This window comes from Cupriavidus sp. 8B (assembly GCF_054589115.1).
Map to the genome: position 1 here is coordinate 166100 of NZ_BAAILO010000381.1, position 57671 is coordinate 223770.

Annotated in this window: 51 protein-coding genes and 1 tRNA gene; 9 read left to right on the forward strand and 43 right to left on the reverse strand. The window is 66.0% G+C overall.

All coding sequences use genetic code 11. The features are described 5' to 3' along the window. From pstS to ACYP5B_RS36310, 5 genes are all read right to left on the reverse strand, one after another. Positions 1-1005 (reverse strand): phosphate ABC transporter substrate-binding protein PstS (gene pstS / locus ACYP5B_RS36290; protein WP_459572843.1); only part of this gene is annotated, 1005 nt, incomplete at its 3' end. Between the two features lie 265 nt (positions 1006-1270). After that, the gene (glmM, locus tag ACYP5B_RS36295; protein ID WP_267603695.1) at positions 1271-2617 is read right to left on the reverse strand and encodes a phosphoglucosamine mutase; all 1347 of its coding nucleotides are present in this window, start codon (positions 2615-2617) and stop codon (positions 1271-1273) included. Between the two features lie 88 nt (positions 2618-2705). Continuing rightward, positions 2706-3503 (reverse strand): dihydropteroate synthase, encoded by a 798-nt coding sequence (folP, locus tag ACYP5B_RS36300; protein WP_459572904.1) that lies wholly within the window; start codon positions 3501-3503, stop codon positions 2706-2708. A gap of 266 nt (positions 3504-3769) precedes the next feature. Continuing rightward, positions 3770-5653, reverse strand: coding sequence for an ATP-dependent zinc metalloprotease FtsH (gene ftsH / locus ACYP5B_RS36305; RefSeq protein WP_267603696.1), 1884 nt, complete (start codon positions 5651-5653; stop codon positions 3770-3772). Between the two features lie 104 nt (positions 5654-5757). Continuing rightward, complete coding sequence (locus tag ACYP5B_RS36310) at positions 5758-6423, reverse strand: RlmE family RNA methyltransferase (protein WP_267603697.1); 666 nt, start codon at positions 6421-6423, stop codon at positions 5758-5760. 195 nt (positions 6424-6618) lie between these two features. On the opposite strand from ACYP5B_RS36310, the gene ACYP5B_RS36315 reads away from it, so the two are divergent. After that, positions 6619-7116, forward strand: coding sequence for a YhbY family RNA-binding protein (locus tag ACYP5B_RS36315; protein WP_043347609.1), 498 nt, complete (start codon positions 6619-6621; stop codon positions 7114-7116). Positions 7117-7205: 89 nt separating this feature from the next. Here ACYP5B_RS36315 and ACYP5B_RS36320 read toward each other — a convergent pair whose 3' ends face one another. The 15 genes from ACYP5B_RS36320 to gloB all read right to left on the reverse strand — a co-directional run bounded on the left by ACYP5B_RS36320 (position 7206) and on the right by gloB (position 26933). Beyond that, a complete protein-coding gene (locus ACYP5B_RS36320) occupies positions 7206-7709 on the reverse strand; it encodes a DUF4149 domain-containing protein (RefSeq protein WP_043419067.1) in 504 nt (167 codons plus the stop codon). Positions 7710-7720: 11 nt separating this feature from the next. After that, positions 7721-8197, reverse strand: a complete 477-nt coding sequence (gene greA, locus ACYP5B_RS36325; RefSeq protein ID WP_267603700.1) for a transcription elongation factor GreA — start codon at positions 8195-8197, stop codon at positions 7721-7723. Between the two features lie 221 nt (positions 8198-8418). Continuing rightward, a complete protein-coding gene (gene carB / locus ACYP5B_RS36330; protein WP_400096467.1) occupies positions 8419-11667 on the reverse strand; it encodes a carbamoyl-phosphate synthase large subunit in 3249 nt (1082 codons plus the stop codon). A 65-nt stretch (positions 11668-11732) separates the two neighbouring features. Further along, on the reverse strand, positions 11733-12410 hold the full coding sequence (leuE, locus tag ACYP5B_RS36335; protein ID WP_459572844.1) for a leucine efflux protein LeuE: 678 nt from the start codon (positions 12408-12410) through the stop codon (positions 11733-11735). Positions 12411-12484: 74 nt separating this feature from the next. Then, positions 12485-13621: a glutamine-hydrolyzing carbamoyl-phosphate synthase small subunit gene (gene carA, locus ACYP5B_RS36340; RefSeq protein ID WP_267603702.1), complete on the reverse strand. Its 1137-nt coding sequence runs from the start codon at positions 13619-13621 to the stop codon at positions 12485-12487. A gap of 356 nt (positions 13622-13977) precedes the next feature. Next, complete coding sequence (locus ACYP5B_RS36345; protein WP_400096464.1) at positions 13978-14388, reverse strand: RidA family protein; 411 nt, start codon at positions 14386-14388, stop codon at positions 13978-13980. 57 nt (positions 14389-14445) lie between these two features. Next, positions 14446-14904: an acyl-CoA thioesterase gene (locus tag ACYP5B_RS36350; RefSeq protein ID WP_459572845.1), complete on the reverse strand. Its 459-nt coding sequence runs from the start codon at positions 14902-14904 to the stop codon at positions 14446-14448. Continuing rightward, a complete protein-coding gene (locus ACYP5B_RS36355) occupies positions 14901-16574 on the reverse strand; it encodes an AMP-binding protein (protein WP_459572846.1) in 1674 nt (557 codons plus the stop codon). The genes ACYP5B_RS36350 and ACYP5B_RS36355 overlap by 4 nt, the downstream gene beginning before the upstream one ends. 63 nt (positions 16575-16637) lie before the next feature. Next, entirely contained in the window at positions 16638-17801 is a 1164-nt protein-coding gene (locus tag ACYP5B_RS36360; protein WP_318231136.1) for an acyl-CoA dehydrogenase family protein, read from the reverse strand. Positions 17802-17834: 33 nt separating this feature from the next. Beyond that, on the reverse strand, positions 17835-18686 hold the full coding sequence (locus tag ACYP5B_RS36365; RefSeq protein WP_400096460.1) for an enoyl-CoA hydratase family protein: 852 nt from the start codon (positions 18684-18686) through the stop codon (positions 17835-17837). 52 nt (positions 18687-18738) lie between these two features. Continuing rightward, positions 18739-19539 carry an SDR family NAD(P)-dependent oxidoreductase gene (locus tag ACYP5B_RS36370; RefSeq protein ID WP_400096459.1) on the reverse strand — a complete coding sequence of 267 codons (801 nt, stop codon included), beginning with the start codon at positions 19537-19539 and terminating at the stop codon, positions 18739-18741. A 2-nt stretch (positions 19540-19541) separates the two neighbouring features. After that, positions 19542-21932 (reverse strand): bifunctional salicylyl-CoA 5-hydroxylase/oxidoreductase, encoded by a 2391-nt coding sequence (locus tag ACYP5B_RS36375; RefSeq protein ID WP_459572847.1) that lies wholly within the window; start codon positions 21930-21932, stop codon positions 19542-19544. Between the two features lie 198 nt (positions 21933-22130). Further along, positions 22131-24074, reverse strand: coding sequence for a propionate--CoA ligase (locus ACYP5B_RS36380; protein WP_400096485.1), 1944 nt, complete (start codon positions 24072-24074; stop codon positions 22131-22133). A gap of 186 nt (positions 24075-24260) precedes the next feature. Then, entirely contained in the window at positions 24261-25937 is a 1677-nt protein-coding gene (locus ACYP5B_RS36385) for a transglycosylase SLT domain-containing protein (protein ID WP_459572849.1), read from the reverse strand. A gap of 192 nt (positions 25938-26129) precedes the next feature. Continuing rightward, positions 26130-26933, reverse strand: a complete 804-nt coding sequence (gloB, locus tag ACYP5B_RS36390; protein WP_400103428.1) for a hydroxyacylglutathione hydrolase — start codon at positions 26931-26933, stop codon at positions 26130-26132. A gap of 10 nt (positions 26934-26943) precedes the next feature. Here gloB and ACYP5B_RS36395 point away from each other — a divergent pair, with 10 nt between their 5' ends. From ACYP5B_RS36395 to ACYP5B_RS36415, 5 genes are all read left to right on the forward strand, one after another. Next, entirely contained in the window at positions 26944-27735 is a 792-nt protein-coding gene (locus ACYP5B_RS36395; protein ID WP_318237964.1) for a methyltransferase domain-containing protein, read from the forward strand. A gap of 98 nt (positions 27736-27833) precedes the next feature. Next, positions 27834-28271, forward strand: a complete 438-nt coding sequence (rnhA, locus tag ACYP5B_RS36400) for a ribonuclease HI (protein WP_267606443.1) — start codon at positions 27834-27836, stop codon at positions 28269-28271. 62 nt (positions 28272-28333) lie between these two features. Beyond that, entirely contained in the window at positions 28334-29056 is a 723-nt protein-coding gene (gene dnaQ / locus ACYP5B_RS36405) for a DNA polymerase III subunit epsilon (RefSeq protein ID WP_267603713.1), read from the forward strand. Between the two features lie 139 nt (positions 29057-29195). Further along, a tRNA-Val gene (locus tag ACYP5B_RS36410) sits at positions 29196-29270 on the forward strand. Between the two features lie 373 nt (positions 29271-29643). Further along, positions 29644-29916 carry a hypothetical protein gene (locus ACYP5B_RS36415; RefSeq protein WP_459572905.1) on the forward strand — a complete coding sequence of 91 codons (273 nt, stop codon included), beginning with the start codon at positions 29644-29646 and terminating at the stop codon, positions 29914-29916. An 81-nt stretch (positions 29917-29997) separates the two neighbouring features. Here the strand turns inward: ACYP5B_RS36415 and ACYP5B_RS36420 are convergent, their stop codons facing one another. The 8 genes from ACYP5B_RS36420 to ACYP5B_RS36455 form a co-directional block, all read right to left on the reverse strand. Continuing rightward, positions 29998-30591 (reverse strand): ParB-like protein, encoded by a 594-nt coding sequence (locus ACYP5B_RS36420; protein ID WP_318237966.1) that lies wholly within the window; start codon positions 30589-30591, stop codon positions 29998-30000. Between the two features lie 315 nt (positions 30592-30906). Then, entirely contained in the window at positions 30907-31299 is a 393-nt protein-coding gene (locus ACYP5B_RS36425) for a hypothetical protein (RefSeq protein WP_459572850.1), read from the reverse strand. A 159-nt stretch (positions 31300-31458) separates the two neighbouring features. Beyond that, complete coding sequence (locus ACYP5B_RS36430; RefSeq protein WP_400094046.1) at positions 31459-32280, reverse strand: IclR family transcriptional regulator; 822 nt, start codon at positions 32278-32280, stop codon at positions 31459-31461. Positions 32281-32464: 184 nt separating this feature from the next. Next, the gene (locus tag ACYP5B_RS36435) at positions 32465-33259 is read right to left on the reverse strand and encodes a CoxG family protein (RefSeq protein WP_459572851.1); all 795 of its coding nucleotides are present in this window, start codon (positions 33257-33259) and stop codon (positions 32465-32467) included. Continuing rightward, a complete protein-coding gene (locus tag ACYP5B_RS36440) occupies positions 33249-33725 on the reverse strand; it encodes a (2Fe-2S)-binding protein (protein WP_400094043.1) in 477 nt (158 codons plus the stop codon). Before ACYP5B_RS36440 ends, ACYP5B_RS36435 begins: the two co-directional genes overlap by 11 nt. A gap of 9 nt (positions 33726-33734) precedes the next feature. After that, complete coding sequence (locus tag ACYP5B_RS36445; RefSeq protein ID WP_459572852.1) at positions 33735-34601, reverse strand: FAD binding domain-containing protein; 867 nt, start codon at positions 34599-34601, stop codon at positions 33735-33737. Next, complete coding sequence (locus tag ACYP5B_RS36450) at positions 34594-36888, reverse strand: xanthine dehydrogenase family protein molybdopterin-binding subunit (RefSeq protein ID WP_459572853.1); 2295 nt, start codon at positions 36886-36888, stop codon at positions 34594-34596. Before ACYP5B_RS36450 ends, ACYP5B_RS36445 begins: the two co-directional genes overlap by 8 nt. 72 nt (positions 36889-36960) lie before the next feature. After that, a complete protein-coding gene (locus ACYP5B_RS36455; RefSeq protein WP_459572854.1) occupies positions 36961-37941 on the reverse strand; it encodes a Bug family tripartite tricarboxylate transporter substrate binding protein in 981 nt (326 codons plus the stop codon). Positions 37942-38270: 329 nt separating this feature from the next. Here ACYP5B_RS36455 and ACYP5B_RS36460 point away from each other — a divergent pair, with 329 nt between their 5' ends. Continuing rightward, positions 38271-38828 carry a MarR family winged helix-turn-helix transcriptional regulator gene (locus ACYP5B_RS36460; RefSeq protein ID WP_459572906.1) on the forward strand — a complete coding sequence of 186 codons (558 nt, stop codon included), beginning with the start codon at positions 38271-38273 and terminating at the stop codon, positions 38826-38828. Between the two features lie 257 nt (positions 38829-39085). Here ACYP5B_RS36460 and ACYP5B_RS36465 read toward each other — a convergent pair whose 3' ends face one another. The 13 genes from ACYP5B_RS36465 to ACYP5B_RS36525 form a co-directional block, all read right to left on the reverse strand. Continuing rightward, positions 39086-40381: an MFS transporter gene (locus tag ACYP5B_RS36465; RefSeq protein ID WP_459572907.1), complete on the reverse strand. Its 1296-nt coding sequence runs from the start codon at positions 40379-40381 to the stop codon at positions 39086-39088. A 288-nt stretch (positions 40382-40669) separates the two neighbouring features. Then, complete coding sequence (locus ACYP5B_RS36470; RefSeq protein WP_318231339.1) at positions 40670-41626, reverse strand: PDR/VanB family oxidoreductase; 957 nt, start codon at positions 41624-41626, stop codon at positions 40670-40672. A gap of 104 nt (positions 41627-41730) precedes the next feature. Further along, the gene (locus ACYP5B_RS36475) at positions 41731-42720 is read right to left on the reverse strand and encodes a VOC family protein (RefSeq protein ID WP_459572856.1); all 990 of its coding nucleotides are present in this window, start codon (positions 42718-42720) and stop codon (positions 41731-41733) included. A gap of 51 nt (positions 42721-42771) precedes the next feature. Continuing rightward, positions 42772-44244, reverse strand: coding sequence for an aldehyde dehydrogenase (locus ACYP5B_RS36480; protein ID WP_459572858.1), 1473 nt, complete (start codon positions 44242-44244; stop codon positions 42772-42774). Positions 44245-44275: 31 nt separating this feature from the next. Then, positions 44276-45082 (reverse strand): aspartate dehydrogenase, encoded by an 807-nt coding sequence (locus ACYP5B_RS36485; RefSeq protein WP_318231341.1) that lies wholly within the window; start codon positions 45080-45082, stop codon positions 44276-44278. A 12-nt stretch (positions 45083-45094) separates the two neighbouring features. After that, positions 45095-46816, reverse strand: a complete 1722-nt coding sequence (locus ACYP5B_RS36490) for a thiamine pyrophosphate-binding protein (RefSeq protein ID WP_459572859.1) — start codon at positions 46814-46816, stop codon at positions 45095-45097. Then, a complete protein-coding gene (locus ACYP5B_RS36495) occupies positions 46809-47612 on the reverse strand; it encodes an SDR family oxidoreductase (protein ID WP_459572860.1) in 804 nt (267 codons plus the stop codon). Before ACYP5B_RS36495 ends, ACYP5B_RS36490 begins: the two co-directional genes overlap by 8 nt. A gap of 5 nt (positions 47613-47617) precedes the next feature. Further along, entirely contained in the window at positions 47618-48448 is an 831-nt protein-coding gene (locus tag ACYP5B_RS36500) for an IclR family transcriptional regulator (RefSeq protein WP_400094032.1), read from the reverse strand. A 59-nt stretch (positions 48449-48507) separates the two neighbouring features. Beyond that, positions 48508-49044, reverse strand: coding sequence for a cupin domain-containing protein (locus ACYP5B_RS36505; protein WP_267603728.1), 537 nt, complete (start codon positions 49042-49044; stop codon positions 48508-48510). A 16-nt stretch (positions 49045-49060) separates the two neighbouring features. Beyond that, positions 49061-49831, reverse strand: coding sequence for an SDR family oxidoreductase (locus ACYP5B_RS36510; protein ID WP_459572861.1), 771 nt, complete (start codon positions 49829-49831; stop codon positions 49061-49063). Further along, on the reverse strand, positions 49824-50885 hold the full coding sequence (locus ACYP5B_RS36515; protein ID WP_459572862.1) for a Rieske 2Fe-2S domain-containing protein: 1062 nt from the start codon (positions 50883-50885) through the stop codon (positions 49824-49826). The genes ACYP5B_RS36510 and ACYP5B_RS36515 overlap by 8 nt, the downstream gene beginning before the upstream one ends. Positions 50886-50992: 107 nt before the next feature. Beyond that, a complete protein-coding gene (locus ACYP5B_RS36520) occupies positions 50993-51298 on the reverse strand; it encodes a recombinase-like helix-turn-helix domain-containing protein (protein ID WP_267603731.1) in 306 nt (101 codons plus the stop codon). Between the two features lie 220 nt (positions 51299-51518). Then, positions 51519-52406 (reverse strand): alpha/beta fold hydrolase, encoded by an 888-nt coding sequence (locus ACYP5B_RS36525; RefSeq protein ID WP_459572863.1) that lies wholly within the window; start codon positions 52404-52406, stop codon positions 51519-51521. A 511-nt stretch (positions 52407-52917) separates the two neighbouring features. On the opposite strand from ACYP5B_RS36525, the gene ACYP5B_RS36530 reads away from it, so the two are divergent. Together ACYP5B_RS36530 and ACYP5B_RS36535 are read left to right on the forward strand one after the other, a co-directional pair. Continuing rightward, complete coding sequence (locus ACYP5B_RS36530) at positions 52918-54015, forward strand: porin (protein ID WP_267603734.1); 1098 nt, start codon at positions 52918-52920, stop codon at positions 54013-54015. An 89-nt stretch (positions 54016-54104) separates the two neighbouring features. Next, entirely contained in the window at positions 54105-55085 is a 981-nt protein-coding gene (locus ACYP5B_RS36535) for a Bug family tripartite tricarboxylate transporter substrate binding protein (RefSeq protein WP_400094023.1), read from the forward strand. An 84-nt stretch (positions 55086-55169) separates the two neighbouring features. On the opposite strand, the gene ACYP5B_RS36540 is transcribed toward ACYP5B_RS36535, so the two are convergent. After that, on the reverse strand, positions 55170-56291 hold the full coding sequence (locus ACYP5B_RS36540) for an NADH:flavin oxidoreductase/NADH oxidase (protein ID WP_267603735.1): 1122 nt from the start codon (positions 56289-56291) through the stop codon (positions 55170-55172). A gap of 93 nt (positions 56292-56384) precedes the next feature. Further along, on the reverse strand, positions 56385-57620 hold the full coding sequence (locus tag ACYP5B_RS36545) for a YbfB/YjiJ family MFS transporter (RefSeq protein ID WP_459572864.1): 1236 nt from the start codon (positions 57618-57620) through the stop codon (positions 56385-56387). Between the last annotated feature and the right edge of the window lie 51 nt (positions 57621-57671).

Below are 57671 nucleotides of genomic sequence, written 5' to 3' on the forward strand. Positions count from 1 at the left end.
CTTGACCGAGTTCTTCCAGGTCGCGCGGATCTGGTTCACCACGGCGTCCGGCAGCGGTACGTAGTCAAGTTCGCTGGCCATGTTGCCGCCGCTCTTGTACGCCCAGTCGAAGAACTTCAGCACTTCGGCGCCCTGCGCTGCCTTTTCCTGGTTCTTGTGCACCAGGATGAAGGTCGCGCCGGCGATCGGCCATGCCGTCTTGCCCGGTTCGTTGGTCAGGATCTGGTAGTAGGTCTTGCTCCAGTCGGCGCCTGCTGCTGCTGCCTTGAAGCCGTCGTCACCAGGCTGAACCACTGCGCCCGCGGCGTTCTTCATGTTCAGGTGGGTCATCTTGTTCTGCTTGGCGTAGGCGTACTCGACGTAGCCGATGGCGCCGTTCAGGCGTTGCACGAAAGCGGCCACGCCTTCGTTACCCTTGCCGCCAGTGCCACCGCCCGGCCAGTTGACCGTGGTGCCCTCGCCAACCGAGCTCTTCCAGTCCGGGCTGACCTTGGACAGGTAGTTGGTGAAGATGAAGGTGGTGCCCGAACCGTCGGCGCGGCGCACCGGCAGGATGTCCTGGCTCGGCAGCTTGGCGTGCGGGTTCAGTGCCTTGATGGCGGGATCGTCCCACTTCTTGATCTTGCCCAGGTAGATGTTCGCCAGCAATTCGCCGGTGATGGTCAGTTCGCCCGGCTTGATGCCTTGCAGGTTGATCACCGGCACCACGCCGCCGATCACCGTGGGGAACTGCACCAGGCCTTGCTTGGCCAGCTCTTCGTCCTTCAGGGGCGCGTCGGAGGCGCCGAAGTCGACGGTCTTGGCGCCAATCTGCTTGATGCCGCCGGACGAGCCGATGGATTGATAGTTGACCTTGTTACCCGTTGCTTTCTGGTATGCATCGGCCCACTTGGAATACACGGGCGCCGGGAAAGATGCGCCAGCACCGGTAATTTCCGCCGCGAACGCAGTGCCCGCTACCACCAACGACACGATGCCTGCAACGGCAGTCTTGACCAGCTTCATATGTCCTCCAGAGACATGGTTGGGGAATGACAATTTTTTGACAAGTCGAACTTTATGCTCCGACTATGACAATTCCATGACATCACGAGATCTTCTTCTAAGTCTGCGGATGCTGCCTCCTGAATCACATCGCCAATGCCCTTCCCGACCCGCATATGGCTCCTCGCAAGCCAAAAAACGGCTGCGGTTAATTGCTTTTCAATAAAAAATAACGCCGGGCGAAAACCCGGCGTTCTGGCAACAGCTAGCGGCGATGACCCGGTGTTCAGGCCCGCAAGGCGTCCGCCAGGGTCTGCGCTGCCTGCTCCGCGGTCTCGACCTTCTCGGCTTCGACCATCACGCGCACCACCGGCTCGGTCCCCGAGGCGCGGATCAATACCCGGCCCCGGCCCTCGAGCTGCGGTTCGATCACGGCGCGCGCCGCGCTCAGGCCCGCATGCGACTGCCAGTCGAAGCCCTTCTCCACGCGCACGTTGATCAGCGTCTGCGGGAACAGCGAAACGCCTTCCAGCAGTTGCGACAGGCTCTTGCCGCTGCGGCGCAGTGCGGCCAGCACCTGCAACGCGGAGACGATGCCGTCGCCGGTGGTGTGGCGATCCAGGCAGAGCAGATGGCCCGAGCCCTCGCCGCCCAGCGTCCACTTGCGCTTGTTCAGCTCTTCCAGCACATAGCGGTCGCCCACCTTGGCGCGCACGAACTCCACGCCCTGGCGCTTGAGCGCGAGTTCTACCGCCATATTGGTCATCAGCGTGCCCACCGCGCCTTCCACGGCCTGGCCCGCCTGCAGGCGGTCCTGGACAATCAGGTACAGCAGCTCATCGCCGTTGAACAGGCGTCCGTCGCGGTCCACCACCTGCAGGCGGTCCGCGTCGCCGTCGAAGGCCAGGCCAAGATCGGCGCCATTGGCCTTGACCGCTTCGATCAGTTTTTCCGGGGCCGTCGCGCCGTAGCCGGCATTGATGTTGCGACCGTCCGGCTGGTTGCCGATCGAGATCACGTCGGCACCGAGCTCATGGAAGACGTGCGGCGCGATGTGGTACGCGGCGCCGTGCGCGCAGTCCACCACCAGCTTGAGCTTATGCAGGTCCTGCTCGTAGGGGAACGTGCTCTTGCAGAATTCGATGTAGCGGCCAGCGGCATCCTCGATGCGGCGCGCGCGGCCGAGATCGTCCGAGCGCACGCAGACCATCGGCTCTTCCAGCGCTTCTTCGATCGCCATTTCCACGGCGTCAGGCAACTTGTCGCCATCGGCAGAGAAGAACTTGATGCCGTTGTCGTAGTACGGGTTGTGGCTGGCGGAGATCACCACGCCTGCCGACAAGCGCAGCGCGCGCGTGAGGTAGGCCACGCCCGGCGTCGGCAGCGGCCCGGTCAGCAGCACGTTGACGCCTGCCGAGGTAAAGCCGGCCTCCAGCGCGGCCTCCAGCATATAGCCGGAAATGCGCGTGTCCTTGCCGATCAGCACGGTCGGACGTGCCTGGTCCTGCTGCTTCGCCCCATGGGCGAGCACCATGCCCGCCGCGTAGCCCAGGCGCATCACGAAGTCGGGCGTGATCGGCGCCTCGCCAACCCTGCCGCGAATCCCATCCGTGCCGAAATACTTGCGTGTCATATGATCATTCTCCCGTTGTTCGGTGTTGCGGATGCCGAATGCTAAAGGCTAAGCGCGCAATGCTGGATGCCAGCAATCAAAACAAATGTTAACCGGCAATTGTTTCATGACGGATGGCCCACCAGGTCTTGAGCGCATCCACAGTTTGTTCCACATCATGCACACGCACGATGTACGCGCCCCGCTCCGCGGCGCAAACCGCCGCTGCCAGGCTGGCGGCGACCCGCTGCTGCGGCGGCCGGCCGCCCAGGATGGCGCCGAGCGTCGACTTGCGCGACAAGCCCACCAGCAAGGGCAGGCCATCCACCGCCAGTTGCGGCAACCGGCCCAGCAGGTGCAGATTATGATCCGGCGTCTTGCCAAAGCCAAAGCCCGGATCGAGGGTGATGCGGCTGTCGCTCACGCCGGCGGCGCGCAGTGCGTCCACCCGCTCGCGCAGGAAGCCAGCCACCTCGCGCACCACATCCTCATACTGGGGCTGCTCCTGCATGGTCTGCGGATCGCGCTGCATATGCATCACGCACAGTCCGGCCTGCCCCGCCTGCGCCTCGCTCACCGCCTCGATGGCGCCGGGCATGCGAAAGCCCCAGATATCATTGATCAGGTCCGCTCCGGCAGCCAGCGCCGCGCGCATGACTTCCGGCTTGTAGGTATCGATGGACAGCGGCCGGCCGCAGTCGCGCAGCGCCTCGACCATCGGCAGCACGCGCGCCAGTTCCTCGTCCAGCGGCAATGCCGCCGAACCCGGCCGGCTCGACTCGCCGCCGATATCGATGATGTCCACGCCTTCGGCAATCATGCGCTCGGCATGGCGCAAGGCGGCATCGCGCCCAGCGTGCTGGCCGCCATCGGAAAATGAATCGGGGGTGACGTTCAGGATGCCCATCACCAGCGGACGGCGGTCGCGCGCGAAGCGGTAGCGGCCGCACTGGAAACTCGAATCAGTTGAGATCGACGACAAGATACGAAAAGACCAAAAGACGAAAACGAGGAATCAAAAAGAGGCTGCGCGAAATGCGCGCCGGCAAAGAAAAAGCCGGCGCACAAGGCGCCGGCTTCAGGCTTGGTGAACGACCGCTGCAACCACGACAAGCACGTCTACCGTATCCGGGTTACCGGAGCGCCGACGACGCTATCGTGCCGGCCATCCGCTCAGGCCGTGGCCGGAGCGTTGGTCGGGGCCACCGGCGAGCCGCCCGACGGGGTGTTGCCACCACCGTTCTGGCTGGACGCGCCACGCGGCGGCCGCGGCGGCTTGCCCGCCATGATGTCGTTGACCTGGTCCGCATCGATGGTTTCCCATTCCATGAGGGCCGCGGTCATGGCTTCGACCTTGTCGCGATTTTCTTCGAGCAGGCGCTTGGCCAGGCCATATTGCTCGTCGACGATGCGGCGGATTTCCGCGTCGACCTTGACCTGGGTGGCTTCCGACACCGTCTTGGACGACATCTTGCCGAACATGCCATCCTGCTCGGTATCCACGTACACCATGGTGCCCAGCGTGTCGCTCATGCCGAAACGGGTAACCATGTCGCGAGCCGTCTTGGTGGCGCGCTCGAAGTCATTGGAAGCACCGGTGCTCATGGCGTTGAGGAAGACCTCTTCCGCCGCGCGGCCGCCAAACAGGATGGCGATCTCGTCGAGCATGTTGTCCTTGTACTTCGAGTACTTGTCGTGCTCCGGCAACTGCCAGGTCACGCCCAGTGCCCAGCCACGCGGCATGATGGTGACCTTGTGCACCGGATCCGCCTTGGGCAGCAGCTTGGCCACCACCGCATGGCCGGACTCATGGTACGCGGTTGCACGGCGTTCTTCCTCGCGCATGACCGTGGACTTGCGTTCCGGGCCCATGTAGATCTTGTCCTTGGCGTCCTCGAAGTCCTGCATGTCGACCACGCGCTTGCTGCGGCGGGCGGCAAACAGTGCGGCTTCGTTGACCAGGTTGGCCAGGTCGGCGCCGGAGAAGCCCGGGGTACCGCGTGCGATCACCGAGGCGTCGACGTCGTTGCCGATCGGCACCTTGCGCATATGGACCTTGAGGATCTGCTCGCGGCCGCGGATATCGGGCAGGCCGACATACACCTGGCGGTCGAAACGGCCCGGGCGCAGCAGCGCCTTGTCCAGTACGTCCGAACGGTTGGTGGCAGCGATCACGATCACGCCCGAGTTGGCCTCGAAGCCGTCCATCTCGACCAGCATCTGGTTCAGGGTCTGCTCGCGCTCGTCGTTGCCGCCGCCCATGCCGGCGCCGCGGTGACGGCCGACCGCATCGATTTCGTCGATGAAGACGATGCAGGGTGCCTGCTTCTTGGCATTCTCGAACATGTCGCGGACACGGGCCGCGCCCACGCCGACGAACATTTCAACGAAGTCCGAGCCGGAAATGCTGAAGAACGGCACCTTGGCTTCGCCGGCGATGGCGCGTGCCAGCAGCGTCTTGCCGGTACCCGGAGGGCCGACCAGCAGCACGCCGCGCGGGATACGGCCGCCCAGCTTCTGGAATTTCTGCGGATCCTTGAGGAAGTCCACCAGTTCGATCACTTCTTCCTTGGATTCATCGCAACCGGCGACGTCCTGGAAAGTGACCGCGTTCTGGTTTTCATCGATCAGGCGCGCGCGCGACTTGCCGAAGGAAAAGGCACCGCCTTTCCCGCCGCCCTGCATCTGCCGCATCATGTAGAACCAGAACACGATGATCAGCAGGGTGGGCCCGAGGTAATACAGGGCCTGCACCAGCATGTTGGGCTCGTCGTCTGCCTTGCCGGTAACCTGGACGCCGAACTTCATCAGGTCGCCAACCATCCAGATGTCGCCCGGCGAGATGATGGTGTACTTCTGCCCTTCCTTGGGCGTCACCACCAGATTGCGGCCTTGCACGTCAACCCGGCCCACCTTGCCGGCCTTGGCATCATCCATGAACTGCGAATAGGTGACGCCTTCCTGCGCGCGGGGCTTGTCGAACTGCTTGAAGACGGTAAACAACACCAGCGCGATCACGAGCCAGATTGCCGCCTTTTGAAACAGGTTGTTATTCAAGGCCAAACTCCTTTACGAACGCCTTGCCAACGGGATAGCTGCATTGTAATGCAGTGCCCGGCGTCGGGGTAAAAAGCAAATTCATCGAAGCGATAGGCACCGCTTCACCCCGCCGACTTGAGGAAACGCCCAAGAATGAAGGTCTCGGAAGACTTGTCGCGTGACGCCTTGGGCTTGCGTTTGGCGACTACCTTGAACTGGCGTTTGAACTTCTCCACGATCTGGCTGTAACCACTGCCATGGAAACACTTTACCAGCAATGAGCCCTCCGGCTTCAGATGCGCCTGGGCAAATTCCAGCGCCAGGTCACATAAGTAATCGATACGGGCCGCATCGGCAAAGGCTACACCGGACAAGTTGGGGGCCATGTCCGACAAAACAAGATCGATCTTTGCGCCGCCGGACGCTTGCAGCACGATTTCCTCCAACTGGCGGAATACATCCTCCTCGCGGAAGTCACCCTGGATAAATGTGACGTCGGCGACGGCCTCCATCGGCAGCAGGTCGATGGCGATCACCGCGCCGTCGATGCCGCCGTCCTTGGCGCGCGGGGAAGCCGCCAGCTTGTTGCGGGCGTACTGGCTCCAGCTGCCTGGGGCCGCGCCAAGGTCGACAATGACCTGGCCGGGGCGGATCAGCTTGTCCTGCTCGTCGATCTCCTTCAGCTTATACGCTGCGCGGGCGCGGTAGCCCTCGCGCTGCGCCATTTTGACGTAGGGATCGTTGATATGGTCGTGCAACCACGCCTGATTGAATTTGTTCTTGGCCATTCCGGAGACATCTGTATGGAGAAAAACGCCGCCGGCCCGCGGCCGTCCGTGCGTTTTTCACTCGTTTTGCTGTTTTTGCAGCCTGACCGCGCCAGTTTGACGGATAATACGCGCCGATTCGCTTTTTCGGCACTTCGGTGCCTTGGTTTGCGCACCACTTGCGCGCCCATTTGCGCCCTCGCCTGCGCTTTACTTATGCCTGCTCTTCAACTTATTCCCGCCCAGCGATCAGAACTCCGCTCCCGTGCCCACGGCCTCAATCCGGTCGTGATGATCGGTGGCGAAGGCCTGACGCGCCCCGTCCTGGCTGAAATCGACCGTAGCCTGGCGTCGCATGACCTGATCAAGATCCGCGTCTTCGGCGACGACCGCGAAAGCCGCATCGCCATGTACGAAACCATTTGCGAAGATCTGGATGCCGCTCCGATCCAGCATATCGGCAAGCTGCTGGTGGTATGGCGTCCCGGCCCGGCCGTCCTGAAGGAAAACCGTCCGCAGGAACTGGGCCGCCTGGCCCCGCGCGGCGGCGCCGCGCCGCGCACCGTGACCGTCAAGAAGCCGAGCGCCGCGCCCAATCGCCGCCCCAAGCGCTCGCAAGTGACGGTACTGGGCAATGAACGCGTCACCGCTGGCGGCAACGTCAAGCGCGCGCGCGTCCGCCCGACCAGCCAGAAGAAGAAAGCGCTCGACTAATGTCGAAGCCATGCCAGCGCGCCCGTCGGGGCCGCTGGTATCGCAACGGACGGCCGCCCTGGCCCGTCCCTTCAGCCTACTCGCCAGCCTTACTCGCCAGCCGAGCGCGGCGCCGCTGCGCGCCAGACCGTGACCAGCGCCAGCAGGCTGTGCACCAGGTAGAACACGCTGGACACCCCATGCAGCATGCCGAACTGCCCCTTATAGGGCGATTCGGACACGCCCACGCCAAGCGCCGTCGCCTTCTCCTTCAGGTTTTCCATGAAGGGCTGGATGCCGAAGTACCCAGCCAGCACGCACAGCAGCATGCCCAGCACGAGCCAGCGCAGGCCGCGATAGCGCCCCGCGCCCCGGCGGATCATCAGGTTGCACAGCGCAAGCTGCAGCACGCCGACCACCACGCCAAGGATCGCCTCGGTCCGGAACAGCTGCCCGGCGATCAAGCCTGCCGTCTCGCGGCTGGGCAGCACGGAAAACAGCGTCGGGGCCACCATGTAGCCCACTGTCCACAGGCTGCCGGCCCAGACCACGGTCAGCAGGAGGAAGATCCGATGCGGCAGCGGCGGCAGGCTCGAATAAGAGGAGGAGAACACGCAGCCTCGTTTTAGACGTAGCGAACCGTGATGACTTCGTACTCGCGCTCGCCGCCAGGGGCCAGCACGATCGCCACATCGCCCTCGAACTTGCCGATCAGCGCACGCGCGATCGGCGAGCTGACGGAAATCTTGCCGCTGTCCAGGTCGGCCTCGTCGTCGCCGACGATCTGGTAGCTCACGGGCTTGCCCGATTCCAGGTCTTCAAGGTCGACGGTGGCGCCAAACACGATGCGGCCGTCGGTATCGAGCTGGGTCGGGTCGATGACCTGCGCCGCCGACAGCTTGGACTCCACTTCGATGATCCGGCCTTCGATAAAGGCCTGCTTTTCCTTTGCGGCGTCGTACTCGGCGTTCTCGGAGAGGTCGCCTTGCGCACGTGCTTCGGAAATGGCGTTGATCACCGCGGGACGTTCGACGGCCTTCAGGCGCTGCAGTTCCTCTTTGAGCAGCTCTGCGCCGCGCCTGGTAATCGGAATCGTGCTCATGTCTTCGTTCTGCAAAAAAATGAGCCGCAGCGGAGCTGGAACCATGCACCGGCATCGCTGCCCGGGGCACTTCCGCTCAACCGCGGCCTTTCAGGTTGTCAGGTTGGATCGATCACATGGCCGCACGCTTGCCCGGCCACTGGGTCGACGAAATGCTGTTAGTTTAGGCCAAGACGGCCGCCCGCAGCAACTGCGGACGGCCCTGGGGCCCAGGGCGACCTTCAGCCCAGCGAGGCGTGCAGGCTCTGCAGGTCGTAGACCTCCAGGCTCTGCATGTGCTTGAGGCCTTCCACCGCGGCGCGCGCGCCGGCGATGGTGGTGTAGTACGGCACCCGGTTGGCCAGGGCCGAGATCCGGATCGAGCGCGAATCGGCGATGGCGGTGCGGGTTTCGTCCACGGTGGTGAACACCAGCGCCAGCTCGCCGTTCTTGATCATGTCGACGATATGCGGGCGGCCGTCCTTCACCTTGTTGACCACGCGCACCGGGATGCCGGCGGCTTCGATGGCCGAGGCGGTGCCGCGGGTGGCGACAATCGGGTAGCCCATGTCGTGCAGCATGCGCGCCACGCCAACCGCGTGCGGCTTGTCGCTGTCCTTGACGGTCAGCAGCACGGTGCCCTTCTCCGGCAGGCGCGAGCCCGCGGCCAGCTGGCTCTTGAAGAGCGCTTCGCCGAAGGTCTTGCCCACGCCCATCACCTCGCCGGTGGAGCGCATCTCAGGTCCGAGCACCGGGTCGACGCCGGGGAACTTGTTGAAGGGGAACACCGCTTCCTTGACGCTGAAGTACGGGGGCACCACTTCATCGAACACGCCTTGCGAGTCGAGCGTCTGGCCCGCCATGCAACGCGCGGCGATCTTGGCCAGCGACAGGCCGGTGGCCTTGGACACGTACGGCACGGTACGCGAAGCGCGCGGGTTCACTTCCAGCACGTAGACGACATCTTCGCCATTCACTTGCTGGATGGCGAACTGCACGTTCATCAGGCCGATCACGTTCAGGGCGCGAGCCATGGCGGCGGTCTGGCGCTTGAGCTCGTCCACGGTGGCTTGCGCCAGCGAGTACGGCGGCAGCGAGCAGGCGGAGTCGCCCGAGTGCACGCCGGCTTGCTCGATGTGCTCCATCACGCCGCCGATAAACACGCGCTGGCCGTCGCACAGGGCGTCGACGTCGCACTCGATGGCGTCGTTCAGGAAGCGATCCAGCAGCACCGGGGAATCGTGCGAGACCTTGACGGCCTCGCGCATATAGCGCTCGAGGTCGCGCGGCTCATGCACGATTTCCATCGCGCGGCCACCCAGCACGTACGACGGGCGCACCACCAGCGGGTAACCGATCTCGGTGGCCAGGCGCAGTGCTTCGTCCTCGGCACGCGCGGTGCGGTTGGGCGGCTGGCGCAGGCCCAGCTCATGCAGCAGCTTCTGGAAACGCTCGCGGTCTTCCGCGGCGTCGATCATGTCCGGGCTGGTGCCGATGATGGGCACGCCGTTGGCTTCCAGGTCCAGCGCCAGCTTCAGCGGGGTCTGGCCGCCGTACTGCACGATCACGCCGACGGGCTTCTCTTTGTCGACGATTTCCAGCACGTCTTCCAGCGTCAGCGGCTCGAAGTAGAGACGGTCCGAGGTGTCGTAGTCGGTCGACACGGTTTCCGGGTTGCAGTTGACCATGATGGTCTCGTACCCGTCTTCGCGCAGCGCCAGCGCGGCATGCACGCAGCAGTAGTCGAACTCGATGCCCTGGCCGATCCGGTTCGGGCCGCCGCCCAGCACCATGATCTTGCGATTGGTGGTGGGGTCGGCTTCGCACTCGCCATGCTCGGCTTCATACGTGCCGTACATGTAGGCGGTGTTGGTGGCGAACTCGGCAGCGCAGGTGTCCACGCGCTTGTACACCGGGCGCACGCCGGCGGCATGGCGCGCGGCGCGCACGGCTGCGGGCTCGGCGCCCATCAGCTTGGCCAGGCGGCGGTCCGAGAAGCCCTTTTGCTTCAGGTGGCGCAGCTCGGCGGCCGACAGGCTGTCCAGCTTGCGTGCCTTGACCAGGGTCTCGGTCTTGACGATGTCTTCGATCTGGGCCAGGAACCACGGGTCGATCGCGGTCTCGGCGTGCACTTCTTCCAGCGACATGCCGATACGGAAGGCGTCGCCCACGTACCAGATGCGGTCCGGGCCGGCTTCACCGATTTCCTCGACGATCTCGTCGCGGTCGGTGGACTTGTCGTCCAGTCCGTCCACGCCGACTTCCAGGCCGCGCAGGGCCTTCTGGAACGATTCCTGGAAGGTGCGGCCCATGGCCATCACTTCACCCACGGACTTCATCTGGGTGGTCAGGTGGCTGTCGGCCTGGGGGAATTTCTCGAAGGCGAAACGCGGCACCTTGGTGACCACGTAGTCGATCGACGGCTCGAACGAGGCCGGGGTCGCACCGCCGGTAATCTCGTTCTTCAGCTCATCCAGCGTGTAGCCCACCGCCAGCTTGGCGGCGACCTTGGCGATCGGGAAGCCAGTGGCCTTGGAGGCCAGCGCCGACGAACGCGACACGCGCGGGTTCATCTCGATCACGATCATGCGGCCGTCGGCCGGGTTGATCGAGAACTGCACGTTGGAGCCGCCGGTATCGACGCCGATCTCGCGCAGCACCGCCAGCGAGGCGTTACGCAGGATCTGGTATTCCTTGTCGGTCAGGGTCTGGGCTGGCGCCACCGTGATGGAGTCACCGGTGTGGATGCCCATCGGGTCCAGGTTCTCGATCGAGCAGATGATGATGCAGTTGTCCTTCTTGTCGCGGACCACTTCCATCTCATACTCTTTCCAGCCCAGCAGCGATTCTTCGATCAGCAGCTCGCGGGTCGGCGAGAGATCCAGGCCGCGCTTGCAGATTTCCTCGAATTCTTCGCGGTTGTAGGCAATGCCGCCGCCGGAGCCGCCCAGCGTGAAGGACGGGCGGATCACGATCGGGTAGCCGCCGGTCGCGGTTTCCTTGGCGATCTGCGTCTGCACGGCCAGCGCTTCTTCCATCGAGTGGGCGATGCCGGACTTGGCCGAGCCCAGGCCGATCTTGGTCATCGCTTCCTTGAACTTCTGGCGATCCTCGGCCTTGTCGATGGCTTCCGGCGACGCGCCAATCAGCTCGACGTTGTACTTTGCCAGCACGCCATGGCGATGCAGGTCCAGCGCGCAGTTCAGCGCGGTCTGGCCGCCCATGGTCGGCAGGATGGCGTCGGGACGCTCTTTTTCAATGATGCGCTCGACCACTTCCCAGGTAATCGGCTCGATGTAGGTCACATCGGCCGTGTTGGGATCGGTCATGATCGTGGCCGGGTTGGAATTCACCAGCACGACCTTGAAACCTTCCTCGCGCAGCGCCTTGCAGGCCTGGGCGCCGGAATAGTCGAACTCGCACGCCTGCCCGATGATGATGGGGCCGGCGCCGATGATCAGGATGCTCTTTATGTCTGTGCGCTTTGGCATTGCACGCTCTCATTATTGGCCGGCCCGCACGATCGCGCGGGCCGCACCGGATATCAGGATTCGATTCAGTTCAGGGTGGCCGTCGCCAGCTTGGCGCCGAAGCCGATGAACATGGCGCCTACCCCGCTCGCCATGCCCGCCGACAGGCGTCGGCGGCGGCGAAACGCTTCGGCCAGCCTGGCGCCCACGAAGATGATCGCGGTCAGGTAGGCGAAACTGCACAACTGGCACACCAGCCCCAGCGCGACAAACGACAGCGCCGGATAGCCGAACTGCGGATCGACGAACTGGATGAAGAAGGAGATGAAGAACAGGATGGCCTTGGGGTTGAGCAGGCTCACCACCAGCGCCTTACGGAATGGGCTGACGTCGCGGTCCACGGGCGCCTGCGCCTGCGCCGCCCCGCCATCGCTGCCCCGGCTCGTCCAGGCGCGCACGGCACCGCGCAGCATCTGGAAACCGATCCAGCCCAGATAAGCGGCACCGATGTACTTCACCACGTAGAACAAGGCCGGGCTGGCCTTGAGCAGCGAGGCCACCCCCGCCGCCGACAGCACCATCAGGATGGCGTCCCCCAGGAACACCCCGCAGGCCCCCTTGTAGCCCTCGCGCACGCCGCGCTGCGCGGCCACCGATAGCACATACATCGAGTTCGGCCCCGGCAGCAGCACGATGAAAATCGTGCCGAGCACAAAGGTCCAGAAATCGGTAATGCCCAGCGCGGTATGCATGAAGGCGTTCATCGGGTCGTCCTGCGGTCTGCTTTATCTGCTTGGTTTGCTTGTCTACGTCACTTCTCGTCTTGGCTTCGCTGCGATTACTGGCGTGCGTCCGCCATCATCTTGGTGAAGCGGTCGAACAGGTAAGCCACGTCGTTCGGGCCCGGCGAGGCTTCCGGGTGGCCCTGGAAGCAGAAGGCGGGCTTGTCGGTCAGCGCGAAACCCTGCAGCGAGCCGTCGAACAGCGACACGTGGGTGGTGCGCACGTTGGCAGGCAGGGTATCGGCGTCCACCGCGAAACCGTGGTTCTGCGAAGTGATCACCACGCGGCCGTCGTCGAGGTCCTTCACCGGATGGTTCGCGCCATGGTGGCCGAACTTCATCTTCAGCGTCTTGGCGCCAACTGCCAGCGCCATGATCTGGTGACCCAGGCAAATGCCGAAGGTGGGGATGCCACGCTCGATGAACTCGCGGGTGGCGCGGATCGCGTAATCGCAAGGCTCGGGGTCGCCGGGGCCGTTCGACAGGAAGATGCCGTCCGGGTTGAGCGCGAGCGCGTCGGCAGCGCTGGCTTGCGCCGGCAGCACCGTCACCTTGCAGCCACGTTCAGCCAGCATGCGCAGGATGTTGAACTTGACGCCGTAGTCAAAGGCCACCACGTGGAAACGCGGCGACTCCAGCTTGCCGTAGCCGCTGCCCAGCGCCCATTCGGTCTGGTTCCACGCGTACGGTTCCTTGACCGACACCACCTTGGCCAGGTCCATGCCGGCCAGGCCGGGGAAGGAGCGCGCCAGGTCGATGGCCTTCTGCACATTGTCCTCGCCAGCCAGGATGCAGCCGTTCTGCGCACCCTTCTCGCGCAGGATACGGGTCAGCTTGCGGGTATCGATGCCGGCGATCGCCACCACCTTTTCCTGCTTCAGGTAGTGGCCGAGGGAATGTTCCTTGCGGAAATTGGAGGCCAGGAGCGGCAGATCCTTGATGATCAGGCCGGCGGCATGGACTTTCGTGGCTTCGACATCCTCTGCATTGACCCCGACATTACCGATATGCGGATACGTCAAGGTGACGATCTGCCGGGAATAGCTGGGGTCGGTGAGGATTTCCTGGTAACCGGTCAGAGCGGTGTTGAACACCACTTCGCCGATGGTATGGCCGGAAGCGCCAATGGAATAGCCACGAAAGACCGTGCCGTCTGCAAGCGCGAGAATGGCGGACGGAAAAGACGGTAACACGGGTAGGCTCCTGCTGGATTCACCCCGTGACCGACCTGCTCAACGCCTCTTGCCCCGTTCTGCGGCGGGGCGACCGGCAGCGCGTGGATTGTCGATTTCGTCGACTGGACGCGATGCTTGTCGCCGGGGCCGTTCGCTCGGTGCTCGATACGCCACACAAAACAATGCGGCGGAGCCAGGGCGAAATGGGGGCGGCGGAAGGTGGAATTCGGTAGGCGCTAGGGTGAGGGGTTCTGAAAGCGAAACTTTTGGATTATACCCCGCGCCACCCATTTTCTCAAGTTATCAAGGACTTGCGGACGCCTCGACCCTCCCCGATGCGCCTGGCAGCCCGCAGGCATGCCAGGCGGATGGCGTCATTCGGCAGCCGGCACGACCGCCGTCACCTCGATCTCCACCTTGGCGCGCGCCTCCACCAGATCGGCCACTTCCACCGCCGTCATGGCCGGAAAATGACGCCCGATGGTGGCGCGGTAGTGCTCGCCAATGGCGCGGTAGGCCGCCACATACTCCACCTTGTCCTTCACATACCAGGTCATGCGCACGATGTGATCCGGACGCGCGCCGCCCTCGGCCAGCACCGCCACGATATTGCGCAGCGCCTGGCCGACCTGCTCGGCAAAGTCATCGGTCTCGAACTCGCACTGGCCGTTCCAGCCGATCTGGCCGCCGACGAAGAGCAGGCGGCTGCCCACCTGCATCTCGGTCATGGTGCCGTTAGAGTAGCCGCGCGGCGCGGCCCAGTCTGGTGGCTGGAGAATCTTCATGGTCGGTTTTCCGTAAGAAGTGATTGGGATCTTGTTTTCTGTCTGGTCGACTTCGCCCTAAGCCCCGGACGGGCGCATCGGTGCGGGCATCGGGGCATCGGGCGCCAGGAACCGCTCCATGGCCGAGCGCACTGCCTGCGGCAGCGCGCTCGGCATCATCTGCGCGGTATCCACGCATACCAGCCGCTGCGCGATCTCCACGCGCAGGTCCCCGGCTGGCCCGATAAAGCGCACCAGCAAGGAAAAGCTGCTGCGCCCCAATTGCGTCACACGCAACTCGCGCATCAACAATTCGCCCAGGCGGCTGGGCGCGACAAAGCGGGTGGACAATTCAGCCGTCGGCACACCGGCCTGCCCCGCGCCATGCATCTCGGCGAAGGACCAGCCGAGCGCCTCGCGGAACCAGTCCTCGACGAGGTCGTTGAGCATCTCGAAGTAGCGCGGGAAGAACACGATGCCGGCGGCATCGCAATCCTTGAAGCGCACCCGCACGCTGTTGCTGAAGACCTCGCTCACGGCTGCCTCGCGCCCTCGGGTGCCCCGCCCTGCTCCGCCATCTGCCGCAGGCGGAAACGCTGCAGCTTGCCGGTCTCGGTGCGCGGCAGCGCGTCGACGAAGATCACCCGGCGCGGATACTTGTACGGCGCGATCTCGGCCTTGACGTAGGCCTGCAGCGCAGCGCAGGTCTCGTCGCTGGCCGCCACGCCGGGACGCAGCACCACGTAGGCGGCAACAATCTGGCCGCGCTCGGGGTCGGGCATGGCAACCACGCCGCACTCGGCGACCGCCTCATGGCGCATCAGTGCGCTCTCCACTTCCGGTCCGGCGATGTTGTAGCCGGCCGAGACGATCATGTCGTCGGAACGCGCCTGGTAGTAGTAGTAGCCATCGGCATCGGCCTTGAACGTGTCGCCCGGCAGGTTCCAGCCGTCCTTCACGTAGCTGGCCTGGCGCGGGTCGTCCAGGTAGCGGCAGCCGGTGGGGCCGCGCACCGCCAGCCTGCCGACGGTGCCGTACGGCACCGGCTGCATCTGCTCGTCCACGATCTGCGCGACATAGCCGGGCACCACCTTGCCGATGGCGCCGGGCCGCACCTCGGCGCCCGCGCTGGAGATGAAGATGTGCATCATCTCGGTGCCGCCAATGCCGTCGGTCATCTCGATCCCGGTGGCCGCCTTCCAGCTCTGGCGCGTCGCGTCGGGCAGCGCCTCGCCGGCCGATACGCTCTTGAGCAGGCTGGAAATGTCGTACCCCTGCGCCAGCGTGGCCATCTGCCGGTAGAAGGTCGGCGCGGTGAACACGATGGTGGCGCGAAAGGACTGGATCAGCGCCAGCAGGCTTTCGGGAGTCAGCCGCTCGGCCAGCACGGTGGAAGCCCCCACGCGCAGCGGGAAGCACAGGATGCCGCCAAGCCCGAAGGTAAAGGCCAGCGGCGGCGTGCCGCAGAAAATATCGTCCGGGCCGGGCTTGAGCACATGGCGCGGGAACAGGTCGCACATGGCGATCACGTCGCGATGGAAATGCACCGTGCCCTTGGGCTGTCCGGTAGTGCCGCTGGTGAAGGCAATCAGGCAGATGTCGTCAGCCGCGGTATCGCAGGCCTCGAAGCTCTCGGGCTTGCCCGCCATGGCAGCTTCCACCGAGCCGGCGCCGCTGCCGTTGAAGTACAGCGCCTGCGTCAGGCTCGGGCAATGGTGCTCGCCACCTGGATCGAGGTTGGCCTCCAGTTCCTCGCGCAGGCGTTCGTCGCACAGCGCGGCGCTGACTGCCGCGCGGTCGATCACCTGCTTGAGTTCCTTGGCGCGCAGCAGTGGCATGGTCGGCACCGCGATCAGGCCAGCCTTGACCACGGCCAGCCAGCACGCCGCCATCATCAGGTTGTTGGGGCCGCGCAGCAGCACCCGATTGCCCGGGACCAGCTTCATGTCGCCGGTCAGCACATGAGCGATGCGGTTGGACAGCGCAGCCAGTTCGGCATAGCTGACGGTGCGGTGCGCGCCGTCCTGCTCATGGCGGATGGCCACGCGATCGCCGCGCCCCTCGCGCACATGGCGCTCGACCAGCTCCAGCGCGCAGTTCATGCGCTCCGGGTACCGGGTATCGGCGTTGAACAGGAACGCCGGCCACTGCTGCGGGGGCGGCAGGCGGTCCAGTGCAAAGGTATCGAGGTGGGCTGTGCTCGCCATGGTTGTCTCCACTTCCTTCATTCTGGTGATACTGGTCGGGGTTGTCCGCTCGCGCCGGGCACGTCAGGCGCGATGCTGCGCCAGCGTTTCGCGCGCGATGATCAGCTTCTGCACTTCGGTGGCGCCCTCGTAGATCCGCAGCGAACGGATCTCGCGATACAGGCTTTCGACGCGCGTGCCGACCTTGACGCCAAGGCCGCCGAACATCTGCACGGCGCGGTCGATCACCTGCTGCGCGTTCTCGGTGGCGACCATCTTGGCCATCGCCGCTTCACGCGTGGTCCGCACGCCGGCCACGTCGCGCAGCCACGCGGCGCGGTAGGTCAGCAGCGCTGCCGAGTCGATGGCGGTGGCCATGTCGCCGATGGCGGCCTGCGTCAGTTGCAGGTCCGCCAGCACGCCGCCGAACATCGGCCGCGCGGTGGCGCGCGCCAGCGCTTCGTCGAGCGCGGCGCGGCCGAAGCCCAGCGACGCGGCGGCCACCGAGGCGCGGAAGATGTCCAGCGTCATCATGGCCACCTTGAAGCCCTGCCCTGCCTCGCCCAGCCTTGCGGCTTTGGGCACGCGGCAGTTCTCGAAGCGCAGCGTGGCAAGCGGGTGCGGTGCCATCACGTCGATCCGCTCGGCGATGGTCAGGCCCGGCGTGTCCGCATCCACGACGAACGCGGAGATGCCACGCGCGCCCGGCGCTTCGCCGGTGCGGGCAAAGACGCAATAGAAGTCGGCGATGCCGCCGTTGGAGATCCAGGTCTTGACGCCGTCCAGCACGTAGTGCTCGCCATCCTGCACCGCGCGGCATTGCATCGCGGCGACATCGGAACCCGCATCGGGCTCCGACAACGCGAACGCGGCAATGGCTTCGCCACGCGCCACACGCGGCAGGTAGCGTTCGCGCATGGCATCGCTGCCGGCCAGCGTAATCGCGCCGCTGCCTAGCCCTTGCATAGCGAAGGCGAAGTCGGCCAGGCCATCATGGCGGGCCAGCGTCTCGCGCAGCAGGCACAGTGAGCGCGAGTCGAGCGTATCGAGCGCGCCGCCGTAGGCCGCTGGCACGCAGTAGCGCAGCCAGCCGGCCGCGCCGAGCTGGCGCACCAGCGCACGGCAAGCCGCATCGGTATCGCTGTGGTCGACCTTGAGCGAGGCCGTGGCCCACGCATCGAGCCGTTGCTCCAGTTCGCGGTGCGCGTCGTCGAAGAACGGCAGGGCGAGATAACTTTTGTCGGACATGGCGTGCGTTTCCTCTGCTAATCAGCTGATCGTTCAGTCGCCTTCGAACACGGGACGCGCCTTGGCCACGAACGCGTCATAGGCGCGGCGGAAGTCCCGGGTCTGCATGCAGATGGCCTGCGCCTCGGCCTCGGCCTCGATAGCTTCGTCCAGCCCCATATTCCACTCCTGGTGGAGCAGCTTCTTGGTCACGCCGTGGGCGAAGGTCGGTCCGGCGGCGATTTGCGCCGCCAGCGCCTGCGCCTCGGCCAGCACGACGTCGGGCGCATGCAGCGCGTTGAAGAAGCCCCACTGCAGCCCTTGCTCCGCATTCATCGCGCGGCCGGTATAAAGCAGTTCGCTCGCACGGCCCTGCCCGATCACGCGCGGCAGCAGCGAGCAAGCTCCCATGTCGGCGCCGGCCAGGCCCACCCGCACGAACAGGAAGGCCGTCTTGGCCTGCGCCGTGCCCAGGCGCATATCGGAGGCCAGCGCCATCATCGCGCCGGCACCGGCGCAGATGCCGTCGACGGCGCTGACGATTGGCTGCGGGCAGGCCCGCATGGCCTTGATCAGGTCGCCGGTCATGCGCGTGAACTCCAGCAGCTCGGGCATGGTCATGCGCGTGAGCGGCCCGATGATTTCGTGCACGTCGCCGCCCGAGCAGAAGTTGCCGCCGGCGCCGGTGATGACCACCGTCTTGATGTCGGTGGCGTAGCACAGGCCGCGGAACAGGTCGCGCAGCTCGGCGTAGGAGTCGAACGTGAGCGGGTTCTTGCGCTCGGGGCGGTTCAGCGTCACGGTGCCGACCTTGCCGTCGGCCGAGACCGACCACAGGAAGTGCTGCGGCTGATACCCGGCGAAGCTGCGCTTGTGGTGGCGCATGTCCAGTGCTATTTCGCTCATCTCGTTTCTCGCTTGTTCGTTCTGATTCTGGTTGACTTGCATGCGTCGGGGATCAACCCGCCATGACCTCGCCGCCGGCCACGGCGATCGACTGGCCCGTGATGGCGCTGGCCGATGGCTGGCACAGCCACGCCACCGCATCCGCCACCTCGTCGGGCTGCACCAGCCGCCCCTGCGGATTGCCCTTGGCCAGCTCGGCGCGGGCCTGCGCCTCGGTGCGGCCGGTCTTGCGCACGATATTGGCGACGGCGTCGCGCACGATGTCGGTTTCCGTATAGCCCGGGCAGACCGCATTGACGGTGACGCCGCTGCTCGCCGTTTCCAGCGCCAGCGCGCGGGTCAGGCCGATCACGCCGTGCTTGGCCGCGCAATAGGCGCTCACATAACCATAGCCAACCAGCCCGGCCGTGCTGGCCACGTTGACGATGCGGCCCCAGCCATTGGCCAGCATGTGCGGCAGCGCGGCCTGCGTGCAGACAAAGGTCCCGGTGAGGTTGACCGCGAGCATGGATTGCCACAGCGCGAGATCGGTCTTGCCGAACGGCGCACTGCGCGCCTGGCCGGCATTGTTGATCAGCAGGTCGATGGGCCCAGCGCGGCCGGCGGCTTCGGCAAAGGCCGCCGCCACGCTGTCAGCCTGGGAGATGTCCGCCGTCACCGTGCACAACACGGCAGGCGACACCACGGCCTCGGCCAGCGTATCGGCGGTGGCCGCCAGCGTGGCCGCGTCGCGGCCCAGCAAGGTCACGCTAGCGCCGTGCGAGAGCAGGCGGCGCGCAATGGCAGCGCCGATGCCGCGCCCGCCGCCCGTGACCAGCGCGTGCCGGCCTTGCAGGGAAAGATGCGCGTTCATGCTCAGTGATCCTCCGGCTGGCGGGCTTGCTGCGCTTGTTGTGCCGCTCGCTCCAGATTGGTTTCGAGCTGACGCTTGCCGGCCTGGTATTGCTTGGGCCATGCCAGGTCGCGATGTCCCAGCCGCGCCGCCTCATGAATGGTCCAGGCGGGATCCGCCAGGTGCGGACGCGCAATCGCGCACAGGTCCGCACGGCCGGCGGCGATGATGCTGTCGACGTGGTCCGCCTCGAAGATCGCGCCGACGGCAATCGTGGCGATGCCGGCTTCGTTGCGGATACGGTCGGCAAACGGCGTCTGGTACATGCGCCCATAGACCGGCGCCTGGTCCGGGCTCACCTGCCCGGAGGAGCAGTCGATCATGTCGGCGCCGGCTGCCTTGAAGGCGCGCGCGATCTCGATCGCGTCGTCGGGCGTGATGCCGCCTTCGACCCAGTCATGGGCCGAGATCCGCACGGACATCGGGCGCTCCTGCGGCCATACGGCGCGCACGGCAGCGAAGACTTCGAGCGGGTAGCGCAGCCGCGCCGCCAGCGAGCCGCCGTATTCGTCCGTGCGCTGGTTGGTCAGCGGCGAGATAAAGCTGGAGAGCAGGTAGCCATGGGCACAGTGCAGTTCCAGCCAGTCGAACCCGGCTTCGGCAGCACGCCGCGCGCTGTCCACGAAATCATCGCGCACGGCATCCATGTCGGCGCGGCTCATCTCGCGCGGTACTTGCGACACGCCCGGCATGTACGGCAACGGCGAGGCCGACATCACCGGCCAGTTGCCGCTGGCGAGCGGATAGTCCATCTGTTCCCAGCCAAGCTGGGTCGAGCCCTTGCGTCCGGCATGGCCGATCTGCATGGCGATGCGCGCGTCGCTGTTGGCGTGCACGAAGTCGACAATGCGGCGCCAGGCGTCGCGCTGCGCGTCGTTCCACAAACCCGGGCAGCCCGGGGTGATGCGCGCATCCGGCGAGGTGCAGGTCATCTCCGCCACCACCATGCCCGCGCCGCCGAGCGCACGCGCGCCCAGGTGCGTCAGGTGGAAGTCGCCCGGCACGCCGTCCTCGCAGGAGTACATGGCCATCGGCGACACCACCACGCGGTTCTTCAAGGTGACGTTGCGCACGCGGAACGGCGTGAACATCGGCGGCACTGCGCGGGCCTGTGCCGCCTGCGCGGCGCTGGTGACATTGGCGACGTTGGCAGCCGCCTGCCCCGCCAGCCAGCGCTCGAAGCCCTCGACGTAGCCGGGATCCCGCACGCGCAGGTTCTCGTGCGAGATGCGCTGCGAGCGCGTCAGCAGCGAATAGGCGAACTGCTCCGGGGCCATGCCGGCGTAGCGCTCGACATTCTCGAACCACTCGGTGGAGTTGCGCGCGGCATTCTGGATCTTGAGTACCTCGACGCTGCGGGTGGCCTGGTAGCGCTCCAGCGCCTGCGGCAGTATATCGGCGCCGCCGGCGCCGGCATCGCGGATATTGTTGGCCAGGTCGATGGCGTCTTCCAGCGCCAGCTTGGTGCCGGAGCCGATGGAGAAATGCGCGGTATGCGCGGCGTCGCCCATCAGCACCACCGGCACGCGGCGGCCATTGGCCAGCGTATTCCAGCGCACCCAGGTGCCGCAGATCACACGGGGGAAGCGGATCCAGTTGGCGGAACCGCGCAGGTGCGTGGCGTTACTGATCAGTGCGTTGCCGTCCAGGTAGCGTGCGAACAGCCGTTCGCAATAGGCCACGCCCTCTTCCTGGCTCATCTGCTCGATGCCGGCGGCACGCCACACATCTTCGGGCGCCTCGATGATAAACGTCGACGTGTTGTCGTCGAAGCGGTAGGCATGGGCCTGGAACCAGCCGTGCTCGGTTTTTTCAAAGGCAAAGGTGAAGGCGTCGAACAGCTTGCGCGTGCCGAGCCAGACAAAGCGGCACTGGCGGGTATCGATATCGGGCTGGAAGGTCTCGGCATAGCGCCCGCGCACGCGGCTGTTGATGCCATCGGAGGCGATCACGAGGTCGGCCCGGTATTGCTGCGCCAGCGCCTGGTCGTCCGTCACGTCGGTCTCGAACACCAGGTGCACGCCGAGTGCCTCGCAGCGTGCCTGCAGGATATTGAGCAGGCGCTTGCGGCCGATGCCGATAAAGCCATGCCCGCCGGAGCGCAGGGTGCGCCCGCCGATATGGATGTCGATATCGTCCCAGTGGTTGAACGCCGCGTTGATCTGCTCCGCGCTGACCGGGTCGGCCTGCCTGAGGTTGTCCATGGTAGCGTCGGAGAACACCACGCCCCAGCCGAAGGTGTCATAGGGGCGGTTGCGTTCCACCACGTAGACCTCGTTGGATGGGTCCCGCAGCTTCATCAGCAAGCCGAAGTACAGGCCCGAGGGGCCGCCGCCAATACACAGCACTCGCATTTTTTCGTCTCCTGCGTGCCGGTCCGCCCCTTGGGATTCTGAGTTCCAGGAGAGCCGTGCGGCACATGCGATGCGCGGGAGCGCATCTAGATCATGCTTAAATATTTGATGCTTAAAATATTAGTCCGCATGCACACCCCTGGCAAGCACAATCTTTTGCGCAGTGCAGCGCCCGCCGGAGGGCGGGCGCCTCTGCCTTCAGCCTTGCATCGCCGCCTGCAGTTGCGCGAGTGCGGTGGGATCCTCAATCGTGGTCAGATCGCCCGGGTCGCGCCCTTCCGCCACCGCCTGCATGGCGCGGCGCAGCAGCTTGCCGGAGCGCGTCTTGGGCAGCACATTGACAAAGAACACGCGCGCCGGGCGCGCCACCGCGCCCAGTTGCTGGTCCACCGTTTTCATCACATCGCCCTCCAGCGCCAGCCGATCGGCCTGGGTAGCGGTACGGGCCGCGTCGCGCACGATGACAAAGGCCATTGCCACCTGGCCCTTGAGCGCATCGTGCACGCCCACCACAGCTACCTCGGCCACCGCCGGGTGCGATGAAATGCTCTCCTCGATCTCGCGCGTGCCCAGGCGGTGGCCCGCCACATTGATCACATCGTCGGTACGGCCGAGGATAAAGATATAGCCATCCTCGTCCTGCACGCCCCAGTCGAACGTGGAATAGCAGCGCCGTCCCGGCACGCTGGACCAATACGTCTTGACGAAGCGTTCGTCGTCGCCCCACACCGTGGTCATGCAGCCCGGCGGCAGCGGCCCGTCGATGGCGACCACGCCCTTCTGCCCCGGCGGGCATTCGGCGCCGGTAGCCTCGTCGACGATCTTCAGGTCGTAGCCGTAGACCGGCACGCCAGGTGAGCCCAGCTTGGCCGGCAGCGGGTCGATGCCGCGCTGGATGGCAATGATCGGCCAGCCCGTCTCGGTCTGCCAATAGTTGTCCACCACCGGCTTGCCGATGCCCTGCTGGATCCAGCTCGCCGTGGGCTCGTCGAGCGGCTCGCCGGCCAGGAACAGCAGGCGCAGGCTGGACAGGTCGTAGCGCGTGAGCCAGGCGGGATCCTGCTTCTTCAGCACGCGGATGGCGGTGGGCGCGCTGAACATGATGTTGACGCGGTACTGCTCGACCAGTTGCCACAGGATGCCGCCGTCCGGGCGGATCGGCGTGCCCTCGTACATGACCGTAGACATGCCCGCCAGCAGCGGCCCGTAGACGATATAGCTGTGCCCGACCACCCAGCCGATATCGGAACTGGAGAACATGGTGTCGCCAGCCTTGCCGCAGAAGATGTAGGCCATCGAGGCCGCCAGCGCGACCGCGTAGCCGCCGGTATCGCGCTGCACGCCCTTGGGCTTGCCCGTGGTACCGGACGTGTAGAGCACATAGGACGGCTCGCTCGATTCAAGCCACACGCACGGCACGCGCGCCGCGCCCACGCGCTCGCGCCAGGCGCCATAGTCTTCATCGCGGCCGGGCATGAACGTCATCGGGGAAAGCTGGCGATCCACCAGCAACACGCGCTCCGGCTTGTGCGCGGCCAGGTTCACCGCCTCGTCCAGCAACGGCTTGTAGGGCACCACCTTGCCGGCGCGCGAGCCGGCATCCGCGCTGACGATCACGCGCGGCCGCGCATCGTCGATGCGCGCGGCCAGGCTCACCGAGGCAAAGCCGCCGAACACCACGGAATGAATGGCGCCGATGCGCGCGCAGGCCAGCATGGCAAACGCGGCCTCGGGAATCATCGGCATGTAGATCAGCACGCGGTCGCCCTTGACCACGTCCATCTGCTGCAGGATCGCGGCCATGCGGTTGACCTCGTCGTGCAGCTCGGCGTAGCTGTAGGTGCGGTGCTGGCCCGTTTCGGTCGACACGTAGATCAGGGCGGCCTGGTCCGCGCGCTCGGCCAGGTGGCGATCGACAGCGTTGTGGCAAAGGTTGGTGCGGCCGCCGACGAACCACCGGGTGAATGGCGGCCGGCTATCGTCCAGCACGGTGTCGAACGGGGTTTCCCAGTCGATGCGGCAAGCCTGTTCGGCCCAGAAGCCTTCAGGGTCGCTCAACGAGCGGGCGTGCAGGGCACGGGTAGCCGTCATGGCTTGTCTCCTCCGCTTAGATGCGGGTTGTTGGTTTGTTGCTTTGGGGATTTATTGCCGCTAGTTTGCCACCACTGCGGGTGCATGGCAGCCCACGCATGGGCTTGCCGAGGCCGGCGACCGGTTCCTGCAAGTCTGGGTACGCCGCCTTACGCAAGGCTTACCCACGATGCGCCGCACCAAGAAAAAGGGCGTGCCATTGGCACGCCCTTGATCTGGCTCAAACCCATCCCCGCTTCAGCGAGCGTGCGCCTTGGTCTTCGCCGGCCCCGCCGCCGATTTGCCAGCCGGCTTGGCGCTGGCCTTGGCTGCCGAAACGGTTGGCGCGGCCTTGGCCGACGACCTTGCCGCAACCGCGGCGCCCTTGCGCGGCGCCACCTCGACCACCACGCGCTGGCGTGGCGCGGCACGGCCCTTGGCAGACCCCCGCACCGCCTCGGCCCGCACCGGGACCGGCGCGGAAGCGCTGGGCGCCGGGTCGGGCGCGCTGGCGAAGCGGGCCGCCGAGCGCGCCGGCACCATCAGCACCAGGCTCTGCCCCGCCACCAGCTTGGTGCCGGAGAGCTTGTTCCAGGACTGCACCTGGCCAGCCGACACGCCATAGCGATGCGCAAGCGTTACCACCGTATCGCGCCGCCCAGCCCGCACCACCACGCGACGTGCGTCCGGCACATCCGGCTCCATGGCCATCGTGGCGCTTTCAGCCAGCGTGGCGCTGATGTCCTGGTTGCGATCTTCGGAGCGCGGCACTACGACGGTCGAGCCGGCCTTCAGCCGCATGCCCTTGGGAATGCGGTTGATCTCGCGAATCGTGTCCGCGTCGATATTCAGCCGCGCTGCCAGCGCCTCGATGCGCTCGCGGTTATCCACCGTCACCGCCGTCCAGCTCGACAGGCCGCCCCGGTAGGTGTTCAGGTTGTACTGGAAGCGCTCGGCGTTATCGAAAGGCAGCAGGATCTGCGGATTTGCCGCGCCCAGGATCACCGGCCGGTTGAAGGACGGGTTGAGCGCCTTGAACTCGTCGAGCGGCAGGTTGGCGAGCTTGGCCGCCAGCTTGACGTCGATGTCGCGCGAGGTGGTCACCGTGACAAAGTACGGGTGGTCGGGAATATCCGGCAGCTTCACCCCGTACACCTGGGGATTGGCGATGATGTTCTTGACCGCCTGCAGCTTGGGCACGTAGTAGCGCGTCTCGTTGGGCATGTTCAAGCTGGCGTAGTCGGTCGGCAGCCCGCGCGCCTGGTTGCGCGCGATGGCGCGCGAGACCGCGCCCTCGCCCCAGTTGTACGCCGCCAGCGCCAGTTGCCAGTCGCCGAACATGTCGTACAGCCGCGCCAGGTAATCCAGCGCCGCATCCGTCGAGGCCAGCACATCGCGCCGCTCGTCGCGGAACATGTTCTGCTTCAGGTTGTAGCTCTTGCCGGTGCTGGGAATGAACTGCCACATGCCGGCCGCCTTGGCGGTGGACTCGGCCTGCGGGTTGAATGCGCTCTCCACGAAGGGCAGCAGCGCCAGCTCCGTAGGCATCTTGCGGCGCTCCAGCTCCTCCACGATGTGATAGAGGTAGCGGCTTGAGCGCCCCACCATCCGTTCCATGTATTCCGGGCGCTGCGCGTACCACTGCGTGCGATCGTCAACCAGCGTGCCTTCCAGGTCCGGCATGCCAAAGCCGCGGCGGATGCGGTCCCAGATGTCGCTCGACGGCCCGCGCAGCCAGTCCAGGCTGTCGCGGTCCATGTTGATGACGGCTGCGCTGTTGATCGAATTGAGCGGGTCGGGCTTGGAAATCGCAGGTTTGGAAGCGGAGGCGGTCGCAGCGGCGCCATCGGCGCCATCAGGCGGGGTGGGCGTGCTGGCACACGCTGCAAGCAGCGCGGCACACGCAACTACCGCCAGTAATCGACCAATTTTCATTAAGTTCTCAAATCGTGACGCTAAAAATTTGCCTGATGCTAAGAAAAAGCGGCTTTCGCGTCAATGAAATTCTCCCTGCCGCGGCGCTGGGCCGAGGCCGGCAGGGACGTATCGGGCACGGGAAAACAGCCGTCCCGGCAAGGCGCGCCCAAGGCTGGCGGGCGCACCGAGGGCAGTCGGGCCAATCAGGATTCAGCGGAAATTATCTTTCCAGCCGCGCAGCGCGCCAAAGGCCGCCGCGTCATTGCCGGCCACCCCGCCGGCGTGGGCCGCCACCGCCTGGCGCACCGCGGGCACGCGCGAGCGCAGGAAGGGATTGACCTCGCGCTCCTGCCCGATGGTGGTCGGCACGGTCGGCGTGCCGACCGCGCGCAATGCATCCACGCGCGCCTCCCAGGCTGCCAGTTCGGCATTATCCGGCTCCACCGCGCGGGCGAACCGCACGTTGCTGCGGGTGTACTCGTGGGCGCAATACACCCGGGTGGCGCCGGGCAGCGCCGCCAGCTTGTCGAGCGAGGCCAGCATCTGCGCCGGCGAGCCCTCGAACAGGCGGCCGCAGCCGCTGGCAAACAGCGTATCGCCGCAGAACACCGCCGGGCCTGCGCCCGCCAGGTCCGCCACATACGCGACGTGGCCGGCGGTATGGCCCGGCACGTCGAGCACCTTCAGTTGCAGCGCAGGGTGCGCCACGTCCACGGTGTCACCTTCCCGCACCGCCAAAGTGCGAGCGCCGATGCGTTCACCGGCCGGTCCGATGACGGGCAACGGGGCGCCATCCGGCGCGGTGGGATGCGCCGCCAGCAACCCGGCCACCCCGCCCTGGTGATCGCCGTGGTGGTGGGTGATTACAATAGCGCCCAGCGTCAGCCCCTCGCGTGCCAGGAAGGCTTCGACCGGCGCGGCTTCGCCCGGGTCGACCACGGCGGCCCAGTGACCGTCGTGGATTGCCCAGATATAGTTATCCTGGAATGCGGGAATCGGCTCCACCTTCAACATGCGTGCTCCTATGTCCAAGCGTCCGATTATAAATTGGGAAGACTGGCTTGCCTCGCCTCCCGGGCAATACATGCTCCAGTGGGAGCAGGCACAGTACGACCGGACCGTGGTGGATATCTTCGGCTACCACGCGGTGCAGCTCGGCCTGCCGCACATCGACACCCTGCGCGAGAACCGCATGCCGTTCTCCGCACTGGCCCTTGCCCCCGGCAACGGGCCCCATGGCCCACGAGCCCAGGCCGATTCGCGCCAGTTGCTGTGCCGCTTCGACGAACTGCCGTTCGAGACGCAAAGCATCGACCTGATCACCCTGCCCCATATCCTGGAATTTTCGGAAGACCCGCACGAGGTGCTGCGCGAAGTGTCCCGCGTGCTGATGCCGGAAGGCCGGGTGGTGGTGACCTGCTTCAACCCCATGAGCCTGTGGGGCGCCCGCCAGGGCCTCAAGCGGCTCGGCGCCGACCCCTTCCTGCCCAACGACAGCCAGTCCATCGGCTTCGTGCGCATCAAGGACTGGCTCAAACTCCTGGGTTTCGATATTATCCGCGGCCGGTTCGGCTGCTATTGCCCGCCGTACCACACGGAACGCTGGCTGCAGCGCGCCGCCTTCATGGAGAAGGCCGGCGACCGCTGGTGGCCGATCTTCGGTTCAGTCTATATGATCTCGGCGGTCAAGCGCGTGCGCAATATCCGCCTGGTCGGCCCCGCCTGGAAGAGCGCCAAGGCCGCGCTGTCGCCAGTCGCCGCGCCGGTGGCGACGCCCACGGGCACCCACGGCAAATCCCCCGGCGACGAGCATTAAGCGCCATCAAGCGCTGCCGCACCCCAATCACCCCGGGTGGCCCCGCCGCATCGCGGTGCCACCCTTAGCTTAGCCAATACCCAATGGAACCCAGCGAAATCGAAGACGTCATCATCTACTCGGACGGCGCCTGCAAAGGCAACCCCGGGCGCGGCGGTTGGGGCGCCGTACTGGTCTGCGGCACCAACGAGAAAGAACTGTTCGGCGGCGAAGCCCTCACCACCAACAACCGCATGGAAATGACCGCCGTGATCGAGGCCCTGCGCGCGCTCAAGCGCCGCTGCCGGATCAAGGTCTACACCGACTCGCAATACGTGCAAAAGGGCATCGGCGAATGGCTGCCGGGTTGGAAGGCACGCGGATGGAAGACCGCCGAGAAGAAACCGGTGAAGAACGCCGACCTCTGGCAGGAAATGGACAAGCTGGCCCAGCAGCACGACATTACCTGGCACTGGGTGCGTGGCCACAACGGCCACCCCGGCAACGAACGCGCCGACGCCCTCGCCAACCGCGGCGTCGACTCGCTCAAGGGATAAAGCCGGCCCATACCGACCCACACCGGCCCGACTCCCCCGCCCCACCGGTTAGAATGCCCGCCATGCGACAGATCGTTCTCGACACAGAAACCACCGGCCTGAGCGCCGCCACCGGCGACCGCCTGATTGAAATCGGCTGCGTGGAGCTGCTCAATCGCCGCCTCACGGGCAGGCATCTGCACTTCTACGTCAACCCGGAACGCGATATCGACGAAGGCGCGATCGCGGTGCACGGCATCACCGTGGACTTCCTGGCCGACAAGCCCAAGTTTGCGCAGGTGGTCAACGAGATCCGGGACTTCGTCCAGGACGCCGAACTGATCATCCACAACGCGCCCTTCGACCTTGGCTTCCTGGACATGGAGTTCAAGCTGGTCGGGTTGCCGCCGTTCCGCGAGCACGCCGGCAATGTGATCGACACCCTGCGCGAAGCCCGCCAGATGTTCCCCGGCAAGCGCAACTCGCTCGACGCCCTGTGCGACCGCCTCGGCGTCAGCAACGCCCACCGTACCCTGCACGGCGCATTGCTCGATGCGGAGCTGCTGGCCGAGGTCTACCTCGCCATGACGCGCGGCCAGAACTCGCTGGTGATCGACATGCTCGACGGCGGCGGCGCCGAGAGCGACGCAGTGGCCGCCACCGACCTCTCCCGCCTCGACCTGCCCGTGCTGATGGCCAGCGAGGAAGAAGCCACCGCCCACCTGGCGGTGCTCAAGCAGCTGGAAAAGGCGAGCGGCGGCAAGGTCGTATGGAAGGAAGCACCGCCGGCGAGCGAAGCGGCATAAACGGCATAGGCGGCATAAGCCGACCGAAAGTAGCCCGATGGGATTTTTTGCAGAAATTTCCAGGAAGGGCTTTACAAGATACAACGGCGCTGACATAATCTTGTTTCTCTGCAGCACGGCAGCAACAGCGCAGCAGCAGGGGTGGTTAGCTCAGCGGTAGAGCACTGCCTTCACACGGCAGGGGTCACAGGTTCAATCCCTGTACCACCCACCAAATTAGTGGCTAGCAACTGCCTACGTTGCCAAGAAACCCAGACAGCGAAAGCTCTCTGGGTTTTTTGTTGTCTGGCGTTGGCCAACGCACGCCATCGATACCCAACATCCCTGCCCTGGCACAGAGCGAGATCCGGTGGCCCAGGCTGGGGGGCCGGCTCAGCCAATCATTTGCCCAGCCATTGCGGGAAATACTGCGTTACATCTCCACTCGGGCAAGGCGTCATCCCGCCCCGTTTCCCTGGCGTTAGTTGGACATGTTCGGCACTAGCCGCCGGACATCATCAACCAAGGGGAGCGTCGCAATGTTTGCTAAGAAGATTCTGGGTAGCGTGGCAGTCGCGGTTTTTGCAGCCAGCCTCGCTGGAGGCGCAATGGCCAACGAGAAGGATTCGCGCTGGGAAAGAAACCATCCCCGCCGCGAGCAGGTCAATAACCGCCTCGCCAACCAAAACAAGCGCATCCACCAGGAGGTCAAGGAAGGCGAGCTGACCCACCGCCAGGCCGCCGCGCTGCACCATCGAGATGGTCAGATCCGCCAGGAAGAACGCATCATGGCAAGCCAGAATGGCGGGCATATCACGCAGCAGGAACAGCGAACGCTCAACCACCAGGAAAATGCAGTCAGCAGGAAAATCGGTCAATGACTGGTGCCTTGCTGGAATAGGCAGAAGGGGCTTCGGCCCCTTTTGCTTCCTTTTGCTTCCTTTTGCCTCATTTGGCGCTGACTACGCCTTGTATCCTGGCAGGCCGACAGCCAGTTTGCCTTTTGCTAGCGTGAGGGCTCGCTGGACCGCCGCGTGGAAGTCAGCGCTCAGGTCTTCGACGGCGATGGAGCGGCGAAAGAAGTCCGCCCACACGAACTCCGCAAAGGCGGTGGGCGTCTTGGTATAGCCACCAGCGTCTCGCACATACCCGGCCAGCGACCGATACGGATCGTCGACCAGTTTCTCCAGGTGATTGGGAACCGCAGCGTAGTAGTGCCTCACGCCGTGTTCGTCCAGGGGATGAACCCATAGGTTCTTGTCCATCTCTGCCCAGAAATCGTCCTGCGCGCAAGCCGACAGATCCGCCTCCACGGTGAAAAAGCCGGTGGTGACGCCAGCTTCCAGGGCAGCCCGCCCAAGATGATGGTGATCGGTGATGTAAAGCTTGCCGCCTGGCCCGCTCACCGCCGGGATAGGGTGGGCCTGCAGGAATTCGCGCTGCTCGGCAGGCTTTAGCGAGGCCAGGTGTTTCTTCTTGTCCTGTACTTCGATCATGCCGACCGTTAGCTGCGTCGGGTGGAGTTGATGAATCAAGGATTCGCGCACAGTTGGCATGTTGCCCTCCTCGTCATTTTTCTGCACAAGACAAGATTAGCAGGCATATCGCCCACAATCGGAAAGAATAAGGGATGGGTGCCCGCAAGGCAGTCAAGCCGCAGTCAAGCGGCAGTCAAGCCGGATGGGGGTTTCGCCTGGGCGTCAGGTGCGCCGGTAGGGCCGGCGGCAACGCCGGACAGGCGCCCCCCGTGCCCTAGGTTCACGAGGAAAGATTGTCCGGATTGCGAACGTGTACACCCCGACGATCAGCAGGGCAACGATAAGCAGGGTGAGGAACGGCATGACGGGCTCCGATGGGGCCTGCTCCAACGCTTATCGACCATGGCCGCCACCATGACCACCACCTTCATGACCGCCGCCATGCCCCTCGCCGTGCCCCTCGCCGTGCCCCTCGCCATGCCCGCCACCGTGGCCGCCATGATCACCATGGCCTTCATGGCCTCCATGGCCTTCGCCGCCACGACCGTGGTGACCTTCACCGCCGTGACCACCGCCATGGAAGAACACGGCACCGCCCCCATAAAATCCAGGCCACCAGTCGTAGTCGTAGTAGGGGCCATAGGGGTAAGCGGGATAGTAAGCGCCGTAAGGATAAGTGTCTTCGGCCGGATAGCCGTAGCCATAGCCGTCATAAGCAGGCACTGCCGCGCACCCGGCCAGCGCTATGGCCGCACCGATTGTGAGGCTTCTGATACATGTGCTCATCGCCAATTCCTGACGCGTTCGTGTAGTTAGACACGAATTTCCAGTGCACATTCCAGGTCCCTGCCCGGTTCAATGCCGGATTGGCTCGGCACGCGCAAGGCGCGGCGCTTGCCCGTTACTCCCAGGCGTCCAGCCGATGGCACTGGTCAGGCCAGCGCCCTACAAATTAACCACCACTCCACCTTCCGACGGCCGATAGTCGAGCAAGCGGGAGAGCTCTCCCGCAGCACTCCTCACCTGCTCCACCATGCCATCGAGCCGCTCCGGATCGATCCGCGAAGCCGGGATCGTGGCGCCGAGCGCCGCCACTACCTTGCCGCTGCGGTCACGCACCGGCGCGGCGATGGTCGAGATGCTGGTTTCGAAGAAGCCTTCCTGCAGCACGTAGCCACGCTGGCGGTCGCGCTGGACCATGTCGAACAACGCTTCAACGGTCTTGGGTGTGCTCTCCGAGAAGACTTCCAGCTGCGGCTCGGGATAGAGTTCGCGCAGTTCGGCCAGCGTCAGGTCTTCAAGCAGCACGCGGCCTAGCACGGTGGCGTGCGCCGGCAGGCGGGTGCCGACGTTGACCGAGCTGGCGAACGGCGTCGGCGCCACGGACTTGGCCACGTAGACGATGGAGCGGCCGTCCCGCACCACCAGGTTGCACGGGTAGTTGATTGCGTCGCGCAGCCGGTCCAGCAGCGGCCGGCCGAGTTCGGTCAGCTCCAGCGAGGCGAGGTAGTCGAAGCCAAGGCGCAGTACCGCCATGCCAAGCCGGAATTCGCGGCCGCCATCGGTGCGCTCGACAAAGCCCATCATCTCCAGCGTGGTCAGCAGGCGAAACACGGTTGAGCGCGGGACCTGCAGCCGGCGTGCCAGTTCGGCGGCCGACAGGGTCCGCTCGTTGCGGCTGAACTCGCCCAGCAGGCGCAGGCCGCGTTCAAGCCCCGGCACGATGTACTTGTCCTGGAGATCGGTAGGCTCGAGGGCATCTGTCATGGTGATATCTCTGCGAATGAGTGCTTTGGCTTGCTATATGGTAACGGCTTTGGCTTCGGCCCTACCCTGCGGCCCGTCCGGTGCGCATGGCGCACCTTGCATCCCGAAGCGCCGCCCGCGACTGTCCGATATAACACGCCCTGCGACTATCCTCCAGCACTTCCATCACCGAAGCCGTGCATGCTCACTTCAGATAGTCGCGCAGCCAGGCCGCGCACTCGCCCGCGTGCTGTGCCGGCCAGCGCACGGTAATGGTGGCATTGGGCTGGCGCACTTCGATGCAGATATCCGTGAGCGGGCCCCTGTCCAGGGCGGCCGCGGGCGCGAACAAGCGCGACCACCAGCCTGCGCTGCGATTCGGGCTGGCTTGCACGGCGTGAGCCGGGATGACGGCCGGGCGAGCGGGAGTCGCCTCGATGGCGGGAGCGGGCGCAGCGGCCGCCGCCTCTGCCGCCGCCTCTGCCGCCGCCTCTGCCGCCGCCTCTGCCACCGTTTCCGCCACGGCGGGCGCTGCGGCCTGCGCCGCCTCGGCAGGCGCCACCAGCCGCGCCGACAGATTCGTACCGAACTCCTCCCACATCCGGTCCGCCTTGGTCTTCATCACGCTCAGGCCGAACGTGCCAAGGCGGCCCAGCACATCCACGTTGATCTTCATGCGCAGCTCGGTCTGGCCGTCCGGCAGCCCGGTCAGGAAAATCTCGCTGGACTGCTTGAGCGAACTGGCCACGGAGGCATCCCCGCCCGTGCCTTCGCTGCGCAGGTAGTTGGGCGCGCGCATCTCCACGATATGGGTCTTGATCTTGAAGCGCGCGCTGACAAAGGCGATCTTGACCTGGATGTGCGAGATGTACTCCACATCGCTGACCACTTCGATCGACTGCATGCCCGGCACGCAGCCGCCCATCACGTTGGGATCGAGCAGCAGTGCCCACACTTGCGCCGGCGCTGCGCCGACGACCAGGGTTTTTTCAATTTCCACGCATCTTCTCCGCGGCGCACAGAATGGATTCGACAATGCCGACGTAACCGGTGCAGCGGCACAGGTTGCCGTTCAGGCCGGCACGGACTTCCTCTTCCGTAGGGTTGGGGTTGTGCGCCAGCATGGCGCAGGAGGTCATCAGGAAGCCTGGGGTGCAGTAGCCGCACTGCAGGCCGCCGCACTCCATGAAACTCTGCTGCAGCGGGTGCAGCTCGCCACCGGCGCCGAGGCCTTCGACGGTGGTGACGTCGCGCCCGCGCACCTGCACGGCCAGCATCAGGCAGGACTTCACGACTTCGCCGTCCACCAGCACGGAGCAGGCGCCGCAGATGCCGGTCTCGCAGCCGCGCTTGGTGCCGGTCAGGTTCAGGTCGTCGCGCAGCAGGTCCGACAGCAGGCGCCGCGCGGGCGCTTCCACGCTGTGCGCTTCGCCGTTGACGGTGAGTTCGATGTTGATCTTTTGCATGGGAATTCCTTAGTCCGCTGCCAGCCCGAACAGCGTGGCAATGCTTCGCCGCGCCACGGCCCTGACCATCTCGCGGCGATAGTCCGCGTTGCCGCGCATGTCGGAAACGGGGTCGATGTCGGCGGCGACGATGTCCGCGGCTTCAGCCGCCACATCCGGCGTGACGGCCTTGCCCGCGAGGAACGCTTCGGCACGCCGCAGGCGCGCCGGAATCGGCGTGGATGCGCCGACCGCAAGACGCGCCTCGATACATGTGACGCCAGCCCTGCGCGCCAGCAGCGCCACGCTGGCCAGCGGACGGTGCTCGGCGGCCGTGCGCAGGAAACGCGCGTAGTGGCCAACCGCATCCGGCGCCGGCGCGGGAATGCGGATCTCGGTCACGATCTCATCGGGGTCGAGCGCCGTGGTGTAGTAGTCGACCAGGAACGCTTCCATCTCCAGCACGCGCTCGCCGTTCCTGCCGGCGAGCACCACCTGCGCCTGCAGCGCCATCAGGCAGCCCGGCGGATCGGTGGCCGGATCGGCATAGCAAAGATTGCCGCCGATCGTGCCCTGGTTGCGCACCTGCGGATTGGCCACGCGCCCTGCCATGCTGGCCAGCATCGGGTAATGCGCCTGCACCAGCGGCGAACGCGCCACCTGTGCATGCAAGGCCAGCGCGCCGATGCGCAAGCCGGTGCGCGGATCGAACTCGATCTTGCGCAGCGCATCGAGTTGGCCGAGCGATACCAGATGGGTGGGCGTGAGCATGCGCTGACGCATGCCGAGCATCAGCGCGGTGCCGCCGGCGATCACCCGGCACTCGTCGCCCAGGTCGGCCAGCATGCGGCTGGCTTCCTGCACCGAGCCCGGCTCCAGAAATTCGAAATTACGCATGGTGCGCCTCCTGTTCCTTGCGCTCGCGCAGCGCGGCCAGCACCTTCTCGGGCGTGATGGGCAACGAGGTGATGCGCACGCCGATGGCGTCGTAGACCGCATTGGCGATGGCAGCCGCGCCGGGCAGGATCGCGGTTTCGCTGGCACCCTTGGCGCCGTAGGGCCCGTTAGGCTCAACGGACTCGACCACATCCGTGCGCAGCGCGGGCACGGCATCGGCGGTCGGCATGGTGTAGTCGGCAAAGTTGCCGTTCAGGATGCGGCCGTCTTCGACCTGCACATGCTCGTACAGGGTCCAGCCGATCGCCTGCACGGTGGCGCCATGCGTCTGGCCGTGCACCGCCAGCGGGTTGATGGCCTTGCCGCAGTCGTCCGACACGAAGCTGTCGATCAGCGTGACCTGCCCGGTGACCGTATCCACCTCCACTTCGACGGCCTGCGCCGCGAAGGAATAGGCCGGGGCGATGTTGCCATAGTAGTTGGCATCGTGCATCACGGTGGGCGCGTCATAGGTGGCGCGCACCATCAGCCCCTCGCCGCCGTGGCGGAAGATATGCAGCCGCGCGATCTCGGCGAGCGAGGCACGCTTGGTGTCGTCGTTGCGGGCGCGGATCACGCCATCGCGCAGGTCCAGCTCGTCCTGCGGCACGCCGAGCTTTTTCGCGGCAACGTCCAGCAGCTTCTGCCGGGCCTCGCGCGCGGCGCGCATCACGGCGTTGCCAGAGATGATCGTCACGCGCGACGCCAGCGAGCCGAGGCAGAACGGCGCCACATCGGTATCCGGCGCACTCACGGTGACATGCGACAGGGGAATGCCCAGCTCCTGCGCGCAGATCTGGCTGAGCATGGTGTTGGCGCCCTGCCCCATGTCGCACTCGCTGGTGAGCAGCATGACGCGCCCATCCTCGTTGACCTTGAGCACGATGGTGGAGCCGTCCCAGTTGCCAAGCGTGCGGTTGCCGCTGACGTGCATCGCGGCGGCAATGCCGAGCCCGCGCCGGCGCGTGCCGGTTCGCCGCGAGGCATCGGCGCGGCGCGCATCCCACCGGATCGCTGCGCGCGTTTGCTCCAGGCATTCCACCAGGCCGCTGCTGCCGATTTTCCAGCCATGCACACTGGTGTCGCCGGAGCGGATGGCGTTGCGCTTGTGGACTTCGATGGGATCCATGCCGAGCATCTCGGCCAACATGGTGAGATGGCTGTTCAGCGGAAACTGCATCTGCTGGCCACCAAAGCCGCGGAACGCGCCGCGCGGCGGATTGTTGGTGTAGGCCAGCACCGCGTGGGAACGCACGTTTTCCACGCGGTGCATGTTGTCGCTGCGCATGGCGGTCACGTGCATCACGTCGCCGGCAAGGCCGGCATAGGCGCCGCACTCCGCCACGATATTGACGTCCTTGGCAACGATCATCCCCTGCGCGTCCAGGCCCATCTTGAGCCAGACCCGCGCTGGGACGCTGGAACGCGCGCCAAGGAAGTCCTCGAGCCGGTTGTTGACCAGCCGCACCGGACGGTCCAGCCGCGTGGCCAGCAGGGCGGCGATCAGGCTGTTGCTCTCCTCCACGATCTTGGCGCCAAAGCCGCCGCCGGTGACCGCCTGGATCACGCGGATGGTGGACACCGGCCGGTCCAGCGCTTCGGCCAGCCGCGCGCGCGCCAGGAACACGGATTGCGTCGAGGCCCAGACCGTCAGCCGGCCATTGCCATCCTGCGCGGCCACCGTCGCCATCGGCTCCAGGTAGCCGGGATACTGCGAATGCATGTCGTAGGTGGCCTCGTAGACCACGGCCGCGCGGGCGAAGCCGGCTTCAACGTCGCCCCGCACGATATGCATCTCGTGCGCGATGTTGCGCGTGCCCGGGTGCAGCTGCGCCGCGCCATCGGCCAGCGCCGCATCGGTGCTGAAAATGGCGGGCAGCTCTTCGTACTCCACGCGGATCAGGTCGAGCGCATCGCGCGCGGTTTCCTCGTCCACGGCGACCACCGCGACGACCTCTTCCCCCACGTGGCGGACCACGCCGGCGGCGAGAATGCGCTGCTCCTTGCGATGCGTGCCCCACAGCCGCGACGGCGAGTCCTCGCCGGTCAGCACCAGCTTGACGCCTGGCAACCCGCGCGCCGCCGCTGTGTCGATGCGAACGATGCGGGCATGCGGATACGGGCTGCGCAGCACCTTGGCATGCAGCATGCCGGCCTGCTTGATATCGCCGGCATACACGGCCCTGCCCATCACCTTCTCCCGCGCCGTCACTTGCGGCGTGGAGCTTCCCACTGTCGACGTGCTCATGCCGACCTCCTGCTAGTCTGAAAACCACTGAACACCATGAAGAAGCCGGCAGGCGTTGCCGCCGGCTTCGCGTCACTCGGCGGTGATGCCGAAATCCTTGATGACCTTGCCCAGCCGTTCGTAGTCGGAGGCATTGATCTTTTCCAGCACGCCGGGCGCGCCGCCCACCGGCACCGCGCCGAAGGTGGCCATCTTTTCGGCGATGTCGGGCATCTTGACGATGTCGTTGAGCTGTTCGTTGAGCAGCTTCACCACATCGGCCGGCGTGCCCTTGGGCGCCATGACGCCATGCCATGCGCCCACGATGACGTCCTTGTAGCCAAGCTCGGACAGCGTCGGCACGTTGGGCAGCAGCGACGAGCGCTGCGGATCGGTCACGGCCAGCGCGAGCAGCTTGCCCGTGTTGATGTACTGGGCCACCGGCCCCAGCGTCACGTAGGCAAAGTTGACGTGGCCCGCGACGACGTCGTTGACTGCGGGCGCAACGCCCCGGTAAGGCACGTGCTGGATCTTCACGCCCGCCGCCCGGTTCAGCCATTCGCCGGCGATGTGCATGGGTGAACCCGCGCCGGGGCTGGCATAGGTCAGCGGCTTGCCGGCCTTGGCCGCGGCCACCATCTCCTGCACGGTCTTGATGCCGGCGCCCGGATACGCCACCAGCAGCACGGTCTGCGTGCCGGTCTGGATGACCGGGGTGAAGCCATGCAGTGCGTCGTAGCTGGAACTGGCAGGGAGCTTCAGCACCATCGGCGCCGTCGTGAACGGGTTCGGCGTGAACAACAACGTGTAGCCGTCGGCCGGCGCGCGGCCGACCATCGCGTTGCCAACCACGCCACCCGCGCCCGGCTTGTTCTCGACGATAACGGGCTGCTTGAGGCGCACCGACAACTTCTCGGCGTACATGCGCGCCATGGAGTCCGTATCGCCGCCCGGCGGATACGCCACGACGATCGTGACCGGCTTGACGGGATAGCCGAGCGCAAAGGCGCTGCTGCCTCCCAGGGCAATCGCGGCGAGCGCTGTGGCAAGGATGTGTCGGCGGGCAAGGTTCATCTACGGCTCCTGTGGGGGCGCTCCACATCAGCGGGGAATGGCGTGGTGGGTGCGGGGTTAGGCACGGCTAAGGGACGGCAACGCATTCAATGTGCGTTTTATTAGCGAAACACTAGTTCAGAAGAGGAACACATCAATCATCCTAGATTGCGATTGTTGACTACTCAACTTACGTTAATCCCTAATTGACATCTTCATTATTTACATGAGCCACAAATGGGGGATCATGATGGGAAGGAGGCGGCACCCCGGAGTCCCTATGAGACAATCGGCTCCGCCCCCCCTGATCAGCCGCCGTCCGGCGGCATTTCTTGAAAGACATGGATCTGATGAAGCGCGCAGCCGGCACGGCAGATGACACCGGCGACACGGCAATGCCCCCGGAAACCGACTGCCCCTGGGCGGAACTGGACGAGCAAGGAAACGGGCTCGACGTCGACGACTTCCTGACGACGATGCTGAGCCAGCTGGTCAACGCCCTGCGGCGCACCGTCACGCTGCCCTACGCCGAGCAGTTCGCGCTAACGGTGCCCGAATGGCGCCTGCTGGCACTGCTGGCGCACGCGCGGCAGCTGCCCTTTGCGGAGCTGGTGCTGCAATCCACCTCGGACAAGGCGCTGGTGAGCCGCACGCTGCGGCTGCTGGAAGGCCGCGGGCTGGTGAAACTGGATGCCGAGGGCAACACCCCGCGCAAGAAGCTGATCTGCGGCATCACGCCGGCAGGCATGGCACTACATGAGCAAGTGATGCCGCTGGCCAGGAAGGGCCAGGCGGAGGTGATACGGCTGCTGGAGCCGGAGGAGCGCCGCGCGATGTACCAGGCGCTGAGGAAGCTGCACGGCCTGTGCGTGACGCCAGGGCGGAAGGACGCCATTCCGGGCGAGTAATGACGACCCGGCGGACGCTCGGTTGCGGCCAAGCCCGAGGCATTGGCCAAAGCCGCCGAACCGGCCAAATCCGTGCGCCATGACGACGGCTGTCTGCGGTGGGGAGAGGGGTGGCTTAGCCAGGAGCCACTTGAAGCGGAGCCCTCGGATTTTTCCAGCACGACGGCGTAACGAGCGCCCGCCCTCTCCCACGGCTCCTCTCGCGCAAGTGGGAGAGGAGAGCAAACCGCCGCGAATTTGCGCAGCCTCGCACCACCTCAGGCCTCGAGTTGCTCGAGCACCTTGCCCTTGGTCTCGATGCCAAGGAAGTGGATGGTCAGCGCCGCCACGAACGGCACCGCGGCCAGCGCGTAGAAGGCGCTGCTGAGATTGCCCGAGCCGATGGTGCTGGCAACCAGCGTCGGCGCGAAGATCGCCGCCAGCTTCAGCCACGCGCCCCCGAAACCGCAGCCCATGGCGCGGATGCTGGTGGGGTACAACTCCGGCGTGTACACGTAGGCGGTGATAAAGCCGCTGGCCAGGAAGCCGAGCGCCAGCGCGCAGAGGCTGGCAACGACGTACACCGACTCCGCGTGGAACACACCAGCCAGCGCCAGCGACAACGCGCACAGGATGAACGAGACGTTGATCACTGGCTTGCGGCCCACCTTGTCGACGATCATCGCGCAGACCAGCGAGCCGATCACGCCGAGCACCGATGCGCCGGCGGCCAGGTTCAGCGCCAGTTGCAGCGGTGCGTGATACACCGTCTTGTAGATCGTCGGCAGCCAGGTCGACAGGCCGTACTGGATAAAGCCGCAGGTGGCCCACAGCATCCACACCGCCAGCGTGCGTCCGATATAGGCCTTGCCCAGCAGGTCCCGGATGCGCCGGCGCGGGTGCCTGCCGGTCATCGCATCGTAGGCGGACACATCGCCCAGCGGCGCGAGCGGACCCTTGGCCCGGGACTCGAACACCGCGAGCGCGCGGTCCGCCTCGGCCAGCCGGCCCTTCTCGGCCAGCCAGCGCGGCGACTCGGGAATGGCCCGGCGCAGGATAAAGAACAGGATGACCGGGGCGCCGCCGATGAAATACATGACGGTCCAACCGAACCTCGGCACCAGCCACGCGCCGACCGCGTTGGAGATCAGCAGGCCGATCGGGAACACCACCTCGTACAGCAGCACGAAGCGCCCGCGCCCGTGGGCACGCGTCACTTCGTTGATATAGGTGGCGGCCACCGGCAGTTCACCGCCCAGGCCAAGGCCCTGCACGATGCGCAGCAAGGCAAAGATCTCGAACGAAGGCGCGAAGCCGCAGGCGATGCTCATCAAGCCGATGATGCCCGCGCTCCAGCCAATCGAGTTCAGGCGGCCGAAACGCTCGGCGAGCGCCGGAAACAGCAGCGCGCCGATCAGTTGCCCGACTGAAGGCGCCGCGATCAGGAAGCCGATCTGGCCTGGCGTGAGCGACCACATCGAGATCAGCAGCGGCAGCGTGGCAGCAATGGCAATGACGTCGAAGCCATCAAAGAACGTGGCCAGGCCGATCAGCAGCCGTGCCCTGACATGCATGCCATTGCTGGGCAGGCGCTCGATGCGGGCGATGATCTCGCCCCGGGTAGTTGCCACGGGGGCGTCGGTGGCGCGCACGCCACCGCCTGCCGTGATGTTGCTGGATGGGGTCGCCACGCCCTCGGCGTTCGCATTGGCGAACGGGGCCTCTTGTCTCTGGATCAACACGGTGTTTCTCTTCTAAAGTATCCGAGGCAGGCAGCCGCCCCGCGCTGGCGCATTGCCGGCATTACCCGCCAATGGCCACCACCGTAGGCGCCGCAGTGGATGCGGCGCGCGGTGGCGCGCTTAGAGGTCCAGGACCAGGCGCTTGCCTTTGCAGCCTGACACGCAAACCATCATGGTCTGGTTCGACTCGCGCTCGCTCTTGCTGAGCACGCCGTCGCGGTGTTCGGGAATGCCTTCCAGCACACGCGTTTCGCACGAGCCGCATACGCCTTCCTTGCAGCTGTGCTCCACGGCAATGCCCGCTTCGAGCAAGGCATCCAGCAAGGACTTGCCTGCGGGCACTTTCAGCTCGCTACCCGTGCTTGCGAGTGCCACGGTGTACTCGCCTTCCTGGACTGCCGCTACCGACGGGTCGGCGGCAAAGCGTTCGATATGCACTTCGGGGTAGCCGTGAGCGGCGCAGGCGGCTTCGAAGGCATTGAGCATCGGGCCCGGGCCGCAGCAGTAGAAGTGCGTGGTTGCCGCTTGCCCGGCCAGCAGCGCCGACAGGTCCGGCGGGCTGCCCGCCTCGTCGTCGAAGTGCATGCGCACCGCGTCGCCGTAGGCGGCCAGCTCGTCCGCGAAGGCCGCTTCCGCACGCGAACGCGCGCAGTAGAGCAATGTGAAGGAGCGCCCGAGTTCGTGCAAACGACGCGCCATGCACACGATGGGCGTGACGCCGATGCCGCCGGCCACCAGCACCGTGTGGGCCGCGCCCTCTTCCAGCGCGAAGTGGTTGCGCGGCGCCGCCACGGTGAGCGTGCTGCCCACGCGCAGTTGCTCGTGCACGTAACGCGAACCGCCGCGGCTTGCGCGGTCGAGCAGCACGCCCACCACGTAGCGGTCGCGCACTTCCGGCGCGCCGCACAGCGAGTAGCTGCGCACCAGGCCATTGCCCAGATGCAGGTCGATATGCGCGCCCGGCGCGTACTCGGGCAATGCATGCCCTTGCGGATCGCGCAGTTCCACGCTGACGATGCCGTGCGCTTCGAAACGCATGGCCTGCACGCGCAGGTTCAGGGATTGGCTGGTACTCATGGCACTTCCTTCGGTTGCTTCGTGTTGCTTCGTGTTGCTTCGTGTTGCTTCGTGTTGCTTGTCTCGCCCGTGTTGCCTGTGTTGCCTGTACTGCTACGCCGTGCTCAGCGCTTTTCCGTCAGGAACTTGCCCTGCGGGCCGCCTGCGTTCTTCTGCCGGCGCGTATTGCCATCCAGGCCGCCTTCCACCGCCCACTCGGCGAACATGGTCGGGCCCGGCTCGAAATCGCGCGGCTCCCAATCGGCATCCAGCTGGTCCTCATCGGCGTAGTACTCGATCAGGCCGCCGGCCGGATTCTTGAAGTACCAGAAATACGCCGACGAAATCGGATGCCGGCCCGGGCCGAGCTGCGTATCCCAGCCGCTGCGCGACACATGCAGGCCACCGCCGAACACCTCGTGGATGTCGCGCACGGTGAAGGCCACATGGTTCAGGCCGCTCTTGGCCTGCGGCAACTGCAGCAGGAACAGGTCGTGGTGGCCGCCATCCGGCGCGCAGCGCAGGAAGGCGCCGCGGCCCGGATAGTGGTCCGACGGCACGAAGCCCAGCTTCTCGGTATAGAAGCGCTCGGTAGCGGCCACGTCCTTGACGAAGAACACAACGTGCCCTACCTCGATCGGCGTGGCGCGTTCGTAGATCGGGCTGCGCTGGTTCAGGCGCGGCTTGTCGTTCCATGTGTTCATGGCAGCGCACTCCACCTCGACGTCGTGCTTGCGGGTCAGCTGGAAACGCACGGCCAGGCCGTTGGGATCGATGCAGCCCACGCGCTCGCCTTGCTCGCCGCGCACGCCGTGCTCACCCGCGCTGACGAAGCCCGGCTCGGCGCGGATGGCATCCGCGATTCGGTCCAGCGCGGCTTGCGTATCCACGCCCCACACCACTTCGCGCAGCGTCGGGCCGTCTTCCATCGCCGCCGGCAACGCCGGGTCGTCGGTGCGGCGCACCAGCACGCGGCAGCCGTTGAGCGTTTCGAAATCCAGCCCGGCCGCATCCTCGCGCACCAGCGTGAGGCCCCAGTCGGCAAAGAAGCGCCGGCAGGCTTCCAGGTCGTCGGCACCGTAGACGATCTCGTCGATGCCCAGAATCGTATTCATTACCCTCTCCTGCTGTGTCGCTTTTGCAGCGTCCAATGTCGTCGTACTCACTTAGTTTGCCCACGGCAGTGGTTGTTCATGCATGCCCCAATACACGCTCTTCTGCTCCATGTACTGCAGGATGCCCAGTCGTCCTTTCTCGCGCCCCAGCCCGCTGTCGCGCCAGCCGCCGAACGGCGTCGAGATCGAGAACTGCTTGTACGTATTGATCCACACATTGCCGGCCTGCACCGCACGCGCAAAGCGCCAAGCGCGCTTGTAGTCGCGCGTCCACACGCCCGCCGCCAGCGCGTACACGCTGTCGTTGGCCTGCGCGATCAGGTCGTCCTCGTCGTCGAAGGCCATCGCCACCAGCACCGGCCCGAAGATTTCCTCCTGGCATACGCGGGCGCTGTTATCCAGCCCTTCGATGATGGTTGGCGTGTAGAAGTAGCCGTTCTCGCAACCCGCCACGGTGGGGCGCACACCGCCCGTACGCAGCTGGCCGCCTTCGGACACGCCGAGCGCCACATACGATTCGATCGAGTCGCGATGCCGGTCGCTGATCAGCGGCCCCATCTGGGTGCCCTCGTCGGCCGGATCGCCCACGCGCAGGCGCGCCGCGCCCGCTGCCAGGCGGTCCATGAAAGGCTCATACAAGGATCGTGCCACGAACAGGCGCGAGCCCGCGATGCACGACTCACCCGAGGAACTGAAGATGCCGTAGAGCACGCCGTTGACGGCATGGTCCAGGTCCGCATCCTCGAACACCATGGTGGGCGACTTGCCGCCCAGCTCCAGCGACACCGGCATCATCTTGTCGGCGGCGATGTGGGCGATATGACGGCCCGTGGTGGTGCCGCCGGTAAAGGACACGCGGCGCACCAGCGGGTGCTTGGTAATGGCGTCGCCGATCACCGAGCCCTTGCCCGGCAGCACGCTGACGAGGCCCTTGGGCACGCCGGCTTCCTCGCAGATGGCCGCGAGTTCCAGCGCCATCAGCGGCGTGATCTCGGCGGGCTTGATCACCACCGCGTTGCCGGCGGCCAGCGCGGGCGCCAGCTTCTGCGCCTCGCTGGCGATGGGCGAGTTCCACGGCGTGATTGCCGCCACCACGCCCATGGCTTCGTGCACGCTCATGGTGAGGAAATCACCACGAGCGGGCGTGAGCGTCTCCTCCAGCGTTTCGCACGCCGCCGCGAAGAACTGGAAGGTGCCGGCGGCGCTGGCCACCAGCGCGCGCGTCTCGCTGATGGGCTTGCCATTGTCCAGGCGCTGGCGCTGAGCGAGCGGCTCGGCGCGCGCGCGGATCAGGTCGGCCACGCGATGCAGCACGGCAGCGCGCTCGTGCGGCTTGCGTTGTGCCCAGCCGCTGGTGAGGAACGTGCGATGCGCGCCCTGCACGGCCTCTTCCACGTCGTCCAGGCTGGCCGCGTTCAGTTCCGCGACGACCTCGCCGGTAGCCGGGTAGCGCGTGGCGTAGCGCTCGCCGCCGCCCAGGCGCCACTGGCCTGCGATACAGATGGGGAGAATCTCTTGCTTCATGATGATTACCTTGCTGCGCCTGTTGGCCTGCTTAAATCGACATGGCGTGGGCACGGTTGCCCAGCGCACGCACCACGCTGAACACTGTCAACGCAGAAGTTTTGGGATTCGCTGCCAGCGGCTTGCCGCGCATGGTCAGCTCGAAACCACCGAAGGCGCCGCGCGCTTCCACGTGGTGCACGTTTTCATCCACGCCCGGATCCGCCAGCAGCTTGACCTGCGTGTGGTCCAGCCCGAGGCCGGCCATCGACAACGTGGCCGCCACGTTGGCGTTCTTCGGGTAGAGCCGCGCCGCTTCGCGTGCGGTGCCTTCGAAGATCACCGTGGCTTCGGTCAGCGCGGCAAGGTCGAACAGCGCCTCGGCGGGCGTGTCCTTCCACGCGCCGGGCGGCTTGCGCCCGGTGTAGACCACCGAGTCCAGCCCGCCCACGCGCGCTGCCGCCAGTGCGTCGATGGCGCCGATGGCGCCGGAGAGCAACTGCACTTGCGTGCCGCCGCGCCGTGCCGCCGCCTCCAGCCGCTCGGCCAGGCCCGGCTCGGAGAGCGCGCCCACCGACACCACCATGCAGGCGATGCCTCGCTCCAGCGCCGGCACGATGTGCTCTTCCAGCGCATGGTGGCCGGCGCACTCCACCAGCAGGTCAGGCCGTCCGTCCGCCTGGCTCAGGCAGGTGGCAACCCGTGCGTGCGGCGCCAGCGCCGAGACATCATGGCGGGCCTGGTCCATCTGGGCCTCGGGCACCACCACCACGTCGAACACCACGTCCGGATCGCTCTTGAGCAACTCGAGCACACCGCGCCCGATCGCTCCGCATCCCACCATCGACACGTGCAGCATGTTGTGTCTCCCTCAGGCGGTCACGGTGCTGCGTTCGACCGCGCGTGCGGTCTTCTCAGCGTCGGCGTCGGCTTCCTTGTTGACCGGCGGGCCTGCGAACGCGGTCTTGAAGGTGCCGATGGACAGCATGTCGATCTCCAGCAGGAACGGACCGGGTTCGATGGTGGCTTCTTCCAGTGCCGCACCAACGTCCGCCAGGTTGCTGACGCGGCGATGGCGCAGCGCCAGCGATTGCGACAGTTGCGCGTAGTCCGGCGTATGCAGGTCCACGTAGTGGCGCCGTCCGCCGTACTGTGCGTCCTGGATGTTCTTGATCACGCCGTAGCCCTTGTCGTTCATCAGCACGAAGACCACGTCGGCACGCTCCTGCACGGCGGTAGCGAGCTCACCCAGGTTCAGGATGAAACCGCCGTCGCCGGCCAGGCAGAACGTCTTCTTGCCGGATGCCGTGACAGCCGCGCCCACCGCGGCGCCGATGCCCATCGCCAGGCCCTGGCCGATGCCGCCGCCCAGCGCGTGCACGCCGGCACGAGAGTCGAAAATGCGCAGCTGGCGATTGCCCCAGGTGCTGTTGGAGACGGTGACGTCGCGCACCCAGTTGAAGTTGCGGCCAACGGCGCCTTGCAGCGCTTCGACCAGCGCCGAGTACGGGCCAAGGCCGTCGATCAGGCCACCCATGGCGGTCTCATGCGCGCGGCGCAGATCAGCGGCGAAGTTCGGGTCCACCTTGAGCTTGCCTTCCAGGCGATCGGCCAGGCCGTCGAGTGCCAGCGCTGCGTCGCCGCTGGCGAAGTAGTCGCTCTGGTAGCAGCGGCCTTCGGCGGAGGCATCGGCGTCCACGCGGAACAGCGGGCGCGGCAGCTTCAGTTCGTACTTCAGCGTTTCATTGCCGCGCAGGCGCGAGCCGACCACCAGCATGGCGTCGCAGGTCTGGTAGAACTGCTCCACCGGCTTGTGCAGGTTGAAGGCACCCAGCGAGCGGGGATCGTCTTCTGCCACGATGCCGCGGCCTTGCGTGCTGGTGACCACGCCAAAGCCCAGCGCCAGCAGGCGCTTGACCTGCGCGCCGGCGTGGCGTGCGCCGCCGCCCAGCCACAGCAGCGGGCGCTTTGCCTTGGACAGGCGCTCGGCCAGTTCGTCCAGCGCATGGGCCGACGGCACATGGGTGGGAATCGCCAGCGGGCGCAGGTCGGTCGGCATCGGGATCAGCGCGGCCTGGATGTCGATGGGGATTTCCACGCTGACGGGGCCGGTCGGCGCGGTCAGCGCGGTTTGCACGGCGAGCTTGATGGTGCTCAGCGCGGTATCGGCGCTGCGGATGCGGAACGCGGCCTTCGAGATGGCCTTCAGCATGGTCAACTGATCCGGCGCCTCGTGGATGTAGGCCAGGCTCTGGTCCAGGTACGGCGTTTCGATCTGGCCGGTCAGGTGCAGCAGCGGCGTGCCGGCGGTCAGTGCTTCGACCATGGCGCCGGCGGCGTTGCCCGCAGCGGTACCAGTGCTGGTCAGGCACACGCCGAGGCCACCGGTGGTGCGGGCGCAGGCGTCGGCCATATTGGTGCCGCCGGCTTCGCCGCGCGCGGGCACGAAGCGGATCTTGCCGCGCTCGCCCATCGCGTCGAGGATAGGCATGTTGTGGATCGAGATCACGCCGAACGCAGCCTTGACGCCGCATTGTTCGAGGAAGGCGGCGATGGCGTAGCCCACCGTGACTTGTTGCTGTTCGTTACGCATGACGGGAAAGTCCTCCGGAAATATCGATATGGCTGCCCGTGGTGTACGAAGACAACGGCGAGGCAAGGAACAGGATCGCGCGTGCGGCTTCCTGCGGCAGGCCAAGACGGCCAAGTTGAATATGTTTTTGCTGCGCCAGGCGCGCGGTCCACGCGTCCCAGTCGAGGTCGCGCTCGGCTTGCGGGCGCGCTTCGAAACGGCGGCGCCACTGGCCCGACTCGACCAGGCCGAGCAGGATGCCGTTGACGCGGATGCCCTTGGGGGCGAATTCGGTAGCCAGCGAGCGCACCAGGTTATGCACGCCGGCACGCGCTGCCGACGTTGCCACCATATGCGGCTCGGGTTGCACGGCCAGCAGCGAGTTCACGCAGACGATGGCGGCGCTGTGCGAGCGCTCCAGCTGCGCAAGGAACGCACGCGTGGCATGGATCACCGAGAAAAACTTGAGCTGCAATTCTTCGAGCCATGCCGCGTCCTCGGTGTTCGCGAAGGTGGACACGCGGCCCTGCCCTGCGTTGTTGACCAGCATGTCGGCCGGGCCGAGCGCGGCCTCGCTGGCGGCGGCGAAGGCTGCCACCTGGGCGGGATCCAGCACGTCGCAGGCAGCGGCGTACAGGCGCGCATCGGGAAAGCGTGCGCGCAGGCCGCTTTCCGCTTCGCGCAGCCGCGCCTCGTTGCGCCCGCACAGCGCCACCGCGGCGCGCGACTCCAGCAGTTGTTCGACGGTGGCCAGGCCGATGCCCGAGGATCCACCCGTGACGACGGCAACCTTGCCGTCGAGTTCAATCATGGACATCGTCCTCACTCCCGATACAGGTTGACCACCTTGCCGTGCTCGCGCGGCCGGTAGTCCAGCAGGCGAGACAGCTCGCCCGCGGTGTCTCTGACTTTCTCTTCCATCATGTCCAGTTGCTCCGGATCGATGCGCGAGGCCGGGATGGTCACGCCGAGCGCGGCCACCACCTTGCAGCTGCGGTCACGCACAGGCGCCGCGATGGTCGAGATGCTGGCCTCGAAGAAGGCTTCCTGCAGCACCACGCCGCGTTCGCGGTCGCGCTGCACCATCTCGAACAGTTCTTCGACCGTGCCTGGCGTGCTGGGCGAGAACGCTTCCAGGCGCGGCTCGGGATAGAGCTGGCGCAACTCGGCCAGCGTCAGGTCCTCAAGCAGCACGCGCCCAAGCACGGTGGCGTGCGCCGGCAGGCGGGTGCCCACGGTGACCGAACTGCTGAACGGCGTGGGCGCCACCGACTTGGCCACATAGACGATCGAGCGGCCGTCGCGCACCACCAGGTTGCACGGGTAACGGATGTCGTCGCGCAACCGGTCCAGCAGCGGGCGCCCCAGCTCGGTGAGTTCCAGCGAAGCCAGGTACTCGAAGCCCAGGCGCAGCACGGCCATGCCGAGACGGTAGTCGCGCCCGCCGTCGGTGCGCTCGACAAAGCCCATCGACTCCAGCGTGGCCAGCAGGCGGAACACGGTTGAGCGCGGCACCTTGAGCCGGCGCGCCAGGTCGGCCGCCGACAGGGTACGGTCGCGCCGGCTGAACTCGGCCAGCAGGCGCAGGCCGCGTTCCAGTCCGGGCACGATGTACTTGTCCTGGGTGTCTTCCGACAGGCGTTCTTGCGTCATGAGTGGGCTCGTGTTTCAACTTGGCCGGCGCCTGGGCTGCAGCGCCGGCCGCGCGCGGTTCAGCGCTTGACCTTGGTAAGCGGATGCTCGGGCGGGTACGTCGGCGTGATCGGCTTCTTGGCGCCGAGCATCACGCACATCAGCGCGTCTTCCTCGCCGATGTTGATTTCCTCGCGGTACACGCCCGGCGGCACCGAGACCAGGTCGCGGTCGGTCAGGATGGTTTCGAATCGCTCGCCATCCTTTTCCAGGATCAGCTTGATCTTGCCGCGCATGACGAAGAAGACTTCTTCCACGTCCGTGTGCAGGTGCGACGGGCCTTCGTGGCCGGCCGGGATGATCATGGTCGAGAAGGTGAAGTTCTCGGACGGCACGGTATTGGTGTCGGTAGCCACGCCGGTGCCGCCGGTGCCGAGGTAACGCATCTGCGCACGGCGATACTTGGGATCGTAATCAGCCTGGAACTTCAGTGCGTCCCAGTCGTAGCGGCGGGTGGAGAAGCGCGCAACGCGGCTCTCCATCCACTGGTCAAAGGAAGCGCCGGACGGCTGCTCCCAGGAACGCTTGATGTTTTCTTGTTGGGAAAGATCGCTCATTTGGATTCCTTCTAGCTCAGTGCATGACGAAGCCGCCGTTGACGGCCAGCGTCTGGCCCGTCACGAAGCGGGACAGGTCGGAGAGGGCAAACAGCACGGCCCCGGAAACATCCTCGGGTAGCTGCTCGCGGGAAATCGCGCGTTGCTCGCGATAAAGGTCGCGCCTGTTCTGCGACACGTATTCGGTGGCCTCCACCAGGGTCAGCCCCGGTGCGATGGCATTGACGGTGATCTGGTCGTCGCCCAGCTCGCGCGCCAGCGAACGGGTCATGCCGATGATGGCGCTCTTGCTGGCCACATACGCCAGCAGGTTGGGCGCGCCCCACAGCGGCGTGTCGGACGCGAGGTTGATGATGGCGCCGCGGCCCGAGGCGCGCAGCGCCGGCAGGCAGGCGGTGGTCATCAGCCAGGTGCCGCGCACGTTGATGTTCATCACGCGGTCCCAGGTGGCGATGTCGATCGCGCTGGCGTCGCGGCCGCCGGAGTCGGTCACCGCGGCGTTGTTGACCAGGCCGTCCAGGCCGCCGAGCCCGGCCGCCGCGGCGGTGGCGCAAGCGCTCACCGATTCGGGGTTGCCCAGGTCGAGCACGAACGGCAGCACCTTCAGCCCACGGGCCTGCAACGCAGCCGCTTCCTCTTGCAAGCGGTCCGCGAGGATGTCGGCCATGGCGACGGCGGCGCCGGCTTCGGCAATCGCGGTGGCAAAGGCCAGGCCAAGCCCGCGCGCCGCGCCGGTCACCAGCACGCGGCGGCCGGCCAGCAGGTTGTTGCGGTCGAGCTCAGGCATGGTTAGCCACCCCGCCCGCGCCTACGGGCGTCAACATGGCGACCGGCTCGTCGGCGACTTCCTGGTCGGCACGGCGGCGCAGCAGGCGGCGCACGCGGGTGATGCCGACATCGTGCTGGTACAGCGTTTCATGCTCACGCGCATTCGGCGCCATCATTTCCAGCACCATGCGGTCCTGCTCCAGCACGTCCCAGTGCAGGCCTTCCAGGCGGTTGCGGTACAGGAAGCGCCAGACATCGCGCTCCCAGCCTTGCACGTGACGGGTGCGCCAGAAGAACACCATGCAGTGCTCCTCATCCACCGGCGTGGCGATGCCAACGATGCCAAAGGGACCGCCCGGCCCCACCTTGGCGCGATAGGGAATCGCCAGGCGCAGCCACATCGTGCCGGTCTCGCCGAACTCCACCCAGTCGAAGTTCACGCCGCGCTGGCCGGTCTTCTCGAACACCAGGCCGGTGTCGGTCTCGCGCACGGCCATCACAGCCTGCTTTTCGCCGCTGGCCATCGAGTGCGACACCGCGTGCAGGTAGGCGCCGTGCATCGGGTCCATGACGTTGTCGATGGCGTAGCGGTAGTTGCAGTCCCAGTGCGCCACGCACAGGAAATTGGTGTGCTCGTCGCTTTCCAGTTCTTCCGGCAGGCGCAGCGCATCGGCTTGCACCGGAGCGCGTTCACCGAACCACAGGAAGATGGCGCCGGCTTTTTCCTGCACCGGGTAGCTGCGCACGCAGGTCTTGCCTTCCAGCGGGCAGCTGTCCACGGCCGGCACGCTCTTGACCTGGCCATCGCCGCCCACTTCCACGCCGTGGTACCAGCATGCCACGCGATCGCCAAGGTTCCAGCCCATCGACAGGCGCGCGCCGCGGTGCGGGCAGCGATCTTCCAGCGCGTGCACCTGGCCTTCGCCATCGCGCCACAGCACGATGTTCTGGCCCAGGCGCGTGATGCCGATCGGTGCATGCGTGACCGCCCACGCGGCCGATACCGGATACCAGTAGTTATGCAGGCCGGTGTTCAGGCGCGCCTCAGCACGCGCTTGCTTGTTCGATTCCATTGTTTGCTCTCTTGCGGGTACCGGATTGGATCGCTCTTTCGAGGGGCGCCTTGTTACAGCCCTTCGCGGCGCAATCGCTTTGATGTTCTTGCTGCGTGCTGCCTCGTTCAGGCGCCCAGGCGGCGCATTTCGGCGAGGAAGCGCTCTTCGGTCCAGGCCTGGCCGTCCGCGCCCAGCAAGCCCGCCTGGTTGAACGAACGCACGATGTCTTCCGGGCTTTTCGCGCCGGCTTCGAAGGCGGCTTCCAGCGCATCGCCCAGCGCGTCTTCGTAGGCGGTGGGCACTGCGACGCGGGTCTGCCACACGATATTGGCCACCTTGCCGGGCTGCTCGATGTGGCCCTTGCCGGCGACATTGTTGGGAGCCGGGCGCTCCCAGGGCGCCAGATTCGGGTTGTATGCGAGGTTTTCCATTGCGTTACTCCTTTCCCTTATTGCCAACCGGCTAACCGAGCGTTTTGTTTCACCTATAAAACGCTGATTTAAATATTGAACACAGACACCACTATAGACAACGAAACTTCAAAAATTGACTGGGGTTTACCCGCTAGATACGCCGATGCCACGGGAACGTGGCACGGCGTCGGCGCGGCGGCCTGAGGCGGGTGGGTACGACGGGACAGGATAGGGAAGATTAAGCCACGGCAAGCCCGTGGCGAATCCACTGCGCGACCCGGCCGGCCTGCTCCACATAGCAGGCATGCCCGGCATCCGGCACCAGCTCGAACGGCAAGGCGAAGCGCTCCGCCAGCGCCGCGCACCCGGGCGGCGGCGTCACGACGTCCAGCGCGCCGCATCCGACCCGCACACTGACGCCCTGCCCCCGGCGCCCGAGGTAATCGTCAATGGCATCGCCGCACAGCATCGCCACCGCCTGCCGGTAGCCGTCCGGATCCAGGCGACGCATATTCCAGCGCACCCAGGCCTGCGCATCGGCGCTGGCCGCGGCGCTCAGCAGGCGGCCGGGACCCCGCTCGGCCAGGCCTTCCACGCCCACGGCCGCGAGCGCATCGAGCCGCTGGCGCGCCACATCCCGTGCCTTGCCCTCCTTGCCGGGGCCGCCGTATCCCTGCGCCGGGCTAAGCAGCAGCAACTGCGCGGGCAGCAATTCCGGCCCTGCCTCGGCCACATAGGCGGCCGCCATCAGCGCGCCGAGCGAGTGCCCCACGATCACATCGGGCCGTACGTCCAGGGCGCGCATCAGGTCCTGCAGGCGCTGTGCGTAGTCGGCAGCCTTGGGCGCCGCAATGGGCAGGGCCTGCGAACTGCCATAGCCGGGCGCGTCCCACGCAATCACGCGGGCGTGTGCCGCCAGCAGGCTTGCGCACGGCAGCCAGGAGGCCGCGCCGGAACTGATGCCATGCAGCAGCACCACCACAGGCCCGCGGCTGCCGCCGCACCGGTAAGCGAGCTGCGCGCCGTCGCGGCCGGCGGCTATGCGCCGCTCGGTGAAGCCGGTATCGAGTGCGCGAAGCATCTCGGCAGCCGGCTGGGGTACCTGCGCTTGATGGTTTTGTTCCATATATGAAACCGTAGTTTGCGAATAAAACCTAAGAAATATAGACCGCCTGAATCTGGAAATTGATCCGGGTTAACCCCCTCCGAAAAAAAATTGCGCCAGGCCCGGCTCGGCGCCGATGTCGGAGCACCGCAGATCCCCTTTTTGGCGCAGCTGCCTTGCGCAGCCGTGCGTACCAATACAGGCGCGGCTCCCCGGCATGGCGGCGCGCGCGCGCGCCCTCGCTCTTGCGCAGCAAGGTGCTGCGACAAGGTGCACAGGCGTGCCGTTCTGGTGCAGGCCACTCGTCGCTTCTCCACATCACTAGGGATTACCCACCCATGTGTTTCCCGAAATGACCAGCTATATTTTGCTCGGTGTTTCTTATGTAGTCTGATGTTTTACCTATAAAACACAAGAAGCCGGAAAGTGCGCCAAGAAACATGCATCGACCCGGCTCAGAGATGGCCTGACGAAGCGCTGCAACGCCAACCAAACGACATGGCGGCAAAGGAAAAGGAAGAGGAGTAGAACGATGAAACTTGGACGGATTGCACTGGCTGCCCTTGCAGCAGCAGTACCCATGCTGGCCTCGGCCCAATCGACGGTGACGCTGTATGGCGTCGTCGATACCGGCGTCGAGTATGTGAACAATGTTGGCGCGGCGAAGGACAACGTGTTCCGCGTGAACACCCTGACGGCCACGGTGCCGTCGCGCTGGGGCATCCGCGGCACGGAAGATCTCGGCGGCGGGCTAAAGAGCCTGTTCGTGCTCGAATCCGGCTTCGCCCCGGATTCCGGCACCTCCAACCAGGGCGGACGGCTGTTCGGCCGGCAAGCCTTGGTTGGGCTTTCCGGGCCCTGGGGCCAGGTCGCCCTGGGCCGCCAGTACACCATGCTCTTCTGGGCCACGCTGGATCCGGACATTCTCGGGCCCAACGTGTACGGCTCCGGCTCCCTCGACAGCTACCTGCCGAATGCCCGAGCCGACAACGCCATCTCCTACAAGGGCACGTTCGGCGGTTTCACGCTGGGCGCCACCTATAGCATGGGCCGCGACACGGTAAACGCGGGCCCGAGCCCGGCCGGCACCAACTGCGCGGGCGAGAATGCGGCCGACAGCAAGCAATGCCGCGAATGGTCAGCCATGCTCCAGTACGACAACAAGTGGTGGGGCGTGGCCGCGGCCTATGACTCGCTGCGCGGAGGGCCTGGCGCGTTTGGCGGCCTGACCAAAAGCAGCCTGACGGACGACCGGCTCTCGCTCAACGGCTACGTGCTGCTGTCCAAGACCAAGATGGGCCTGGGCGTGATCCGCCGCGACAATGACGGCAGCCCGACGCCGCGCAGCGACCTCTGGTACGCGGGCCTGGCGTATGACATCACGCCCGCGTTCACGCTGGCCGGCCAAGTCTACTACCTCAAGTACCACAACAGCGCCAACAAGGCGATGCTGTACGCGCTGCGCGGCACCTACGCCTTCTCCAAGCGCACCTCCGTGTACGCCACGGCTGGCTTCATCGACAACGGCGGCCAACTCGCCCTGTCGGTCAGCGGCGCCCAGACGGGTTCCAACCCGAAGCCGGGCGGCAATCAGCTGGGCACGATGATCGGTATCAAGCACACGTTCTAAGCGCCGGCGCGTCGCTGCGCGGCACCGGCGGGCATGCGGCGCGCAACGCGCAGCATGCCCGCACGAAGTCAATCTGGAGGCGTTTCCCTATGAAGCTCGCAACTCGCAACCTGTTTGCTGCCATCGCGACCACGACTGCCATGACGGCAGGCGGCGCCTGGGCGCAGGCCTACCCCACCAAACCCATCACGCTGGTCGTTGCCTACCCGGCCGGCGGCGACACCGACGTGCTGGCCCGCCTGCTCGCCGAAAAGCTTTCGGCGCGCCTGCGCCAGTCCGTGGTGGTCGAGAACCGCACCGGCGCCGCCGGCACGATCGGCAGCTCGTACGTCGCCAAATCCGCTGCCGATGGCTACACCTTGCTGGTCGCGCCCAACACCGTTGCGATCGCGCCGCTGGTGCTCAGAAACGGCACGGGCGCCAGCTACGACGTGCGCAGCGATTTCACGCCGGTTGCCCAGCTTGGCGTGCAGTCGCTGTTCGTGGTCGTCAACAAAGGCACGGGCATCACCAAGCTGCCCGAGCTGGTTGCGCGCGCCAAGGCGGGTACGCTGCAGACCTACGCGACGCCCGGCAACGGATCGCCCATGCACATTCTTGGCGAGCTGTTCAACAAGGCCGCGGGCGTGAATATCGCGCAGGTGCCATATCGCGGCACCGCACCAGCGGTGGTCGACGTGCTCGGCGGGCAAGTGCCGATGACGTATTCCACGCTGGGCGCGGTGGCGCAGTACATCGGGACGGGCGCGATCGTGCCGCTTGCCGTGGCGGACATGAAGCGCTCGCCGTTCGCGCCGAACGTGCCGACGCTCGCGGAGCTAGGCTACAAGGATGTGGAGGTGGGCGCGTGGCAGGCGCTGCTGGCGCCGAAGGGACTGCCGCCGGAGCTGGTGAAGACGCTGAATACGCACGTCAACGACATCCTGAAAATGCCTGACGTGGTGGCGCGCATGGCAACCATCGCCATCACGCCCGTTGGCGGCGAGCCCGCTGCGCTAAGCAAGCTGATCGCGTCGGACTCGACACGCTACGCCAAGATCGTCAAGGAGTTCGGCATCCAGGCCGATTGATGAACTAACGCGTTGATCCTGTGCCCGGCAACGGCGTCCGGTTTCCCGAGCGGGAACCGGACGCCGATTGCTTTTTAGCGCGCCCTAGCGCTGCCCGAAACTGGCATCGATGAACAGGTCCTTGTACTCGCGCGGCTGCGAGCGCCAGTATTGCTTCGGCGCATGCACCTGCGCGCCAAGCTTGGCCGCCGCATGCCACGGCCAGCGCGGATCGTAGAGCATGGCGCGCGCCAGCGACACCGCATCGGCTTCGCCGTTGGCAATGATGGCTTCCGCCTGCTCCGGCTCGGTGATAAGCCCCACCGCGATGGTCGGCAAGCCCACCTCTGCCTTGACCCGCTGCGCGTAAGGCACCTGGTAGCCCGGCCCCAGCTTGATCGCCTGCGCCGGCGAAACGCCGCCGGTGGTCACATGGATGGCCGCGCAGCCACGTGCCTTGAGCGCGTTCGACAGCGCGATCGTGCCTTCGATATCCCATCCGCCGGGTACCCAGTCGGTGGCCGAGATGCGGGCCCAGACCGGCTTGTCCGCGGGAAACGCCGCGCGCACGGCGTCGAACACCTCGATGGGAAACCGCATGCGGTTCTCCAGGCTGCCGCCGTATTCGTCATCGCGCTTGTTCGCCAGCGGCGACAGGAACTGATGCAGCAGGTAGCCATGCGCCATGTGGAGCTCGATGCCATCGAGCCCGAGGCGTGCCGCGCGGATGGCCGCGGCCACGAAATCGTCCCGCACGCGGTCCATGCCCGCGCGGTCCAGCGCCATCGGCGCGTCCTCGCCCTCGGCATGCGGCACGGCGGATGGCGCCAACGTCTTCCAGCCCAGCGGCTGGTCCGGCCGGATCTGGCTGCCGCCCTCCCACGGGGCGTGGCTCGATGCCTTGCGCCCGGCATGCGCCAGCTGTATCGCCAACGCAATCGGCGAATGCGCCCTGACAGCCTTGATCACCTTGCCGAGCGCCGCCTCGTTCGCATCCGAGTACAGGCCGAGATCTCCCGGCGTGATGCGCCCTTCCGGCGACACGGCCGACGCCTCGATGATCAGCATCGCGGCGCCGGACAACGCGAGCTGGCCGAGGTGGATCATGTGCCAGTCGGCCGCCGAGCCTTCCTCGGCCGAGTACTGGCACATGGGCGCGATCACGATGCGGTTTTCCAGCCGTAGATTGCCAATCGAAAAGGGTTGGAATAACTGACTTTCACTCATGGGAGAGACTCCTTGCTGTCTGTGGCGCCGGCTTGCGGCATGCATGGCTTTGCATTCTAGAACGCCTGGTTTTTTTTGCGTCGTCGCGCCATTTCAGTGCGCAGCCACCGCAAGCGGCGCGCGCCGGGTGACGAGATCGGCGATCAACGCCAGGCCCAGCGCCGTGGCGCCGCACAGGAAGATCAGCGCGTAGTTGTTGTGGGACAGCGTGAACAGGTACGAGTAGCCGTAGCCGCCAAGCGCCTGGAACAGCGCGAAGGCCGTGGTGGCGCGGCTCCACGCGGCGCGCTGCTCGGCATGGTCGTGCGGCACCATCTCGTGGATGCGCCCAAGCACAAGCGGCACGATGCCGGGCGTAAACAGGCCCAGCACCACGGTGGCGACGCCGACCAGGATCGGGTTGCCCGACAAGGCAAGCGTACCCACGGCAATCGCCTGCAACAGCAACGCGAGGCGATAGGCCGGGCCAAAGCCAATACGGTCGGCCACGTTGCCGCACACCAGGGGGCCGGCGATGGCCGCGACACCATACAGGACCCAGTAGCCGGCGCCGATCCCTGCGCCCCGGCCGAGGCCGCGCGCCACATAGTCGACCAGCAGCACCATGGCGGGCACCAGGCCCAGCGCGTTCGCGGCGTATTGGCCGTACAACACGCGCATGGCGGTGTTCTCGCGCTTGGCCGGCCGCGCATTCACGCTGGACGCTGGCACTGCCGGCGCCGCCGGTGCCCCGCCCGGCCAGCCAAACCAGCTCACCGCGGTGAGAATGGCCGCGAACACGCCCAGGCCAATCCACGTGTCCTTCAAGCCCAGTTGCAACAACCTGGGAATGATGGTGCCGGAGGCAGCAATGCCCAGCCCGAGCCCCAGGAAGATCATGCCGCTGGCAAAGCCGCGCCGGGCGGCCGGGATATGCGGCAGGATCGTGGTGGCTACCAGCACCATGATGGCGCCGCCGGACACGCCGGAGGCAAAGCGCCAGACAAAGAACCAGCTCACCGACAGCGGATACGCGCAGGCGAAGAAGGCGGCGGAGGCGATCACCATCAACAGGCGCAGCGCGTTACGGTTCGACAGTGCCGTGGCGATCGGACGGCCAAGCAGTGCGCCGGCGAGGTAGCCGGCAAAGTTTGCCGCGCCCAGCGTCACCGCCTGCGATGACGTGAACCAGTGCGCGTGGATCAGCGGCGGGATCAACGGCGTGTAGGCGAAGCGCGCCAGGCCGATGGCGACCAGGCTTGCGCACAGGCCGGCAAGGGTGGCGTACAAGGCGCGGGCATCGAGTGTGGATGCCGTGGGACCGGGGAGCGTTGCGGTGTGCTCGGACATGATGCATTCCTGCGGATTCGGTGTGGTATTTGTGTTGGTATTTGTGTGCTT

What these genes read in the sequence shown, in the direction of transcription:
- ACYP5B_RS36370 (WP_400096459.1), bottom strand. Translation starts at nt 19,539, where the DNA reads ATGAACGCGCATCTTTCCCTGCAAGGCCGGCACGCGCTGGTCACGGGC.
- leuE (WP_459572844.1), bottom strand. Translation starts at nt 12,410, where the DNA reads ATGAACGCCTTCATGCATACCGCGCTGGGCATTACCGATTTCTGGACC.
- ACYP5B_RS36520 (WP_267603731.1), bottom strand. Translation starts at nt 51,298, where the DNA reads ATGGAAAACCTCGCATACAACCCGAATCTGGCGCCCTGGGAGCGCCCG.
- ACYP5B_RS36460 (WP_459572906.1), top strand. Translation starts at nt 38,271, where the DNA reads ATGAAGCGCGCAGCCGGCACGGCAGATGACACCGGCGACACGGCAATG.
- ACYP5B_RS36445 (WP_459572852.1), bottom strand. Translation starts at nt 34,601, where the DNA reads ATGCGTAATTTCGAATTTCTGGAGCCGGGCTCGGTGCAGGAAGCCAGC.
- ACYP5B_RS36545 (WP_459572864.1), bottom strand. Translation starts at nt 57,620, where the DNA reads ATGTCCGAGCACACCGCAACGCTCCCCGGTCCCACGGCATCCACACTC.
- gloB (WP_400103428.1), bottom strand. Translation starts at nt 26,933, where the DNA reads ATGTTGAAGGTGGAGCCGATTCCCGCATTCCAGGATAACTATATCTGG.
- ACYP5B_RS36525 (WP_459572863.1), bottom strand. Translation starts at nt 52,406, where the DNA reads ATGGAACAAAACCATCAAGCGCAGGTACCCCAGCCGGCTGCCGAGATG.
- ACYP5B_RS36450 (WP_459572853.1), bottom strand. Translation starts at nt 36,888, where the DNA reads ATGAGCACGTCGACAGTGGGAAGCTCCACGCCGCAAGTGACGGCGCGG.
- ACYP5B_RS36480 (WP_459572858.1), bottom strand. Translation starts at nt 44,244, where the DNA reads ATGAAGCAAGAGATTCTCCCCATCTGTATCGCAGGCCAGTGGCGCCTG.
- ACYP5B_RS36315 (WP_043347609.1), top strand. Translation starts at nt 6,619, where the DNA reads ATGCCTGCTCTTCAACTTATTCCCGCCCAGCGATCAGAACTCCGCTCC.
- ACYP5B_RS36530 (WP_267603734.1), top strand. Translation starts at nt 52,918, where the DNA reads ATGAAACTTGGACGGATTGCACTGGCTGCCCTTGCAGCAGCAGTACCC.
- ACYP5B_RS36365 (WP_400096460.1), bottom strand. Translation starts at nt 18,686, where the DNA reads ATGAGCGAAATAGCACTGGACATGCGCCACCACAAGCGCAGCTTCGCC.
- ACYP5B_RS36425 (WP_459572850.1), bottom strand. Translation starts at nt 31,299, where the DNA reads ATGAGCACATGTATCAGAAGCCTCACAATCGGTGCGGCCATAGCGCTG.
- ACYP5B_RS36395 (WP_318237964.1), top strand. Translation starts at nt 26,944, where the DNA reads ATGTCCAAGCGTCCGATTATAAATTGGGAAGACTGGCTTGCCTCGCCT.
- ACYP5B_RS36355 (WP_459572846.1), bottom strand. Translation starts at nt 16,574, where the DNA reads ATGGCGAGCACAGCCCACCTCGATACCTTTGCACTGGACCGCCTGCCG.
- ACYP5B_RS36310 (WP_267603697.1), bottom strand. Translation starts at nt 6,423, where the DNA reads ATGGCCAAGAACAAATTCAATCAGGCGTGGTTGCACGACCATATCAAC.
- ACYP5B_RS36475 (WP_459572856.1), bottom strand. Translation starts at nt 42,720, where the DNA reads ATGAATACGATTCTGGGCATCGACGAGATCGTCTACGGTGCCGACGAC.
- ACYP5B_RS36455 (WP_459572854.1), bottom strand. Translation starts at nt 37,941, where the DNA reads ATGAACCTTGCCCGCCGACACATCCTTGCCACAGCGCTCGCCGCGATT.
- glmM (WP_267603695.1), bottom strand. Translation starts at nt 2,617, where the DNA reads ATGACACGCAAGTATTTCGGCACGGATGGGATTCGCGGCAGGGTTGGC.
- ACYP5B_RS36345 (WP_400096464.1), bottom strand. Translation starts at nt 14,388, where the DNA reads ATGAAGATTCTCCAGCCACCAGACTGGGCCGCGCCGCGCGGCTACTCT.
- ACYP5B_RS36540 (WP_267603735.1), bottom strand. Translation starts at nt 56,291, where the DNA reads ATGAGTGAAAGTCAGTTATTCCAACCCTTTTCGATTGGCAATCTACGG.
- ACYP5B_RS36440 (WP_400094043.1), bottom strand. Translation starts at nt 33,725, where the DNA reads ATGCAAAAGATCAACATCGAACTCACCGTCAACGGCGAAGCGCACAGC.
- ACYP5B_RS36430 (WP_400094046.1), bottom strand. Translation starts at nt 32,280, where the DNA reads ATGACAGATGCCCTCGAGCCTACCGATCTCCAGGACAAGTACATCGTG.
- folP (WP_459572904.1), bottom strand. Translation starts at nt 3,503, where the DNA reads ATGGGCATCCTGAACGTCACCCCCGATTCATTTTCCGATGGCGGCCAG.
- ACYP5B_RS36515 (WP_459572862.1), bottom strand. Translation starts at nt 50,885, where the DNA reads ATGGAATCGAACAAGCAAGCGCGTGCTGAGGCGCGCCTGAACACCGGC.
- ACYP5B_RS36420 (WP_318237966.1), bottom strand. Translation starts at nt 30,591, where the DNA reads ATGCCAACTGTGCGCGAATCCTTGATTCATCAACTCCACCCGACGCAG.
- ACYP5B_RS36470 (WP_318231339.1), bottom strand. Translation starts at nt 41,626, where the DNA reads ATGAGTACCAGCCAATCCCTGAACCTGCGCGTGCAGGCCATGCGTTTC.
- ACYP5B_RS36415 (WP_459572905.1), top strand. Translation starts at nt 29,644, where the DNA reads ATGGCCAACGAGAAGGATTCGCGCTGGGAAAGAAACCATCCCCGCCGC.
- ACYP5B_RS36465 (WP_459572907.1), bottom strand. Translation starts at nt 40,381, where the DNA reads ATGCATGTCAGGGCACGGCTGCTGATCGGCCTGGCCACGTTCTTTGAT.
- ACYP5B_RS36385 (WP_459572849.1), bottom strand. Translation starts at nt 25,937, where the DNA reads ATGAAAATTGGTCGATTACTGGCGGTAGTTGCGTGTGCCGCGCTGCTT.
- ACYP5B_RS36505 (WP_267603728.1), bottom strand. Translation starts at nt 49,044, where the DNA reads ATGAGCGATCTTTCCCAACAAGAAAACATCAAGCGTTCCTGGGAGCAG.
- ACYP5B_RS36485 (WP_318231341.1), bottom strand. Translation starts at nt 45,082, where the DNA reads ATGCTGCACGTGTCGATGGTGGGATGCGGAGCGATCGGGCGCGGTGTG.
- ACYP5B_RS36375 (WP_459572847.1), bottom strand. Translation starts at nt 21,932, where the DNA reads ATGCGAGTGCTGTGTATTGGCGGCGGCCCCTCGGGCCTGTACTTCGGC.
- dnaQ (WP_267603713.1), top strand. Translation starts at nt 28,334, where the DNA reads ATGCGACAGATCGTTCTCGACACAGAAACCACCGGCCTGAGCGCCGCC.
- ACYP5B_RS36495 (WP_459572860.1), bottom strand. Translation starts at nt 47,612, where the DNA reads ATGTCCATGATTGAACTCGACGGCAAGGTTGCCGTCGTCACGGGTGGA.
- ACYP5B_RS36535 (WP_400094023.1), top strand. Translation starts at nt 54,105, where the DNA reads ATGAAGCTCGCAACTCGCAACCTGTTTGCTGCCATCGCGACCACGACT.
- ACYP5B_RS36360 (WP_318231136.1), bottom strand. Translation starts at nt 17,801, where the DNA reads ATGTCCGACAAAAGTTATCTCGCCCTGCCGTTCTTCGACGACGCGCAC.
- ACYP5B_RS36510 (WP_459572861.1), bottom strand. Translation starts at nt 49,831, where the DNA reads ATGCCTGAGCTCGACCGCAACAACCTGCTGGCCGGCCGCCGCGTGCTG.
- ACYP5B_RS36490 (WP_459572859.1), bottom strand. Translation starts at nt 46,816, where the DNA reads ATGCGTAACGAACAGCAACAAGTCACGGTGGGCTACGCCATCGCCGCC.
- carB (WP_400096467.1), bottom strand. Translation starts at nt 11,667, where the DNA reads ATGCCAAAGCGCACAGACATAAAGAGCATCCTGATCATCGGCGCCGGC.
- ACYP5B_RS36500 (WP_400094032.1), bottom strand. Translation starts at nt 48,448, where the DNA reads ATGACGCAAGAACGCCTGTCGGAAGACACCCAGGACAAGTACATCGTG.
- greA (WP_267603700.1), bottom strand. Translation starts at nt 8,197, where the DNA reads ATGAGCACGATTCCGATTACCAGGCGCGGCGCAGAGCTGCTCAAAGAG.